This is a genomic window from Cryobacterium sp. TS_SC_7, from assembly GCF_056156285.1.
In genome coordinates this window covers 2,284,560-2,341,702 of the sequence record NZ_CM149589.1, presented here as the reverse complement: position 1 = coordinate 2,341,702, position 57,143 = coordinate 2,284,560, and the positions used below count along the sequence as shown (strand labels likewise).

The following is a 57,143-nucleotide window of genomic DNA, read 5'->3' as shown; positions in this document are numbered from 1 at the left end:
GGGCTTCTCCGACCTGGCGATGAACGGAGCGGGCGCCCTCGGCGGAGCCCTGGCCGGCCTGATCCTGAGCGCGATCGGCTATTCCGGGCTCGGCCTGGTCACCATGGCGCTGGCGGTCGTCATCGTCGTCTGGTCGATCGTGCGCGGCGCCACGGCCCGGCCGATCGTGCGCTAGCGACGTGCTCATCGCAGGCGGAGCGCCGCACCCGGTGTCGAGCCGATTCGACGGAGATTTTGCCGTGAAAGCGCTCTTTCCCCGCGATTAGGGGCGATCCGGCCAGAATCTCCGTCGAATTCGTTCGGGGCCGACGGGCGGGCGGCTAGCGAACGGATGCCGGCGCGGGCTGCCTCCCCGACGCCAGGGCGAGCAGGGCGGGAATGCCGACCGGCTCCTGCGCCAGCAGGGGCACCACCGCGAGCCGCGGGGCACGCTTCTCGTGCACATGCTCGAGCTCGGGGAGCTCGTTCCGGGCCCGCGCGAGCAGCAACAGGCTGGTCGGCGCCGCCGCGGCGATCGAGTTGTTCACGATCCACGCCCACGGCGTGATGCCGGCCCGTTCCAGGTCGGCCTGCAGTTCCGCGGCCTCGAGCACGGGCGTGGTCTCGGCGAGGGTGACCAGGATCACCTTGGTCTGCTCCGGGTCCTGCAGCCGCATCATCGGCGTGGTCAGACGGATGCCGTCACCCAGTTGCCGGGTGACCTCACGGTGGTACGACCCGGTCGCATCCAGCAGCAGCAGGGTGTGGCCCGTGGGCGCGGTGTCCATCACGACGAAGGTGTTCTTCGCCTCCCGGCTCACGCGGGAGAACGCCTGGAACACGGCGATCTCCTCGGTGCACGGGGAGCGCAGGTCCTCGCGGAGCATGGCCTGGCCCTGCTCGTCGAGGTGCGCACCTTTGGTGCGCATGACCCGCTCGGTGTAGTTCGCGATCTCCACGGCCGGGTCGATCCGGGACACGGTCAGGTTCGGCACTGCGCCGACCAGGGTGTCGTCGAGGTGCGCGGCCGGGTCGGTCGTGGTGAGGTGCACGGGCAGCCCGCGGTCGGCGAGACCCACGGCGATCGCCGCCGCGAGCGTGGTCTTGCCCACGCCGCCCTTGCCCATCAGCATCACCAGGCCGTGACCGCCGGCCTCGATCTCGTCGACCAGGACCGAGAGCGGGGCACCCGGAACAGCCGTGTCGACGGTGGCAGCGACCGGCGCCTGCGCGATCTCGGGCTCGAGCAGGCTGCGAAGAGCCGCCAGGCCCACCATGTTGGAACTCTTCAGCTCCACGTAGTCGGTGGGGGCGTTCTGCAGCCCCGCGGGCAGCTCGGCGAGCGCCTGCTGCTCGCGTGCCCGGATGGCCGCGAAGAGCGGGTCGGCTGCGGCCTCGGCAGGCGTGCCCGCATCCGCGTCCGGTCCGGCCGGCAGGATGCCGTTGACCACCAGATACTGCCGTTCCATGCCGATGGCCGCCAGTTCGGCCTGGGTGCGGGCGGCTTCCCTCAGGGTGGAACCCTGGGCGCGGGCCACGAGCACCAGCCGCGTTCGCGCAGGGTCGGAGAGCGCCGCCACGGCGTCGGCGTAGACGGCGCGCTGCTTCTCGAGGCCGGAGAGCGGCCCGAGGCAGGACGCGTCGCCCGTTCCCTCGGTCAGGAAGTCGGTCCACGACCCGGGCAGCTGCAGCAGGCGGATGGTGTGCCCCGTGGGGGCTGTGTCGAAGAGGATGTGGTCGTACGCGGCGGTCCACGCGGCGTCCGTCAGCAGGTCGGTGAATTCGTTGAAGGAGGCGATCTCCGTGGTGCAGGCTCCCGAGAGCTGCTCCTCGATGGAGGCCACCTCGGCGGGCGGCAGCAGGCCGCGGACCGGGCCGACTATGCGTTCGCGGTACTGCTCGGCCGCCTGTTCGGGGTCGATCTCGAGCGCCGACAGCCCGGGCACCGCCGCGATCGGGGTGACCGTGTTGCCGATGGTCACTCCGAAGACCTGACCCACATTGGAGGCCGGATCGGTGCTGACCAGCAGAACGGATGCCCCGCCCTCGGCCAGACGCACCGCGCTCGCGCACGCGATGGAGGTCTTGCCGACCCCGCCCTTGCCGGTGAAGAAGAGGAAGCGCGGGGCGTCGTCCAGGAAGTGCAGGGTCGTCATGATCGGCCCCTAGCAGCAGCCGCCGGTGCCGCAGCAGCCCGCGTCGGCGTCCTCGGCGTCCTTACCCGGTGCGGGAGCGGCCATGGCCAGGAGCCGCGCCGATCCCTCGGGCTGCACGGCCGCGAGGTGGCTGGTCTCGTCGGTGTCGGATGCTGCCCCGGATTCGGCCGCTCCGCCGGTCCAGTTCGCGAGCTCGGCCCGGGAGGGGTAGCGGCCGGTGAGCACGGTGGCGCCGCCGACGAGCGTGACGGGCAGCCCCTCCTGGCCGACGGTGTGCAGGAACTGGCGGGCCACCTCGTTCTCCACGAAGGCGAGCGGCTCCTGGGCCAGGTTGAACCGGGCGACATCACCGCCGTTCGCGCGGGTGAAGTCCAGGTCGGCGGAGAAGGTGACCAGCGCCTGGTCGACGTCGACTCCGCAGATGCCGGTGCCGCAGCAGAGTCCCGGTTCGAAAATCTCGATGTGTGCCATGGGTGACCATCTCCTCAGCCGGCATCCAGCGGGGACGACTTGTCCGTGATGACGGTGTTCCCATTATATCGACGGATATCGATATTGCGCGAACCCTGCGCGGGTCTGTTAGCCGTCGTGGACATTGCCGAACGTGGCCAGCAGCTCCCCGATGCGATGATCGCGGTCCAGAGGGTGCCGAAGCGGCATCGCCGTGTTGAGCCGGTACGTGTTGCGGCGGCCTTCGCGCTCGCGGTCCAGGTAGCCGGCTTCCTCCAGCTCGGTGACGATTCGCTGCGCCGCTCGCTCGGTGATGCCGACCTGCACGGCGACGTCGCGCAGCCGCACGTTCGGGTTGTCCGCCACGCACAACAGCACGTGGGCGTGGTTGGTGAGAAATGTCCATGTCGCCATGCTCGATTATCTCCCACCCGACTGCCGTCTCGGCACACTTGATTCAGGACATTAAACATGTGCTATGTTTTTCCTGTTTTATAAGTCGTGTTTTGAGAGGTGTCAATGCTGGACTGGCTTGTTGTTGGTGGTGTGACTCTGACACCGTGGATCGCGGGGTTCTGCGCCGCGATCTTCGCCCGGTCGGGGATGAGCGGGGACACGGCGGCCCGGCTGGCGGCGACAGTGGTCGGCTTCGGGTTCGCCGGCACCGTCACGGTCGCCATCGCATCCGCTGCCGGAGTGCACCGGACGACCTGGGTGGTGTTCGGGTCCACGTCGGTCCAGCTGGACGCCCTGGCGTTGATCTTGTCGATGCTGGTCCTCGGACTCAGCGCGCTGATCCAGGTCTTCGCGATTCGGTACCTGCGCGGCGACCGTCGCCAGGTCTGGTTCGTCGTCTCGGCCAATCTGCTCACCGGGTTCACCGTGTTGATGGTGTGCGCAGGATCGGTGGCCCTGTTCGCGGTGGCCTGGGTCGGTGCCGGGGTGGCCCTCGTGCTGCTTCTGGCCACCTATCGGCCGTTGGCCCAGGCGCGCGATGGGATCCGACGCACCGGGATCCGGTTTGTGATCGCGGACACGGTGTTCCTGATTCCGGTGCTCATCCTGCTGGTCGCCGCCGGAGGAGACGTACCCTGGGCTCGGCTCGGCTCGGTAACGGACTCCCTGCCGCTGCCGCTGACACTGACCTGCGCCGCGCTTCTCGTGGTGCCGGCGTTGGCGCGCTCAAGCCAGATCCCGTTCCACGGCTGGTTGCCGTTCACGCTGGCGGCGCCCACACCGGTCTCTGCGCTGATGCACGCCGGGGTGGTCAACGCCGGCGCCATCCTGCTGATCCGGTTCGCCCCGGCCATCGCGCCTCATCAGGCGGTCATGATCGGGGTGTTCCTGGCCGGAGCCGCAACGCTCGTCTACGCGTCGGCGGTTCGTCTGGTCCGGCCGGACGTGAAGGGCCGGTTGGTGTACTCGACGATGGCGCAGATGGGATTCATGATCCTGGCCTGCGGCTTGGGAGCATACGCGGCGGCGATTTTCCATCTCGTCGCCCACTCCCTGTTCAAATCCACCCTCTTCCTCGGGGCCGGCATGGGGGTGCGCCAGCACGCTGTCGATCGGGACCTCCCACCCCGTCCGACCCGCTCACCGTTCGCTGTCCCGGTGGCCGTGAGCCTGTCGGTGCTGGTTGCGCTGGCAGCGCTGACGGCAGCCAAATGGATGTTCTCCCCGACCGTGTCAGCGGCCAGTGCCGGTCTGCTGGCGTTCGTCGCGCTGACCGCAGCCGTGGCCCTGGGCGCTGCGCTGCGCACCACCTTCACCCTCCGAACGTTCCTCACCGGAACCGCTTCGATCGGTGTGCTGGCGTTCGGGTATGTGGCTCTCCTGCAGGTGTTCACGGCGGCACTGGAACCCGCGACCACCGTCGCCGCGCCCGCCTGGCTGCTGGTTGTGCCGGTCATCGGGCTCGTCCTGGTGCAACTGCTCTCCCGCAACCCGAACCGGTTCGAAACCCTTCGTGACGTCGTTTACGCGAGGACGATGGCGCCCGCCCTGCCCCGCCTGTCCGCGCTGCCCCGCTCGTCCGCGACCTCAGGAGTCCCCTCATGAATTTGATTCTTCGCGCCCAGGTGGCTGCAGCGGCCCACGACATCGTGCCGCACTGGCCCCTGGAGTCCTTCATCGCCGTGAACCCTCTCGCGAGCCACGAAACCCGCCCGTTCGAAACCGCCACCACCCCGGGCGTGGTGCTCACCCGGTCTCGGGACGCCTACCTCGCAGACGTCGAGCGCGGCCGCATCGTCGATGCCGACCTCGAAGCAGCCCTGGCGGAGCGTGTCCCCGAGCTTGCCGGACACCTCACCCTCGGCGGGAAGACGGCGTCCGCGGTGGGCGTGGCGGTTCTGGACATGAAATCCACGTCGTGGAGTTCCCCCGCCGCGACCGCACCATCGGCTCCCTGGCTGGACGAGTACCTGGCCGCCTGGGTGTCGTCCTACCTGAACCCGGACCCCCTCTGGGCGATGCCCCACACCCAGCGCGGCTTCTACCAGGCGTGGCGAATCCTGGCCCGCCGGGACCCGTCACTCCCCCGAACGGTCCGCCGGACGGCGGCCGAGCTGCCCGCCGAGCCCGACGCCGCACTCGCGTGGGCCCTGGTCAAGCTCGGGGTCGCCGCCGAGTCGGTCACGGAGACGCTCCGAACAGAGCTGCACTACCTGCCCGGCTGGGTTGGTCAGATCAAGTGGCGGGCCGAGAAGATCGGTGACATCGACCTGCTCTCGTACCTGTCCGTGAGGCTGACCGTTCGAGCCGTTCTGGGTCTGTCCCTCTCTCCCTCCTCACCCACACCGCCGGTAGCCGACGAGGCGCCGCCGACCCTGCGCCACCGGGCCGAGCACGTTGCCCGGTCCATCGGCGGCAGTCGCGTCGACCGGGAAGAAATCGCGGCCGTGATCCGGGTCCTGGCCACCCACCCGGTGGCCGATCACGCGTTGACCTGGCAGAAGGCCTACGAGCTGCATTACCGCGCCGCCCTGGTGCACTCCGTCAGGGACACCGATCCCTTCACCCCTCGCCCCCACCTGCAACTGGTGATGTGCATCGATCCCCGGTCCGAAGGCATCCGGCGTCACCTCGAGAACCTCCCCGAAGCCGAGACGTTCGGGTTCGCAGGATTCTTCGGGGTCCCCGTGCGCTTCTCCCGCTACCTGGCCCGCGGGGCCGTCAATTCGCTGCCGGCTCTCCTGACGCCCCGCCACCACCTCACCGAACACCCGACCGACTCGGCGAAGGCGAAAGACCACGTGATGCGCGGTCGCAGCCGGGATGCGCTCCGACAGTCGACCCACCAGGCCGACTCCGGCACCGGGACACCGTTCGCCTTCGCGGAGGTGACCGGATGGCTGTACGGCGCCATCAGCGTGCTGCGCACCCTCACCCCCACCCTGCAGGCGCGAATCCAGCGGTTCCTGACCCCGTCGACGGCCACGCTTCCGAGCAACGTGACAATCACCGACTCGTTCACCCTGGAGGAGCGGGCCGCGATGGCTGAAACCGCGGTGCGGATGATGGGCGTGACACAGTTCGCCCCGCTGGTCGTGCTCGCCGGCCACGGATCCGAGTCGGTGAACAACCTGTACCAGTCGGCTCTGGATTGCGGCGCCTGCGGCGGAAACCCCGGCGGGGCGAATGCCCGCGCCTCCGCCGCCATCTTCAACGACCCCGACGTGCGCGCCCTCCTGGTGCCCCGCGGAATCGTCATCCCCTCCGACAGTTTCTTCATCGCGGCGGAGCACAACACCGTCACCGACGCCGTCACGCTTCTGGACCGTCACCTGATCCCCGAGAGCCACGTCGATGCGGCGGGAACGTTCGATCGGGCACAACGGACAGCGGCCGGGCTGTTGCTCAGGGAACGGGCCAGGGACCTGCCCGGGGCATCCCCCCGCTCCCCCGGCCGGGTCCAGGGACGCGCCCACGACTGGGCGGAGGTGTATCCGGAGCTGGGGCTTGCCGGAAATGCGGCCATGATCATCGGACCGCGTCAGATGACCCGCGGTGTCAACCTGGACCGGCGGGTATTCCTGCACTCCTACCAGGCCGAGCTGGACCTCGAGGGTGCCGCTCTGGAAACGATCATGACCGCGCCCCTGGTGGTCGCCCAATGGATCAACCACCAGTACTACTTCTCCGCCCTCAACCCCGCCAGCCTCGGCGCCGGAACCAAAACCATTCACAACGCGATCGGCACCATCGGAGTCCTCGCCGGCCACACCGGAGACCTGCGCCGCGGCCTGCCCTGGCAATCCGTCGGCCTCGGCGACCGACTGTTCCACGAACCGATGCGCCTGACCGTCATCATCCAGGCGCCCCTGGACAGCATCGGGCGCATCGTCTCCCGCAACCAGGTGTTGCGCAACCTGCTCGACAATGACTGGATCACCCTCACCGCACGAAACGACCCCGCAGCCGCCTGGCACCGCTACACCCCGTACGGCTGGACGGCCGCCTCTCCCGCACTGAAAGGAACCTGACCATGAACAACCTGACACAGATGACCCGGCTGGAGGTCGTTGTGCCCGCCCGCGACGCCCCCGCCATCCGCGAACTGATCACCTCCGCGGGCGCCACCGGCTACACGTCCGTGTCCGGGGTGTCCGGAATCGGACACCACGGTCAGCACTCCGGAGCCCTGCTCTTCAACGAATACGACACCCTCACCATGCTGATCACCGTCCTCCCACCCGACAATGCCGGCGAGTTGATCGACGCCGTCGGGGTGCTTCTGAGCACATCCAGTGGCGTCATGTTCGTGTCCGAGACCTACGTCTCCAGGCCCGAATACTTCCAGTGACGCACGCCGGGGAACGGGGCCCACGGCCCGCCCGCGAGGAATCCGTGGTTCCCGTTCGACACCGGGGAGTGGAAGACTGACCGCGGGCGCTGCCGCCCTGCTTCAGACCCTGCACTCACATCAACAGTTCGGACGACAGTTCCGGCCCGAAAGGCACGCAATGACCGACGCTTCCGAGGCCGCCGCCCTCCTCCCGCTGCTGCTCGACCAGGAACGGCTCATCCAGTTCGACTCCTTCGACGTGGGCGACGCCTGGGCCGTCGGGTCACGGCTCGTCGAGCTCGGCACCCTGCGCCGGCATCCGATCGCCGTGTCCATCATGTTCGGCGACCAGCGCGTCTTCCACGCCGCACTGCCCGGCGCCTGCGCCGACAACGACGCGTGGCTCGAGAACAAGTTCCGGGTCGTGCGTCACTACGCCAGCTCGTCTTTCGCCGTGGGAACCCGTTTCCGGGCTAACTCCCGCGACTTCCGCACCGATTCGAACGTCGACCCGAGAACGCACGCCGCGCACGGCGGAGCCTTCCCGCTGCGCGTGCGCGGCTCGCTCATCGGAGTCGCCGGCGTGTCCGGGCTACCCCAGCGCGATGACCACGACCTGATCGTCGAGGTTCTCGACGAACACCGTCGCTCGCACTCCTGAGCTGCACCGCCTCCCCGCCCGGATGTGAAAGTGTGGAGTGAAGCCCCTGACCTGCTTCCGTTGGAGTACCTGTGACCATCGCACCCACCAGCTCGTCGTCACCGGCCGCCGGCTCCCTGCCCGACGACCGGATCACCCTGCGGTTCATGGCCGTGCCTGCCGACGTCGCCGCCTCCGGCGCGACCGTCGCCGCGGGCAGCGTGCTCGAATGGATCGACAAGGCCGCCTACGCCTGCGCGGTGGGCTGGAGCGCCTCCGACACGGTCACCGCCTACGTCGGCAATGTGCACTTCACCCGGCCGATCCGCTCCGGCGACCTGGTCGAGGTGCACGCCCGCATCATCCACACCGGACGCACGAGCATGCATGTGCTCGTCACGGTCGAGACCACGGATGTGCGCGCTCGGGAGTACACCCCGGCGACCCACTGCATCCTCGTCTTCGTCGCGGTCGATGATGCCGGGAAGCCGCAGGCCGTTCCCGTCTGGGAGCCCCGCTCGGACGTCGACCGCGAACTGCAGCAGAACGCGACGGCCCGGCTGGAGCCGCGCAAACGCATCCAGACCTGCATGCGCGGACAGGAATATACCGAGGACAGCACGACGCCGCGCACGGTCTTCCGCTTCCTGGCGGCACCGGCCGACGCGAATTGGGGCGGCAACGCGCACGGCGGCACCGTGATGCGCTGGATCGACGAGGCCGCCTTCGCGACGGCGGCGGCGTGGAGCTCCGAGGCCGCCGTGGCCGTCTACTCGGGAGGGATCCACTTCTACCGGCCGATCCACATCGGGCACATCGTCGAAGTGGATGCCCGGCTCATCCACACCGGCAAGCGCAGCATGCACGTGAGCATCCGCGTGCGTTCGGGCAGCCCGCGCACACCATCGGACCTGCACCTCACGACGCAGTGCATGAGCATCTTCGTCGCGATCGGCGCCGACGGGCACGCCGACCCGGTGCCCTCGCTCACGCTGATCACCGCGGAGGACAAGCGCCTCGACCAGCACGCCCGGGCCCTGATGGAACTGCGCGCACCACTGGCCATGATGCCCGTCGACCACCTGCGCCTGCCCTAGCGGTTCACGGTGGCCCAGCCGACACGTTTGAGGGGTGCGGAGGCATCCGGACCCCCCAATCTCGTCGTCTCACCGGTTCGGGTGAATCGACGGTTCAGTCCTGGGCGTCGTGCGAGCGCTCGGCGGCGGCTTCGATAGCGGCGCGGTCGCTCTTGGGCAGCCGCGCGACATAGGCGCGCTTGAGCTCGGCCCAGCGGTGCGGCGACACCTGGTTCGCCGGGACCGGCTCGGCCGGCGTGTTGGTGGAGTCTCGTTCAGCCACGATTCACTCAGCTTCGTTCTGCAGCGACGTCATCACTCGTCGCCGGCTGGCGGGCGAGGAATTCGCGCTTGAGGGCAGCCCACCGCTGGATCGACACGAGGTGGGTAACGGTGTTTTCGGAAGTATCAGCCATGGGTCTCTCAGTCTCAAACGTGGTTTGAACGGCACGCCACTGAGCCTGGTTCAGGGTAAGGAGCGATCGAGATTGTCACGGTTGAACATCGAGATTGGTCACGGTTGAGCATCGAGATGAGTACCGACCCACCACCATCAGTGGACGGGATCGCAATTCGCCTATTATACCGCGCCTCCTCCGAGTCCGGCATTCCGATCAGGTCCCTCCCCAGACTCACGGACTAGAGTCGACCGGATGCCCCAGCCACACCCAGCCGCCACTCCCGCCGCCTCGACCCGGAACGCGCCCGGCCCAGCGTCGTCAGCAGGCTTCGTGCAGGTGCGCGGCGCCCGGGAGAACAACCTCCGGAATGTCGACGTCGACGTGCCCCGGGACGCCATCGTCGCGTTCACCGGTGTCTCCGGCTCCGGCAAATCCTCCCTGGCGTTCGGCACCATCTTCGCGGAGGCCCAGCGCCGGTTCCTGGAATCGGTCGCGCCCTACGCCCGGCGCCTGATCCAGCAGGGCCACACGCCGCAGGTCGACGAGATCACCGGCCTGCCACCCGCCGTCGCCCTGCAGCAGCGCCGGGGCGCGCCCAGTTCCCGGTCGAGCGTGGGCACCCTGACCACCCTGTCCAACTCGCTGCGGATGCTGTATTCCCGAGCCGGCATGTACCCGACAGATGCCCCGCGCCTCGAATCCGACTCGTTCTCTCCCAACACCGTGGCCGGTGCCTGCCCGCGGTGCCACGGTCTCGGCACGGCGCACACCGTGACCGAAGCGACCCTCGTGCCCGACCTGACCCTGAGCATCCGTGACGGCGCCATCGCGGCCTGGCCGGGTGCCTGGCAGGGCAAGAACCTGCGCGACATCCTGATCACCCTGGGCTACGACGTAGACACCCCGTGGCGGGACCTGGGGCGCACCGAGCGAGACTGGATCCTCTTCACCGAGGAGCAGCCCGTGGTGGAGGTCACCCCGCAGCGCGACCGCATCGCCAAGCCGTACCAGGGCCGGTTCTGGAGCGCGAAGAGCTATGTGCTGCACACCCTGGCCGACTCGAAAAGCCAGAGCCAGCGGGAGCGCGCGCTGCGCTTCGTCGAATCCGGCCCGTGCCCGGTCTGCGACGGCAGCGGGCTGACGCCGGCGGCCCTCGCCGTCACGGTGGCCGGCCGGTCCATCGCGCAGCTCAACCTGCTCCCGCTGACCGGGCTCGCCGAACTGCTGCGGCCGACACTGCTGCCGGGCGCCGCCGAACCCACCGAGGCCGCGGTCACCCTGACCCGGGACCTGCTCGCCCGCATCGAGGTGCTGCTCGAGCTGGGCCTGGGCTACCTCAGCCTCGGGCGCGCAACTCCGACCCTCTCTCCGGGCGAGATGCAGCGACTGCGTATCGCCACCCAGTTGCGCTCGGGCCTGTTCGGCGTGATCTACGTGCTCGACGAGCCCTCCGCCGGGCTACACCCGGCCGATGCCGAACCGCTGCTGCTCGTGCTGGAGCAGCTGAAGGCCTCCGGCAATTCGGTCTTCGTCGTCGAGCACAACATGGACATCGTGCGCCGGGCCGACTGGGTCGTCGACGTGGGACCGCTGGCCGGCGCCGGCGGCGGCGCCGTGCTCTACAGCGGGCCGATCGGCGGCCTGGCCGACGTGCCGGAGTCCGTCACCCGGCAATTCCTGTTCCCGGCCGAGGCGGCGGCCGGGTCGGCACCGGAACCCGCCGCTCGACCTGCCACGCTGCGCACGCCCGATCGCTGGCTGGGCCTGCACGGGGTCACCCGGCACAATCTGCAGGGCGTCGACGCGAGCTTCCCGCTCGGCGTGCTCACGGCTGTGACCGGCGTGTCCGGTTCGGGCAAGTCCACACTGGTCAGCCAGGTGCTGGCGGATGCCGTGCGGCTCGCACTGCATCCGGACGCCGACGCATCCGTCGCCGCCGGTGAATCCGGCGCAGCCGCCACCTCGGCCGCCACCGAACCCGGCGACGACGACGACCTCGGCGACTCCCCCGGCGAGCAGGAACCGCGAGCGCGGGTCGACCGCATCACCGGGCTCGACGCCGTGGACCGCCTCGTTCGGGTGGACCAGAAGCCCATCGGCCGCACGCCGCGCTCCAACCTGGCCACCTATACCGGGCTCTTCGACGCCGTGCGCGCGACCTTCGCGGCCACCGACCTGGCCCGGAGTCGCGGCTACGGCGCCGGGCGGTTCTCGTTCAACGTGACCGGCGGCCGCTGCGAGACCTGCCTCGGCGAGGGCTCGGTCAGCGTCGGCCTGCTCTTCCTGCCCGGCAGCTACACACCCTGTCCGGCCTGTCAGGGCTCGCGCTACAACCCGGAGACGCTCGAGGTGACCTACCGGGGCAAGTCCGTCGCCGAGGTGCTCGGCCTCAGCGTCGAGGAGGCCGGCGGCTTCCTCGCCGACGTGCCGGCCGCCGCCCGCAGCCTGGCCACCCTGCGCGAGGTCGGGCTCGGCTACCTCCGGCTCGGCCAGCCCGCCACCGAGCTCTCCGGCGGCGAGGCGCAGCGCATCAAGCTCGCCACCGAGCTGCAGCGTGCCCGCCGCGGCCACACGATGTACCTGCTCGACGAGCCGACGACGGGCCTGCACCCCGCGGATGTCCGTCTCCTCCTGGCCCAGCTGGGCCGCCTGGTCGATGCCGGCAACACGGTCATCGTCGTCGAGCACAACCTCGACGTGGTCGCCGCCGCGGACTGGGTGATCGACCTGGGCCCGGCCGGCGGCGATGCGGGCGGCCGGATCGTGGCGACCGGAACCCCGGATGCCGTCGCGCAGCATCCGCACAGCCGCACCGCCCCCTATCTGGCCCGCCGCCTGGCCGGCGGTTAGCCGCGCCGAGCCCGTCGCGTTCAGTCGTGGCGCAGGTTGTGGAAGCGGGCGCAGGGTAGAACGTGCGCCCGCTTCCACAACCTGCGCCGGCGGGCGCCGGCGAGCGCCGGCGGGCACCGGCGGGCGCCGAACCCGCGGGCCGCGGGCCGCGTGCCCTAGATTGGGGAGCGTACGTGTCGGCGCAAAGGAGCACTCATGACCGGTTGGCGGATCCGCGACTTTCACTCGGATGACCTGGACGGCATCCTGCGCCTCTGGGAGGAGATCACCGCCGCCAAGACGGAACCCGTCTACGGCCTCTCCGAGGTGCTGGCCTCCTGCCAGAAGGACGACGCCGTAATCGCCCTCGTCGGCGACGAGGTGATCGGGGCCGCCGTGGGCCGCGCCGCCCACGCTCAGGGCTGGGTGGTCTTCCTCGCCACCGCAGAGCGCTACCAGGGCCGCGGTGTGGGCACGGCGCTGCTGGCGGCCCTCGAGAAGAAGATGTCCCGGCACGCGTTGACCAAGCTCTCCGCGCTGATGCCCGAATCGGCCACCCGCGTCGACGCCTTCGTGAAGCGCGGCTTCGAGGTCAAGCACCACCTGCGCTACTTCGAACGCCACATTCCGGTGCAGCGCGAGGAGCTGCGGTCCCTGACCGAGCTGGGCGGGCGCATCCTGGCCCGTGACCTCTGGGAGGGCGTCGGCGGAATGCGCACCGAGAAGGAGATGCTCGAGCGCCGGCTCGTGATGCCGCTGGCCAAACCGGACATGGCCGAGCAGTACGGCGTCGTGCCGCCGAAGGCGGTCGTGCTGTTCGGCCCTCCCGGAACCGGCAAGACCACCTTCGCCAAAGCCATTGCCTCCCGGCTGGAATGGCCCTTCGTCGAGGTCTTCCCCTCCCGGCTCGCGGCCGACCCCAAGGGCCTCGCGGGCGCGCTCCGGGAGACCTTCCTGAAGATCTCCGAGCTGGAACACGCGGTGGTCTTCATCGACGAGGTCGAGGAGATCGCGGCGCAGCGCGGCGGAGAGCCGCCCTCGCCCCTGCAGGGCGTCACCAATGAGCTGCTCAAGATCATCCCGGCATTCCGCGAGCAGCCCGGCCGGCTCCTGGTCTGCGCCACGAACTTCATCCGCGCCCTCGATTCCGCATTCCTCCGGCATGGGCGCTTCGACTACGTCATCCCGATCGGGCTGCCGGATGTCGCCGCTCGCCAGGCCATCTGGGAGCGCTACGTCCCCGAGGGCATGAAGAGCACGGTCGACCTCGACGCTCTCGTCGACGCCAGCGACGGCTTCTCACCGGCCGACATCGAATATGCCGCCCGGCGCGCGTCGCAGCAGGCGCTGGAACGGGCGCTGTTCGAGGGTGCGGACGAGTCGACGCCCGGCGGCCCTGCTACCGAGGACTATCTGGTCGCCATCCGCTCGACCCGCACCACCGTCTCGGCGCAGGTCGCCAGCGAATTCCTGGAGGATATCGAACGGCTCGCCCGGCTCTGAGCCCGAGGGCCCGAGGCCCGACGCGCCGGGCGGGCCTCAGGCCCCGAGGCCGAGCTCGGCGTTGTGCGATTCCGCGATGAACTCGATGAGGGTGGCCTCGATCGTGGCATACGACCAGCGGTACGCGGCGTTCTCGTCCCGGGCGATCAGAGCTTCCGCCAGCTGGTTGTGCCGGTGGGCCGAGGGCGGCGTGTATTCGGTGATCGTGAACCGCTTCTCCTCCTCGCGCGTGCGCAGCAACGCCTCGACGGTGCCGGCGAAGTGCCCCATCACGCTGTTGCCGGATCCGATCAGGATCAGGGTGTGGAACGCCACGTCCGCCTCGAGGAAGCGGCGGCCGTCGCCCGCGAGATCGGCTTCGACCATGGCTTCCGCTGCCGCCCGCACGGTGGCCAGCTGATCCGGAGTCATCAGGCGCGCACTCAACCGGGCGGCCACGGGCTCGATGCCGAGCCGCATCTCGAGCATCTCGCGCATCTGGATGAGGTAGTCCGCCCCGCGTCCGCGCCAGTAGATGGTCTGCGGGTGCATCAGGTCCCAGTTCTCCCGGGAGAGCACCTGCGTGCCCACGCGCTGCCGGGGTTCGACCATGCCCAGCGATTGCAGCACCCGCAGGGTCTCGCGCAGCACCGAGCGGGAGATGGTGAACTCCTCGCTGATGCTCTCGAGGTTCAGGATGTCCCCGGGCGCGTAGCCACCGTCGACGATTTGTTGCCCCAGTGCGTTCAACACCCGGGCATGCAGTCCTCGTTCACGCCAGACTCCGGCGCCCACCCCACGGTTCATCTCTGCTTCTCCCTGCGCGGCCCGGCCGCGCGTCATCCCCCTCGCGATCGTAGCGGCGATCGCGGAGCGGCGGTGGTCAGGGCGACCGGAATCGTGTGCCACACTCAATTATCTGATTAATCAGATTTATTAGACGATGGGGTCGCAGAGAAGCCGCCTCGGAATGGACACTCAGATGATTCCTCCCCTTGCGGTTCCGGTGGTTCCGATCGAACCGGCCGGCAGCGACCTGCAGCTCATCATCGCCGCCCTCGTCGGCGTCGCAGTGATCATCCTGCTGATCACCTGGCTCAAGGTGCACCCCTTCCTCGCCCTCTCGATCGGCGCCGTGGGCGTCGGCGTCGGGGCCGGCCTCGCTCCGGCCGCCGCCGTCACGAGTTTCAGCACCGGATTCGGCTCCACCATGGCCGGCGTCGGCATCCTGGTCGGCTTCGGCGCCATGTTCGGCAAGCTGCTGGCCGACTCCGGCGGAGCCGACCGCATCGTCGACTCACTGGTCACCCGCTCCAGCGCGCGCACCCTGCCGTGGACGATGGCCCTGATCGGTGGACTGATCGGCCTGCCGATGTTCTTCGAGGTCGGCCTCGTCCTGCTCATCCCGGTGATCATCCTGGTGGCCCGCCGCAGCGGGCTCTCACTCATCCGCATCGCCATCCCGGCCCTGGCCGGCCTGTCCGTCATGCACGGGCTGGTGCCGCCGCACCCCGGACCCCTCGTCGCCGTGACCACGCTCGGCGCCAACCTCGGCCTGACGCTTGCGATCGGCGTGCTCATCGCCATCCCGACCGTCATCATCGCCGGCCCGATCTTCAGCAAGTTCGCGAGCCGCTGGGTCTCCGTGCCCGTGCCGCAGCTGTTCCTGACCAACGAGGAGCAGGGACTGGGTGAGAACGCCAAGCGACCGAGCTTCCTGATCACGATCTCAGGCATCCTGCTCCCCGTCGTCCTGATGCTCGCCCGCTCGATCGCCGACGCGATCAACCCGGGCTCCACGGCCCCGCTGAACGCCACGCTCGACTTCCTGGGCACGCCCATGATCGCCCTCGGCATCGCCGTGATCTACGCGATGGTCGTCTTCGGCCGCGGCGGCGGCATGGACCGCTCCGCGATCGCCAAGTCGCTCTCCGACTCCCTCCCGCCGATCGCCGGCATCCTGCTCATCGTGGGCGCGGGTGGCGGTTTCAAGCAGGTTCTCATCGACACCGGTATCGGCACCGTCATCGCCGATGCCGTGGCCGGCAGCAGCATTTCGGTGCTCGTGCTCGCCTGGTTCGTCGCCGCCCTGATCCGCGTCGCCACCGGGTCGGCCACCGTCGCCACCGTGACGGCCGCCGGCATCCTCGCCCCCGTCGCGGCCAGCCTGGGCAGCACGGATGTCTCACTGATGGTCCTGGCCATCGGCGCCGGTTCCCTGTTCCTCTCCCACGTCAACGACGCGGGGTTCTGGCTCGTCAAGGAGTACCTCGGCACAACCGTCGGGCAGAACCTCAAGACCTGGACCGTGATGGAGTGCCTCATCTCCGTCGTCGGCCTTGCGGGCGTCCTCCTGCTGAATATCGTGATCTAGCATGCTCGACACACAGCAGCCCGTGCTCGTGATCATGGGCATCTCCGGATCCGGCAAATCCACCGTGGCCGGCCTCCTCGCCGGCCAGCTCGGCTGGGACCTCGAGGAAGGCGACGACCTGCATCCGCAGGAGAACATCGACAAGATGTCCTCCGGCCATCCGCTCAACGACGAGGATCGCGCACCCTGGCTCGACACGGTCTCGTCGTGGATCATCGAGCACACCATGGCAGGGGTGCCGGGCATCATCACCTGCTCGGCGCTCAAGCGCCGCTACCGCGATGTGCTGCGCGAGCACAACGTGATCTTCGTGCACCTGACCGGGTCGACCGACCTGATCGGGCGCCGCCTCGCCGCCCGGCACGACCACTACATGCCGACCTCGCTGCTCGATTCGCAGGTGGCAACCCTCGAGGTGCCGGACGCCGACGAGCGCGCGATCTCCATCGACGCCGGCCGCGCTCCGGCCGAGGAGGCCGCCGAGATCGTGCGGCGGCTCGGGCTCGCTCCGCGGCCCGGCTCGTCCAGCCTCGGCGCTTCGCAACCGGGGAAGTCCTCGGTGCCGGGCGCCCGCCCCTGAGCGTCGGCCCGAGCCGACACAGAAAGCCCCCGCGATCCCGGCCACCCGCCGGGGTGGCGGGGGTTTTCCGCTGCCACCAGCAGATCCCGTACGCGGCCGGAAGCGAATCCGGGGCGAACTCCTGATCGGGTCTGGCGAGTGTCAGGGGCATGAACTACACTCTCAACATCGAATAAATGTTCGATAGAATCAATCAAGGGAGCCACGCATGCCTCAGATCATTGACGCAGTCGTCGACGTTGAGCTGTCCGTCGACGGCGACCCGCGCGCGTTCATCTGGAACCGGTTCGAACACACCGTCATCGGGCAGCCCCAGGCCATCTTCACCCGTACCCGCTGGTGGGAGAACGCTGGCGGCGTTCCGTCCCGCATCGACACCGAGCTCTGGCGTCTCGACGCCTCACGCGGCGATGAGGAACAACACCGCTACGACCTGCGGCGCGACACCGACGGATCGTGGGTGCTCGCCCTCGACTGGGGATGAACCCGGGCGTTCCCAGCGGGCGCCGAGCCGCCGGGGTATACCCTGAGGGGGTATCCAGGCGATCAATCGGCCAAACGGATGCCCTGAGCTCGGTTCGGACGGAGACGGCATGCTGCACGCGAACGATGCGATCTCGTTCCGTGGCGGCCGCCGGGTCTTCCACTCCGCCGTTCTGGCGGCGCTCACGATGGCCGCAATGCTGCTCTGCCTGCTCGCCGTGCACTCGGCCGGCACCGGGCACGGGCCGGGCCACAGCCTGTCCGCAGCAACCCCGGCAACCACAGCAACCGCGGCTTCGGCCCTGACAACGGTTACGACAGCGGCTGCGGCAACGGCTGCGACGACGACAGCGATGGCGGCCGGTGCACATTCCGCGGCCACGCACACCGCCTCCTCCGCCACAGCGGCCGTTGTCGTCGTGACTGCCGGCGCCGTCAGCAACGTCGGCGCCCACGCCGCGTCCGATCTGGCCGCCCTCTCGATGACCTGTTCCCTCCTGCTGGTGCTGGGCGGTCTGATCCTGCTGTCCCGGCGCCCGTCGGTCTGCCGACGCCTGCTCGAGGTCGTCGGCTTCGTCGTCGGGTCCTGTCGGGACATTCCGCTGCATCTGCACCGGCCGAGCCTCACCCTGCTCTCCATCAGCCGCATTTAGGCCGAAACCCTCGCCAGCGCACCCATCCGGCTGCGCGGCCCGGCCGTACCCCGGCCCCCGGTTTCTCACCCCTTTTTGTCGACGAATGGAACAACAATGCTCAGAACCACCCGCACCTTCCGCACCGCGCTGATCACCGCCGCCGTGCTCACGACCGCGCTCACGCTCAGCGCCTGCGGCGGCACGCCCCCGGCCGCCGACGCCCCGGCCTCCGGCGGGTCCACCGCCTCCGCTTCCGCCGATTTCAACGCCGCGGATGTCGACTTCGCCCAGATGATGATCCCCCACCACGAGCAGGCCGTCGCGATGAGCGACGACCTCCTCGCCAAGCCGGGAATCGACCCGCGCGTCATCGCCCTGGCCACGGAGATCAAGGCCGCGCAGGAGCCCGAGATCACCCAGCTGACCGACTGGCTGGGCGCGTGGGGCGCGGACACCGGCGGCATGTCCGACATGAACCACGGCACCGACGGCATGATGAGCGAGGCCGACATGATGACGCTCGGCAACGCCTCGGGCACCGACGCCGACCAGGTGTTCCTCGAGCTGATGATCGCGCACCACGAGGGCGCGATCGCCATGGCGCAGACGCACATCGACGAGGGAAGCAACACCGACGCCCAGACCCTCTCGGCCGCCATCGTCGCCTCGCAAACCGCCGAGATCGCCGTCATGACCGACCTCCTCACCGAGTTCTGACCCAGATGACTTCCCGGAGAACCATCCGCCTGTGCGGAACCTGCGTGATCACGCTCGGCCTCGCGGCCGTGCTGGCCGGTTGCACGCCCGCTCCGGCTGCCCCGGCAACCGGTGCCACGGACACGGACGCCACCACCACGGCAGCCTTCGAGCACATCCACGGCCTCGGCGCCGACCCGTCCACCGGCGCGACGTACGCCGGCACGCACCAGGGTGTGTGGCAGATCCCGACCGACCTGCTCCCCGATACCTACCTGACCGGCGCGCCGGATGCCGCGCTCACCGGGCCCACCCCGAGCGACGGCCCGGCCTTCGACGCCATGGGATTCACGGTGGCCGCACCGGGCCTGCTGCTGGCCTCCGGGCATCCGGGGTCCGGCCAGTCCACACTGAAGGCCCCGAATGTGGGACTGATCAGCAGCGAGGATGCGGCGTCCACCTGGACGAACGTCTCCCTCGCCGGTGAGACCGACTTCCACGATCTCGATGCGGTGGCCCTGGAGTCTGGAGCCCTGCGCGTGTACGGCTACGACGCCGCCGCCGGAACGGTCAGCATCAGCGACGACGACGGCGCCAGCTGGTCGTCCGGGGCGGCGGCGTCGCTGCGTGACCTCGCCGCCGACCCGGCGGATCCCGATCAGGTCTTTGCGACCACCGAGAACGGCCTCGTCCGGAGTGATGACGCCGGGCGCACATTCGGGCCGGTGTCCGACGCCCCGATGCTGTACCTGATCGACGTGCAGGACACCACGGCCGGCGGCGGCGTCGTGGGAATCAGCCCGGAGGGCGTGGTCTGGTACCAGGCGACCCGGAGCGGGATCTGGACCCGCGGAGGGCAGACCGAGGGCACCCCCGAGGCCCTCGCCTTCGTCGGCGGCAGCGAACCCTGGCTCCTCGCCGCCGACGGTCGCGGGGTCGTCGCGAGCGACGACTTCGGCCTCACCTGGACCGTGCTCGTGGCGGCCGGGGCTTAGCCCGGTGCGACGGATGCTCGAACTCCGCCTCGGGGACATACTCGCAGTGACGAAAACGCCGTCCGCCACGGAAGGAAGCCGATCATGATGTGGGGTTATAACGGAGGTCTGGGCTGGACTGTGCTCTTCGGCCTGATCACCATCGTCAGTGTTGTCACACTCATCGTGCTGGCCGTGCGCCTGTCGGCCGGGAGCAGGGACCGGCGCGAACCGGGGCCACCATCCGGCGCTCCGTACGCCGGCACCCCGGGGCGCAGCCGCGCCCGCCAGATCCTCGACGAGCGCTTCGCGGCCGGGGAGCTGACCCAGGAACAGTACCTCGAGCAGGTCCGGGCCCTCGGCGAGGGCCCGGCGTGAAACCACTCAGCCGCCGGGCCGCACTCACCCTCGGCGGCCTGGGGGTGGCCGGAACCGTCGTCGGCGGGGCCGGGCTGCTCTGGAGCCGCCAGCCCGAGACATCCGTCGGTCCCGGCGATGCCTCGGAGCCGCTCTCCGGTTACACGGGCGGTGAGCCGCTCCGCCAGCCGACCGAACTGCGAAGCAGCGACGGGCTGCTCGAGGCGCAGCTGGCCGCCGCTCCCGGACCGGCCGAGATCGGCGGCCGCACGGTGACCGTCCTCGCCTACAACGAGGGGCTGCCCGGCCCGACCCTGCGCCTGCGGCCCGGCGACCGGGTGCGGCTGCGCCTGCAGAACGGACTCGCCGAACCCACCAACCTGCACGTGCACGGCCTGCACGTTTCGCCGGAGGGCAACAGCGACAACCCCTTCGTCATGATCGCGCCCGGCGCCGCGTTCGACTACGACTACCGGCTGCCGGCCGACCACCCGCCCGGCCTGTTCTGGTACCACCCGCACCACCACGGACTGGTCGCCGACCAGATCTTCGGCGGCCTGTACGGCGCCATCGTGATCGACGACGACGAGCCCGTGCCGGTGGCCCGCGAGCGCGTGCTGGTCATCTCCGACCTCACCCCGGGCGGCGGCGGGGTTGCCTCGGCCACCCCGAGCGAACGGATGCGCGGCCGCGAGGGCCGTCTCGTGCTGGTGAACGGGCAACTGGAACCCAGTCTCGGCATCCGCCCGGGCGAGCGCGAGCGCTGGCGCATCGTCAACGCCTGCGTCTCCCGGTACCTGCGGCTGAGCCTGGACGGCCAGCGACTGCAACTGCTCGGCCTGGACTCCGGCCGGTTCGAAACGCCCCGCGACGTGCAGGAGGTGCTGCTGGCGCCCGGCAACCGGGCCGACCTGCTGGTCACCGCGGCCACACAGCCGGGCGACCCGGCGGGCAGCACCACCACGTCCAGGCTTCGCGCTCTGCCCTACGACCGGGGCGGCATGGGCATGGGCGGCATGATGGGCGGCTCCTCCCCGTCGACGGCGACGGTCGACCTGGCCACCGTGACCGTGTCCGGCGAACCGGTGGCCGCGGCATCCGTTGTTCCCCGCCGGCCGGCGCCGCGCGACCTGCGCGGCGCCGCCGTGACGGCGCGCCGGGAGCTGACCTTCGCCATGGGTATGGGCATGGGCGGGGGCGGGGGCATGAGCTTCACCATCAACGGCGAGTCGTTCGACCCCGACCGGGTCGACACCACGGTGCAGACCGGCAGCGTCGAGGAATGGCTGCTGACGAACTCGAGCCCGATGGACCACCCGGTGCACCTGCACGTCTGGCCGATGCAGCTGATCGAATCCGACGGCCGGCCCGCCCGCGCCGCCGAGTGGCAGGACGTGGTCAATGTAGCGGCCGGCGGCACGGTCCGGGTGCGCATCGCGTTCGACGATTTCCCGGGCCGCACGGTCTACCACTGCCACATCCTCGACCACGAGGACCTCGGCATGATGGGCGTGATCGAGGCCCGCGGCGGCCCTGCTCCCGCCGCCGGCTAGCGCTCTCAAGCCAGGGCCCGCGCTGCCGGGAGCGCGACCGGAACCCGCACTCCGGCACGTTCCCCGTCGGCCCCCGGCCACGCTGCGGTCTAACAGACTGCTCACCTAGAATGAGCCGGAAAGAATTGAAGGACATGAAGCACACTGGGTTGTTCCGGCGCACACCGCCGGCCATGGTCGAAACCGGCCGTCTCGCTGATTTCGCTTACCTCGACCCCGGCTCGGTCTACCTCGACTCCGCCTGTCAGAGCCTCCGGCCGCAACCGGTCGTCGACGCGCTGACCGCGTACTACACGGAGTACAACGCCTGCGGCGGGCGGGTGAAATACGCCTGGGGCACCCGCGTGGACCGGGAGGTGCAGGACACCCGCAAGGCCGTGCTCGACCTGCTCGGCCTCTCCGGCCGGAGCCACGCGGTCTCCTTCACCCTCAACACGACCTTCGGCCTCAACCTGCTGCTGCAGCAGCTGCCCCAGGGCCGGTTCGCGCAGGTCGTCACCAGCCACATCGAGCACAACTCGGTCTTCCTGCCCACCATGACGGCGGCGACCCGGCTGGGCGTGCCCCGCCTGGTGCTTGACCGCGCCCCCGACGGCGCCCTGGTCTACCAACCGGCCCAGCTCGAACGCGCGGTCGTGGTCGTCAACGTGGCCTCCAACATCGACGGTCGCCTGCTCACCAACCTCACCGACGTGGTTCGCGACACCCACGCCCGCGGCGGCATCGTCATCCTCGACGCGGCCCAGGCCATGGCGCACGAACGCTCGTTGCTGGCCAAGACCGAGGCCGACGCAATCTGTTTCTCCGCCCACAAGATGTACGGCGCGAGCCTCGGTGTGGTCGTCGCAACCCACGAGCTGCTCGGTTCCCTCGATCTCACCTTCGTGGGCGGCGGCATGGTGGCGGATGTCCGCGAAGACTCCTACGACCTGCTCCCCAACGATCCGGGCTCCCTCCTCGAACCCGGCCTGCAGGCCTGGGGCGAGATCATCGCCCTCGGCCGCGCGATCGAGTGGATGGGGAAGGTGCGCCCCGGCGGCCGGAACCCGGCCGAGCACGTGCAGGGGCTCTCGCAGCGCCTCTTCGAGGGGCTCAGCGACATCCCCGGTCTCAACCTGGTCAACACCGAGGCCAGCCCGGTGATCAGCCTCTATGCGCCGAAGCAGGACTCGCACCGGCTCGCCGTGTTCCTGTCCCAGTCGCAGATCATGGTGCGCAGCGGGTACTTCTGCGTCCACCACTACCTGAAGCACCAACTCGGGCTGCCGCCGCTGCTGCGCTTCTCGCTCGGACTGCACTCGACCACGGCCGACATCGATGCGGCCACCCAGGCCCTCGCGCGCCTGATGAAAGGCCTCTCCTAAGTGTTCTGCATTGCCGCATTCATCGTTCTCGTCTTCATGGCGGCCGTGTCGGCCCGGTACCGCCGCTACCTGGGCACCGCCTGGAACTGCACCCTCCGCCGCGTCACATTCCGCCCCTGCGACACCACCTTCAAGCAGGACATCAAGGACCACCTTCTGGCGCCGCTCGCGGTTCGCCGCCCCAAGCTGGTCGGACCGGCATCCGTCGCCCTCGAGGTGATCGCGCTGCTCGTGGTGCTCACCACCATCTGGAGCGCCTACGTCGTCGTCAAGAGCGGCGTCAACCTCTACGTCTACGGCACCTGCAACAAGCAGGACTCGGCGTCGTGCAGCCTGGGTGCCGAGGCCTGCGCCATCCCCGACCAGACGCCGACCTTCGGTGACTCGCTGCTGGCCGGCGACGTGATCGGCGCGTTCGGCAACGACTTCGCCAGCCTCGCCGAGACCTTCTCCGCGATCCCGGCCCGCATGCAGAACTGGGACGCCGAGGAGTACCTGCCGGCCAACGCCAGCTACCTGGACGCCTACGACGCGAAGAAGGAGACCGCACTCGAGGTCATCGACCCGGGCTGCACCTACTGCCTGCAGCTGTTCAACAACATCGAGGAGGCCGGGTTCGACGACCGGATGAACCTCACCTACATCGCCTACCCGATCGCGTCCGAAGACGGTTACAAGTTCAAGAACTCTCTGCTCATCACCCAGTATCTCGAGGCGCTGCGGCTGAACCCGCTCGAGGGCGCGGAGACGCCGGTCGACTGGCAGATCCTGAGCCGGATCTACACGGAGGACAACGACAAGGGCGTGTCCTGGCAGAGCGTGTTGAACAGCGCCGAGCCGGATGCCGCCACCGCGCTGCTGCAGGACTGGTCAGCCGAGTTCGGGCTCAGCCCGGAACAGGTCGACGCCGTGGCATCCGTCGCCGCCTCGGATGAGGTCGCCGACATCATCGCCGCCAACACGCAGCTGGTGGAGGAGAGCATCCACACCGTGAAGATCCCGTCCATCATCTTCGACGGCCGGCGGCACGACGGCCTGGTCTCGGTCGACGACCTGAAGTAGTCGCGACCACGGCTGCCTGGCTGCAACAGCTGGACGGGCTAGGCGGGCTTGATGACCATCAGTACGACCACGGCCACCAGGAGCAGCGACGCCACGCCTGAGCCCATGGCCACGCGCGAGTAGCCGGCGACCTTGACTCCGGCGACCCGGGTGCCGCTGGCCGACTGCTCGGCGAGGAGCTCCGAGGCCGACTTCATCGCCGGGATCACCAGGAACAGGCTGACGACGAGAGCCGCGGCGTAGAGCACGATCGACAGCCAGACCCAGGTCGAGGCGAAGGAGGAATCACCCCGGAAACCCAGTGCGCCGAAGCCGAAGAGCACGACCAGCAGCGACAGCAACGTGAAGATATTGGTCGACTTCGCCAGCGCGGCCACCTGGCCGGCCTCGCCGGCGCGCATGGAACGCATGGCGGACATCGGCAGGATGGCCATGGGCCCGACGATGAAGACGCCGGTGACAATGTGCAGGGTGCTGAGCAGGGTTTCCATTTCTTCAGAGTAGGCCCGGGCGCCGCCCTGCGGTGAACCGACACGTTTGGGGGGTTGGCGGTCGCCCGCACCCCTCATTGGCGTCGGTTCGGGCCTTGCACCTCAGGGTGATCGTCGGGCAGGGCGTGGCGGGAGCCGGCGCGCAGCAGGGTGAGGTTCTTCCGCTCCCAGTCGAGCACGGCCTGGCGCTGGGGATCGATCGCCCGACCCTCGGCGCACGCCGCGGTGGTGCGCCCGCAGACGCAGGCGAGCGGCTTGCCCTCCACCGCATGGTGCAGCTGCCCGACCCGCCAGAGCACGGCCATCGCCCAGTCCAGCTGGCGGTGCGCGAGCTCCGTCTTGCGTTCCGCGCGACGCACCAGGTCGCTCTCGAGGAGCGCGCGCACCCCGGCGCTCTTCGTGCGGTCTGATTCCCCGGCCACCACGTCACGCAGCTCGGCCACCTGCGCGGTCAGCCCGTCGATCACCGCCTGTTGCGCTGCGTCCACCACCGCGGATTTCTCGGCGAACTGGCGGTGGTTCTCCTGCTGGTCGGCGTACTGCCCGACCCAGAGTTTGATGTGCTCGGCGTCACGACGCTCCGCCTTCTCGGCACCCAGGTGATGCAGGCAGGATGCGCAGACCACCTGGTCGGTCGGCGAGGTGAACGTGAACGGCTGCAGCGACTGGCAACAGAAGCACTGCGCCCGGATGGCCACGTGCAGCGGATATGGGTGGGTCACGGTTGGTCCTTCTTTAGCCCTACCGCCGAGGGTACCGCTCGGCGGCGAACCGGAGGGACGGCGGGCGGCGGGCGCTACACCCCGGAGGTGGCCTGTTCGGTGTCGGCCCGGGTGACCGCGGCGACGGCGCGCTCCACCGCCGCGACGGAGAGGGCGACGTCCTCAGCATCCGTCGACCAGTTGCTCACCGACACCCGCAGCACGTCGCGGCCCTGCCAGCGAGACCCCGACATCCACGCGGTTCCGTCGGCGAGGAGCGCCTCGGTCACCCGGCGGGTGCGCTCGTCGTCGCCGAAGCTGACGCAGACCTGCGTGAACACCACGTCGTTCCGCACCTCGGCGCCGGGGATGCGCGCCAGCCCCTGCGCGATGGCGCGGGCCTGATCGACCAGCCGCTCCACCAGTTCCACGGTGCCCGACCGGCCCAACGAGCGCAGGGCCGCCCAGACCGGCACGCCCCGCGCCCGGCGCGACAACTCGGGAACCTTCTCGAACGGGTCACCCGGGCCGGTCTCGGCCGCCACCAGGTAGCTCGTGTGCACCCCGAAGACGGACCGCACCTCGGCGGGCCGGGCCACGATGGCCATGCCGCAGTCGTAGGGCACATTGAGGGTCTTGTGCGCGTCGGTGGCCCAGGAATCGGCGGTCTCGAGGCCCGCCAGCTGATCGCGGTAGCGCGGGCTGGCGGCCGCCCAGAGGCCGAAGGCGCCGTCGACGTGCACCCAGGCGCCGTGCCGGTGCGCCAGTGCGGTGAGTTCGCCCACCGGGTCGAACGCGCCGGAGTGCAGGTTGCCGGCCTGGAGGCAGACGATGGCGGGCCCCGCGTGCCCGGCGAGCGCGGCCGCCAGAGAGTCGGGGAGCATCCGGCCCTGCTCGTCGGCCGCGACGACGATCGGGGAGCCGAGGCCCAGGTACCGCAGGGCGAGGTCGATCACAGCGTGGCGTTCCTCGCCCACGAAAACGGACACTCGCGGCGACCCGGACAGCCCCGCACCGGCGACGTCCCAGCCCGCCGTCCCGAGAACGTGGTCCCGGCCCGCCGCCAACCCCACGAAATTAGCCATGGTGGCCCCCGTGGTGAAGCCCACGTCGGCGCCCTCCGGCAGTCCCAGCAGGTCGAGGATCCAGCCGCCGGCGGCCTCCTCGGCGGCCGCGGTAGCCGGTGTCGCGAAGCGCATGCCCGCGTTCTGGTCCCACGCGCTGACCAGCCAGTCCGCGGCCAGGGCCGCCGGCAGGGTGCCGCCGATCACCCAGCCGAAGAAGCGGCCGGAGGGCATGGCCATCAGGCCCGGCTCGGCCAGCCGGGCCAGCTCGTCGATCACGATCGCGGGGTCCGTCGGCTGCGGCGGCAGCGGCGCCGCGAAGCCCGCGGCGAGGCTGTCGGCGTCGGCCCGCGGTCCCACCGGGCGGCCAGGCAGGGAGGTGAGCCACTCCAGGGCATGGACCTTCGCTCGGTCCAAGGCCGGGCGGTAGTCCTCAGGGTGAGCAGACATGCCGAGATTTTATGCCTGCCTGGAGACGGCCGAAAGAGCGCTGCTCTCGGGGCGCAGGTCGAGGCGCCGCAGCAGTTGCGCGTTCAGAGCGACGACCACCGTGGACGCCGACATCAGCAACGCGCCGATCTCCATCGGCAGCACGAAACCGATCGGAGCGAGCACACCCGCCGCGAGCGGCACGGCCAGGAGGTTGTAGCCGGCCGCCCACCACAGGTTCTGACGCATCTTGCGGTAGCTCGCCCGGGACAGCTCGATCACCGAGAGCACCGAGCGCGGATCGTCGCTGGCGAGGATGACCCCCGCGGAGGCGATCGCGACATCCGTGCCGGCTCCGATGGCGATGCCGACATCGGCCTGGGCCAGTGCGGGCGCGTCGTTGACGCCGTCGCCGACCATGGCGACCCTGCGGCCCTCGGCCTGCAACTCGGCAACCTTCGCGGCCTTATGCTCGGGCCGCACGCCGGCGAACACGCGGTCGATGCCGAGTTCCGCGGCGACCGACCGCGCCACCGGCTCGGCGTCGCCGGTGATCATCACGACCTGGATGCCGAGCGCGTGCAGCGCGTCGACGGCCTGCCGGGATTCCGGCCGCACGGCGTCGGCCAGGCCGATCGCGCCGATCACCGCGTCTCCGCGAAGAACGTGCAGCACGATGGCACCCTCGGCAGCCCACAACTCGGTCACCGGCAGCGGCCGCGCACCGTGTTCCCGGAGCAGGCCAGGGCCGCCGACGCTCACCCGCCGGCCGTCGACGGCGCCCGTGACGCCCACCGCCGCGGACGCCTGGAACCCCGTCGCCTGCGGCACCCGCACCCGGCGTTCCCGGGCCGCCGCCACGATCGCCCGGGCGAGCGGATGCTCGCTGTCGGCTTCCACAGCCGCCGCCAGCGCCAGCAGCTCCTCTTCTGCCGCCGGCGCATTCCCGGCCGGCTCGTCCGCCGCATCCGTCGCTACGAGGTGCGTGACCGTGGGCGCACCCGTGGTGAGCGTGCCGGTCTTGTCGAACAGCACCGCGTCGACCGTGCGCATGCTCTCCAGCGCCAGCCGGTCCTTCACGAGCACCCCGCCCTTCGCGGCCCGCTCGGTGGCGATCGAGACCACCAGGGGGATCGCGAGGCCGAGGGCGTGCGGGCAGGCGATCACCAGCACCGTCATGGTGCGCACGACCGCGATCTCCGGCACACCGAGCAGCACCGACCAGACGACAGCGGTGAGCACCGCGGTGCCGAGCGCGAACCAGAACAGCCAGCCGGCGGCCCGGTCGGCGAGGCGCTGGGCGTGGGATGACGACGCCTGCGCCTCCGCTACGAGGCGCTGGATCCCGGCGAGCGCGGTGTCGTCGCCCACCGCCGTGACCCGAACGCGCAGGGCCGTGTCGGTGGACACCGTGCCCGCGACGACAGGGTCGCCGGGTCCGCGACGAACGGCCCGGGACTCGCCGGTGATCATGGATTCGTCGACGTCGGCCGTGCCCTCGGCCACCTGCCCGTCGGCCGGCACTCGGGCGCCCGGGCGCACAATCACGAGGTCGCCCACCCGCAGCTCGGTCGGGGCCACCACCCGCACCTCGCCGCCTTCCACCCGCTCGGCCTCGTCGGGCAGCAGCGCGGCCAGTGACTCGAGCGCGGTGGAGGTCTGGGCGAGCGAGCGCATCTCGATCCAGTGGCCCAGCAGCATGATCGTGATCAGCAACGCCAGCTCCCACCAGAAATCGAGCTCGGGGGCCAGGATGCCGAGGCTCGCCCCCCACGACGACACGAATGCGACCGTGATCGCGAGCCCGATCAGGAGCATCATGCCGGGCTTTCGCGCCCGGAGTTCCGTGGCGGCCCCACTGAGGAAGGGCTGCCCGCCCCAGACATACATGACGGTGCCCAGCACGGGTGAGAGCCACTGGATTCCGGGCAGGTCAGGCAGACTGTAGCCCAGGAGCATGGCGAACATGTGGCTGAAGGCGACGACCGGCACGGTGAGGGCCAGCATCACCCAGAACAGACGCCGGAACCGGGCCACGTGATCACCGTGGCCGCCGTGACCCATCGCCCTGTGGTCGTGCCGCATGGAGCCGAGCATACCCCCCAGGGGTATGCTTGCAAGTGTCAGTGCACCGCTCTGCGGCGCCGAACCACAACGTTAGGAATCCCCATGACCACCCCGACCAGCCTCACCGAGGCGTACCTCGTGACCGGCATGACCTGCCAGCACTGCGTGGGCAGTGTCGTCACCGCGCTCGGCGCGCTCGACTCGGTGGAGGCCGTCACGGTGGACCTGAACAGCGGCGGAGCCTCCACCGTGCACGTGACCAGCCCGGCCGCCCTCGACCGCGGCGTCGTGGCAGCGGCCGTCACCGCGGCCGGCTACCAGCTGGCCTGAGCCCCCGGCGGTTCCGGCGGCGTCGAGGGTGTCGCTCCGCGAGCAGTCCGGCTAGCCTGACGCCGAATCGGTAGGCGCTCACAACGGAGGATCGACATGGGAACCGACAGCCGTGCCAGGGTGATCGTTCGGGACGGCCCGTGGGGTTTCTTCTTCCTGCTGGCTTATATCGGAGCAGCCATCTACTTCATCTCCGTCTCCGACGGCTCCTTCTGGGGCGTCATCCTCGGTCTGCTCCAGGCGATCGTCTGGCCGGTCTACGTCGTCTACAACGCCCTCGTCCTGATGGGCGCCTGAGCGGGACTCAGCGCCCGGTCGCCGTGGGCCGCAGCCGGATGAGCCGATGGGGGCCATCCTCCTGCAGTTCGGCCACGTCGCTGCGCGAGGAGAGAAAATCTGTGAAGGAACGGAAACCGAGCGGCTTCTCGTTGAACGAGGGGTCCATCCGACGCATCTGATTCTTGACCGAGCCCGTGTTCAGCCACTCATCGTCGTCGCCCTTGGCGTGACCGATCTGCAGGGCGCGCACGAGGAGTTCCGTCGCGACGGTCTGCGGGTCGATGTCCTCGGCCGGCTCCGGCTCGTCGAACGGCGACTCCTCGGTGTGCGAGAACATCGGGACCATCGTCAGGTTGCGCGCCGGGATGGGGGTCGGCTCGGAGTGCGCGACCACAGCGGGCTCGGCCGTCTTCCGGCCCGAGTGGGACTTCTCCGTCGTCGCCGCCGCGGCCGGGGCACTGGGGGCGACCTTGGCGATTCCGGGCAGGGAGTCATAGTCCTCGAACTCGTCGCACGCCGCCGCGAGGGAGGTGCTCGTCGAACCGGCGACACCGATGCCCACCACGAAGCGACCGAGCCGTTTCGACTTCTGGGCCAGGGCGATGTAGTCGGAGTCGCCGGCGATGATGATGACGTGGGTGAGGTCGGGCAGCCGGAAGAGGTCTTCGACCACGTCGACGGCCAGACGGATGTCCGCGCCGTTCTTCGTCCCCCGCGTGGTGGTGGTGAACAGCTGGGTGAGGTCCACGGCGCGCGACATGAGCTGGCGCTGGTAGCTCGCGTTCACGGGCACGGACCAGTCGGCGTACGCGCGGTTGACGACCAGGGTGCCGAATGACGCGGCGAAGTCGATGATGGCGTTGAAGTCGACGGTCGCGGCGTTCAGCCGTGCGGCGATGACGGGGTCGGCATCCGCACTCGTGCGGTCGAAGTTCCTGATGCCGTCGCGCTGGAAGGCATTGCGCCCGTGCAGTTGCTGATAGCGCGAGATGACGATGTTGTCGAAGTCGATGTAAAGGCCGACGCGGGCGTCGTTCGGTTCAGTCATGGTGGGTTCCTTAGCTACCGGGCCGACGAATCAGCCGCAACCCGGGTCTTCAGTCTGCTGCGCGTGATGGGGGGACAGCAAACCCAGGTCGGATCGACGCCGGGTCGCGACCAGCAGGATGCCGGCTCCTGCCAGCAGAACAACCAGGACAAGAGTCCCCGTAGCGGCGAAGCCCGTGTCTGCCAGGGTCGGCTGTGCGACGACAGCCGTGGCCGGCTCGTCGTCCGGTACGGGCACCGTCTGCACTGACGGGACCGCGGCCGCAGGTCCGGTGGGATCGGGGAGGGGCGGGGGCAGACCGAGAGCGTCAGACCGGTAGGGAATGGTCAGGGTTGCCTGGGCAGGCGCGACGCCCGCCTCGGTCCCGGAGGGTTCCGGGAAGCAGGAGCCGACGAGAACGACAGTCCCCACATGCCTCAAGGCGTTCGTGCTCAGCCAGAGCGACACGGGCTCCAGCGGGACGGTGGCGACGCCGTCAGCGAGAACGATGATGCCCGGCGTCAGCAGAATCGGGAGCACGACGGTGACGCCCGAGACCTGGTAGTTGTAATCCGCCTGCACGCTGAAGCCCGCACCGGCAGGGCAACCGGTCGACGTCACGACACCCGGGGCGTTCTGGTTCATCAACGATTCCACCGAGGTCCCCGGCGGGACTCGAAGGGTGAAGGCCCCGGCGTCGGTGGCCGGTGGCGCCTCTGCGGCAGATGCTGCGACCGACCCGAACAGAGAGCTCAGGGCCACAGCGCTTATGACGATCATGGTTCTTGCGCTGAATGAATTGATGGCCATGGTCTCCCTCGATCACGGTAAGACTATCGCCCGCGGCGCTGCGTTCAATTGAGCGCAAAACCGCCGCAGGTGCACAATAAGTCATGGCCAATGACGATCCATGCCCGGTTTTCTTCCTCTCCGACAGCACCGGCATCACGGCGGAAACGCTCGGGAACACGCTGCTCTCCCAGTTCCCCACGATGGAATTCGACCGCACGACCATTCCGTTCATCCTGAACGTGGAGCAGGCGCAGGCCGTGGTCGACCTGGTCGACGGGCTGGTGGCCGAGGGAAAGAAGCCGATCGTCTTCTCCACGGCCGTGACCAGCGACATCCGTCACACCCTGGGGACCTGCCAGGCCACGCTGATCGATCTGCTGGGCACCTACCTCGGCCAGCTCGAGACAACGCTGGCCACCCCGGCCAGCAACGAACCGGGGCGCGCGCACGGCCTCGGCAACGCAGCGCGGTACCAGTCGAGGATGACGGCCGTCGAATACGCGATGGAGCACGACGACGGGCAGAGCCTGCGCGCGCTGGAGAAGGCGCAGTTGATCCTGGTGGCCCCGTCGCGCTGCGGCAAGACGCCCACGACCATGTACCTGGCTCTGCAGCACGGCATCTTCGCGGCGAATTTCCCCCTGGTCGACGAGGACTTCGAGCGGGAGGGGCTACCCAAGCCGCTGCAGCCGTTCGTGGACAAATGCTTCGGCCTCACGACCAATCCCCTGCGGCTGAGCCAGGTGCGCACCCAGCGCCGGGAGGGGTCGCCGTACGCCTCACTGCGCCAGTGCGGGTTCGAGCTGCGGAGCGCGGAACGCCTGTATGCCTCCCACGGGATACCGTTCCTCAATTCGGCGAGCATGTCTGTGGAGGAGATGTCGGCCACGATCCTGCAGCAGATGCACTTGAAGCGGTAACGACAGGCAAGTAAACATGTCAATCAAGTAGGCACGTCACACGTCGGCCAGACAGACCTGACACTATGGAACAGAGGGTTCATCCACGAGGTGAGCCGGCTCACCCGGCGGCCGCACCTTCGGCCGCACACCTGCAAAGGAGCAGACACAATGACGACGGACATCCTCTGGTTCTCAGAAATCGGACTCGCGGACCTGGACCGGATCGGCGGCAAGAACGCCTCCCTTGGAGAAATGGTGCAGAACCTCACGTCGGCCGGCGTCAAGGTTCCCGACGGATTCGCCACCACGGCGGACTCCTACCGGCGCTTCCTCTCCGATTCCGGCCTGGACCAGCGGATCATCGAGCGCCTGCGCGGCCTCGACATCGACGACGTCACGGAACTGGCCGCGGCCGGCCAGGAGATTCGCGGCCTGATGCGCGACACGCCCTTCCTGCCCGAGTTCGAGGCGCAGGTCCGGGAGGCGTACGCGGCGCTGGTGGAGAAGCACGGCGGCTCCGACGACCTCTCCTGGGCGGTGCGCTCCAGTGCGACCGCCGAGGACCTGCCGGATGCGTCCTTCGCCGGCCAGCAGGAGACGTTCCTGAATGTGCGCGGGATCGAGAACATCCTGCCGGCCATCAAGGACGTCTTCGCCTCCCTCTACAACGACCGGGCGATCGCCTACCGGGTGCACCATGACTTCGAGCACGCCGAGGTGGCCCTCTCCGCCGGGATCCAGCGCATGGTGCGCTCGGACGTGGGCTCGTCCGGCGTCATGTTCACGATGGACACCGAGTCCGGCTTCCGCGACGCCGTGTTCATCACGTCCTCCTACGGTCTGGGCGAAGCCGTCGTGCAGGGCGCCGTCAACCCGGACGAGTTCTACGTCTACAAGCCGGCGCTCAAGGCCGGCCGTCCCGCCATCCTCAAGCGCACCCTCGGCGAGAAGGCGCTGCAGATGACCTTCACCCAGAACCGTGAAATCGGTCGCACGATCGACTTCGTGCCCGTGGAACCCGAACTGCGCAACCTGTTCAGCATCACCGACGACGACGTGGACGAGCTGGCCCGGCACGCCCTTCTGATCGAGGCGCACTACGGGCGCCCGATGGACATCGAGTGGGGCAAGGACGGCGTGGACGGCGGCATCTACATTCTGCAGGCCCGCCCCGAGACCGTGCAGTCACGGGCGAGCGCCGTATCGCAGAGCCGGTTCAAGATGAAGGAGACCGGCAAGGTCTTGGTCGAGGGCCGCGCGATCGGCCAGCGGATCGGGGCCGGGAGCGTGCGCATCCTCTCATCCATCGACCAGATGGCCAGCTTCGCCACCGGCGACGTGCTGGTCGCCGATATGACCGACCCCGACTGGGAACCGATCATGAAGCGCGCGAGCGCCATCGTGACCAACCGCGGCGGACGCACCTGCCACGCCGCCATCATCGCCCGGGAACTCGGCATTCCCGCGGTCGTCGGAACCGGGACCGCCACCGACATCCTGTCCGACGGAGCCCTGGTCACGGTGTCCTGCGCCGAGGGCGAGGCGGGACTGATCTACGACGGACTGCTCGACTTCGGCGTGGAGGAGACCGCGCTCACCACGCTGCCGCCGGCGCCGGTGAAGGTGATGATGAACGTCGGCACTCCGGAGCAGGCGTTCACCTTCGCCCAGCTGCCCAACCACGGCGTGGGTCTCGCCCGGCTCGAATTCATCATCAACCGGCAGATCGGCATCCACCCCAAGGCCCTGCTCAACCTGGCCGACCAGCCTGCCGACGTGGCCCGGGAGATCAACACCCGCATCGCCGCCTACGGTTCCCCGCGGGAGTACTACATCAAGCGCCTGGCCGAGGGCGTGTCGACGATCGCAGCCGCGTTCGCCCCGGAGACCGTGATCGTGCGGATGAGCGACTTCAAGTCGAACGAGTACGCCAACCTGATCGGCGGGCCGGCCTACGAGCCGCACGAGGAGAACCCGATGCTCGGGTTCCGTGGGGCGTCGCGCTACCTCGAGCCGTCCTTCCGGGACTGCTTCGACCTCGAGTGCGAGGCGCTCTCGTTCGTGCGGGGCGAAATGGGGCTGACCAACGTCAAGCTGATGATCCCCTTCGTGCGCACCCTGGACGAGGCCGCGGGCGTCATCGAGTTGCTGGCCGAGAACGGTCTGCGGCGCGGCGAGAACGGCCTCGAGATCGTGATGATGTGCGAGTTGCCGGCCAACGCGCTGCTGGCCGACGAGTTCCTGGACTACTTCGACGGCTTCTCCATCGGTTCCAACGACATGACGCAGCTGACGCTCGGCCTCGACCGCGACTCGGCCATCGTCGCCGGTGGCTTCGACGAGCGCGACCCGGCCGTGAAGAAGCTGCTCAGCATGGCCATCGCGGCCTGCAAGGCGCGCGGCAAGTACGTGGGCATCTGCGGCCAGGGGCCCAGCGACCACCCGGACTTCGCCGAGTGGCTCGTCGCCGAGGGCATCGACTCGGTGTCGCTGAACCCCGACACCGTGGTCGACACCTGGCTGCGCCTCGCCGGCGTCACGGCGGGCAGCAACCACGTCGGAGCTCAGTAGACGTACGGCTGCGCCGGCTGGTCGGTGGGCGTGATCTCGCTCCCGACAAGGACGATGGCCTCTTCACTGCTGATGCTCGGATTGGTGCCGAAGCCGCTCACGATCGACACCCAGCTGTCGACCGGGAACTCGTCCTGCCAGCCGGGGTGGTAGACGGGGACGCCGACCGGCTGCGCGTCGACCGCGCAGCAGGCCACAATGAACCGGGCCACGAAGAACACGTTCTCCGGGTCGCTCGGGTCGGGCGTGACGAACCCGGTCACGGTGGCGGTCTTGTCGGCGAAGAAGTCCTCGCCGGCCCCCTGGCGGAGCAGCGAGGACCAGTCCCGCACGGTGAAGGTGGAGTAGTCGCCGCCGACGAGGTCGTTCGCCTCGCTCTGCGTGATCGACGAGGTCGAGCCGTTGAGGTCACGTTTGGCGACCGTGGCCGTGGTCAGGGTCGCCGGCGGCAGCACCAGCAGCCCCACGACGGCCGAGGCGATGATCAGGATGCTGCCGGCCGACCAGAGCCACGCCCAGCGTCCCTCGTCGTCCCGGGCTTCGTGCTCGTGTTCGGCCGCCGGCACGAGGGCGAAGGCCGCCACCACGAGCACCCCGGCGATGCCCGCCATGACCCAGGTGAACACGAAATAGCGCGGGTGGATGTACAGGCCGAGCTGCCCGCTGAAACCCAGCCAGACCGTGGCCACGATGCCCACGACGCTGAGGACCGCGCCCTGCCAGCGCCGCAGAAGCCGTCTAAACCGCATAGTTGATCGCCAATCCGAGCACCGCGGAACAGAGCGCCACAATCAGGGTGAGTTGCACCAGGGTCTTCGCCGTGAAGGTCGTGCGCAGCAGCGCCAGCATCTTGATGTCGATCATCGGGCCGAAGACCAGGAAGGCCACGATCGCGCCGGGGAGGAAGGTCGCGCCGAAGGAGAGGATGAAGAAGGCGTCGACGTTGGAGCAGATCGACACCACGAACGCCAGCACCATCAGCGCCAGGACGGACCAGACCGGATGGCTGCCGAGCGTCACGAGCACATCGCGGGAGACGGCGGTCTGGATCAGACCGGCCAGGCCGGCGCCGATGAAGAGGGCCGGCAGCATCGCGCTGGTCTCCTGAGTGAACAACGTCGCGCTGCGCCGAGCCTTCCCCGCGGCCGCGTCGTGGCCGTCGCCGAGCGCGCAGGCCTCCTGGAACCGCGGGGTGAGCAGGGACTGGGGTTTCGGATGCCGGCTGTAGATATAGCCGATCAGGTTGGCGATCAGGAAGCCGCCGGCGATGCGCCAGGCCAGGATGCCGCTGTCCCAGCCGAACGCCTGCTGGGTGGTGATGATGGTCACCGGGTTCAGGATCGGGGCGGCGAACAGGAACGTCATCGATTCCCCGACCGTGAGACCCTTGGCGATCAGGCCCCGGGCGAGGGGCACGTTGCCGCACTCGCAGACGGGCAGCAACATGCCCAGCAGGGAGAGCACCACCCGGCGCGCGACCGGGTTCTTCGGCAGGCGCCGGAGCAGGAACCCCTCCGGCAACCAGATCTGCACCCCGATCGAGAGCACGATGCCGAGGAAGACGAACGGCAGCGACTCGATGACCACACTGATCGACAGGGTGACGAAGTCGCGGGCGGTGTCCGCGAGGCTGTCGGCGGGCGGCGCCGGGGCGAAGGCCCGCAGCAGGATGACGATCCCGATGATGACGAGGCCGACGGTGAGGCCCCGGCCGGGTCCCCGGCGTGCGGCGGAGGGCCGCACAGCGGTGGTCTGACTCATGTGCACATCCTGGAGTGTTTCGGCTCGGCCGCGCTCGGGGCAGGGGCTTGCGTGTCGGTGGTGAGCAGGCGCATCCGTCGGTCACCCGCACCAGTCAGGGAGAAAACCGGACACGCTGCGGCTGCTGGTGCCGCTGTCCAGGTCGACGAGGGTGGTCGTCATGCCCGAGAACGCGGGCAGGGTCGGGTACTCGTCGGCGAGGCCGGCGGCCGGGATCGTCTCCACCGCGAGGTACTGGCCGTTCGGGGAGACGCAGAAGTCCCGCACGCTCGACGACTCCGACGCGGGCGCGAATGCGACGCTGGAGTCGTCGGGGTCGGTGACGGCGATCAGGGACGACAGCTGGTTGATGTCCGTGGTCGCCTGCAGGAACAGGCGGGCGTACCGGCCCTGCTCGTTCAGCAGCACGACCTTGCCGGGGTAGGCACTCTCGTCGAGCAGGCTGGGTTTGAGGTCGAGCGCGGTCACTGCCCCGTCGGCGAGGTCGATTGTGGAACCCTGGTTCGGGTCGGCGACGACGAGCGCGCGGGTGCCGGGCACGAAATCGCGCAGCTCCGCGTGCTGGCCCAGCGGGGTCAACACGGCCTCGCCGAGCAGGTCGACGAGGAACATGCTCGAACCCGAGTTCTGCACGACGAGAGTCGTGGAGTCCGGCACGAAGACCAGGTCCATGACGGTCATCGGCAGGTCGTCCACCCCGGTGACCTCCACCGGGAGGCCCGAGTACTCGGTCAGGTCGTAGACGAAGGGGGTGCGGTCGTAACGGCGACCCTGGGAGTCCGGCGCGCTGGTGAAGGTGTACGCGATCAGGTACTTCGACGGGGATGCCCGCAGGTTCTCGACCACTCCGGCGCCCGGCAGGGGCACCTGCACGTTGTCCCCGCCCGCGAACGAGACCACCTCGAGGGTGGCCGCGTCGTCGTCGCCCAGCGTGACGGCCGCGAGGTGGTCTTCCAGGGCCACATACTGCTGGATGCGCGACGCGCTGAATACGACGTCGCCGTCACCGCGTCCCAGCAGGGTCGTGCGGCGCACGGTGTCGGGCTGCTTGACGCCGGAGTCGCTCATCCGACGGTCGCGCTGCAGCGCATAGATATCGACGTCCGGGGTCGTGAACTCGTATTCCAGAGTGGACGTGGCGCTCTGGGACGTGCCCGCGACATCCGTCACCGTCACGGTATAGACCGTGTTGTAGCGCAGGATGCCCGCGAACTCGACCGTGAGAGCGCGATCGGAGACGCTGGTGGAGACCTCGGTGGCCGGACTGACCGCGACCTGGCCGGCCGCGACCTCGGCCAGCGGCAGGTTGGCGGTGAGCAGCAGTCGGGGATTGCCGCGGGAGACGGAGGCGTCCAGGTTGATCTCGGCCGAGGCCAGGCGAGGTCCCTGGCTGAAGTTCGCCGCCGCGAGACCGGCCACCAGGAGCACGAGCACCGCGATCGTGACCGAGATCAGCCGGGTGAAGCGTCGACCGGTCAGCCGATCGGAGCGCGCAGTATCCGTCGAAGCAGGTGCCGCCGGGCTCGCGGCTGATTCGCGGGTCACCTGGCCAATCGTACTGGGCGATTCCAGGGCGAGTGCCGAGCCGGATGCTCGTGCGAGCGCCACCGAGGCCGGCTGACCGGCCGCACGGCGCCGCCTCGATAGACGGCGCAGCGGTGTCGGGGGCATAGGATCGTTGGTGTATTCAGGCGCATGCAGCCCTAGACCTGGTCCGCATCGTCGTCACTCGCGTTCTCGCCGCGTTGGCGCACATCACGTCGATCCCCCCCCCTGATCGAAATCGTGACCCTTTGACCGATCAGACTCCCCCGTCTGAGGACCTACCGAGCAAGGCACCAGTAATGACTTCTACGCGATCCCCCCTGTCGCGCGCAGAAACGCGCGACCGGCTCCTGTCCCTGCGGGGCGTACTCTTCGACCTCGACGGAGTACTCACACCCACCGCCGACGTGCACATGGCCGCCTGGTCGCGCTTATTCACCCCCTTCCTCGAGGAGCAGGGGGTGAGTCCCTCCTACAGCGACGCCGACTACTTCCGGTACATCGACGGCAAGCCCCGCTACGACGGCGTGCGCTCCCTGCTCGCCTCCCGCGGCATCCTGCTGCCCGATGGCGACCCGACGGACGGCCCCGAGCTGAACACCGTCTGCGGGCTCGGCAACCGCAAGAACCAGGCATTCACCGAGACCCTCGTCGAAGACGGCGTCACCCCGTACCCGGGATCGATCGAGTTCCTCGACTACGTCGTGGCCGCCGGCCTCGCCGTGGCCGTCGTCACCAGCTCCCGCAACGGGGAGAAGACCCTCGCGGCCGCCGGCATCCGTGGCCGCTTCGAGATCGTCGTCGACGGCCTGCTCTCCGCCGAGCGCGGCCTGGCCGGCAAGCCGGCCCCCGACACCTACGAGCTCGGCGCCGCCCTGCTCGGCCTCGACGCCTCCCAGTGCGTCGTCGTCGAAGACGCACACTCGGGCATCCAGGCCGGTCGCGCCGGCAACTTCGGCCTCGTTCTCGGCGTAGACCGCGGCGTGGGCACGCAGACGCTGCTCGACGCCGGCGCCGACGTCGTCGTGCCCGACCTGCACGACCTTCTCCCCAACGCCGAAACGGAGGCCGGGGTATGAACCGGAACACCGACACGTCCGACCCGCTCGACCGCAACCGGTTCCCGATCGACGAATGGGCCCTGGTCGAAAAGGACTTCTCCGGTGACGACATGGGGCGCACCGAGACCCTGTTCGCCGTCGGCAACGGCTACCTCGGCCTGCGCGGCAACGTCGACGAGGGCCGCGACGGCCACGCCCACGGCACCTTCATCAACGGCTTCCACGAGACCTGGCCCATCCGGCACGCCGAGGAGGCCTTCGGCTTCGCGCGCGTCGGGCAGACCATCGTCAACGCGCCGGACGCCAAGATCATCCGCATCTACGTCGACGATGAGCCGCTCGTCCTGACCCTCGCGGACCTGCTCAGCTACGAGCGCCGCCTCGACTTCGCCGGCGGCATCCTCTCCCGCTCCCTCGAATGGCGTACGCCCTCGGGCAAGCGCGTGCTGATCCAGTCGCGCCGCCTGGTGTCGTTCACCGAACGCCACCTGGCGATCATCGAGTACGAGGTGACCATGCTCGACGCCGACGCGTCGGTGGTCATCTCGAGCCAGATCCTCAACCGCCAGGACGGCATCGGCGAATACGACGCTCCCAAGCCCACCAACGGCAAGGACTTCGACCCGCGCAAGGCCGAGTCCTTCACCGACCGGGTGCTGCGTCCCCGCTTCAAGCGGGCCTCCGACGGCCGTTACATCCTCGGCTTCCGCTGCACGAACTCGGGCATGACCATCGCCTGCGCCGCCGATCACCAGATGGAGACGGTCAACGAGTACGACGAGGCCTCGCACATCGGCGACGACCTCGCCAAGCACGTCTACCGCATCAAGGCCAAGCAGGGCCAGTCGATCAAACTGACCAAGACCTTGAGCTACCACACCTCCACGGGCGTCCCCACGCACGAACTCGCCGACCGGTGCGACCGCACGCTCGACCGCGCCGTCGCGGCAGGAACCGAGCACTACGTGGCCGAGCAGCGCGACTGGCTCACCGCTTTCTGGGCGCGCACGGATGTCGAACTCGCCGGTCAGCCTGCCCTCCAGCAGGCCACCCGCTGGAACTTCTTCCAGCTCGCGCAGGCCTCCATGCGCGCCGACGGCCAGGGTGTGTCCGCGAAGGGCGTGTCCGGATCGGGCTACGGCGGCCACTACTTCTGGGACACGGAAGTGTACGTGCTCCCGTTCCTGACCTACACGTCGCCGAACGCCGCGCGCAACGCGCTCCGGTTCCGGCACGCGATGCTCGATCACGCCCGCGCCCGGGCCACCGAGCTGAACCAGCTCGGCGCCCTGTTCCCGTGGCGCACGATCAACGGCCTGGAGTCGTCGGCGTACTACGCCGCCGGCACCGCGCAGTACCACATCGACGCCGACATCTCCTATGCGCTCACCCAGTACGTGTCGGCCACCGGCGACGAGGACTTCCTCTCCCGCGAGGCCATCGACATCCTGGTGGAGACCGCGCGCATGTGGGCCGACCTCGGCTTCTGGCGCGGCAACGGCAACGACGTCTTCCACATCCACGGCGTCACCGGGCCCGACGAGTACACCACCGTCGTCAACGACAACCTGTACACGAACATCATGGCCCGCTCGAACCTGCGGGCCGCGGTCAAGGGCGTGCGCCGGCTGCGCGAGGTCGACATCGCCTCCTACGACTTCATGGTCGCGCGTCTCGGACTCGACGAGGCCGAGATCATCGAATGGTCCTTCGCCGCGGAAGCGATGCACATCCCGTTCGACAAGACCCTGGGCATCCACCCGCAGGACGCCCAGTTCCTGGAGAAGGAACGCTGGGACCTGTCGCAGACCCCGCCGGCCAACCGCCCGCTGCTGCTGCACTACCACCCCCTGGTGATCTACCGCTTCCAGGTGCTCAAGCAGGCGGATGTCGTGCTCGCCCTCCTGCTGCAGGGAGACCAGTTCACGCCGGAGCAGAAGCGCGCCGACTTCGACTACTACGACCCGATCACCACGGGCGACTCGACCCTGTCGGACGTCGTGCAGTCGATCATCGCGGCCGAGGTCGGCTACCACGAGCTCGCGCTCAAGTACTTCACCTCGGGCCTGTTCGTCGACCTTGCCGACCTGCACCACAACGCGGCGGACGGCGTGCACGTGGCATCCGCCGGCGGTGTCTGGAGCGCGCTCGTCTACGGCTTCGGCGGAATGCGCGACCACGGCGGCAAGATCACCCTCGACCCGCGTCTGCCCGAGACCTGGGAGGCGCTGACCTTCCGCATCACGCTCCGGGGCACCCGGCTGCGCGTGGACGTGCGGCAGACCGAGGTCAACCTCACGGTCGAAGAGGGCGTCGACGTCATGCTGGCCGTGCGCGGCGTCTCCGTCATCGTGCGGATGGGCCTGCCCGTCACGGTCCCGCTGGCCCACCAGGGCCCGCGCGACTCCGGAGCACCCTCGCGGGCGCTGATCGAGGGTGGGCGACGGGCCGACGGCACCGTCATCACATCGTCCATCCCGACGATCGCGCACACCGCCGAGTTCCTGGAGCCGAACGACTAACGCGGTTCACCAGGAAGGGCCCCCGACGCACTGCGTCGGGGGCCCTTCCTCGTTCCGGGCGGGGCCGAGGCTCAGGCGGTGGGCGGCACGTAGCGGTAGTACTCGATGCCCTGGTCGTAGAAGTCGGGGCCGTTCGCCGTGCCGAGGTGGTCGACCACGAACTGGTCGTCGGCCGGGGCCGGCACGAGATCGCCCGGGCGTCCCTCATGCAGCGCGATGTACTGCGCCTCGGTCAGGTCCACCGGGTTCTCCAGCGCGGTCTCGAAGTTGATCCGCCCGGCGGCGGCCTGCCAGCCCTCGGCGACCCGCATCGGCAGGGCCTCGGCGGCGTCGCCGCTGCCGTAGCCGAGTGCCAGCCATTCCTGGCCGGCGAGATCGAGACCGTCCGTCAGGGCGTGCTGGAGACCGGATGCGAGCCATGCCGGCAGGGCCGCCGTGTAGAGGTTGCCCAGGTCGCGCATGGCGTCGGACCCGAGGCCGAGCTTCTCGCTGACCAGGGTGTTCCAGAGCTCGGTGCTGCGCAGGTGCTGGCGCAGCCGGCGGGACAGCGGGAACACATCGCCGGTGATCTCGCCGATGTCGGCACCGTTGCCGTGGAACGGCGAGGGTGCGCACAGTTCGGCGAGCAGGAGGTCGGCGTCGATTCCGGCATCCGCGCAGTGCGCGCGCAGCTGGTCTCGGCCCGTTTCCTCATCGGCCGCGAGCGTGAAGAGGTACGCCATCACCCACCCCGTCGCCGGCATCTGGTGGTACGGGCGGTGCATGAACACGCGGTCGACCTCGGTGAAGTAGTCGAGGGAGTTTCCGGGGCGCTTGCCCAGCAGCGCCGTCATCGCGTGGTGGGTGGCATCGATGTAGCAGCTGGTGGAGTAGCGGCCGTTGAACACGGGCAGGTCCTGCATCTGTCCGTCGTCGCGCGGCGGCTGGCCGCGGAAGCGCGCGAACGGTTTGCGGAAGTCGGCCACGCGGTAGTCGGAGTCGCTGCCGGACCCGGCCAGGTTCACCTCCAGCAGACGCGCCTCGCTCTCCAGAAGCACAGCGACGGCGCCGGCACCCTGGGTGGGCTCACCGCTGCCGCCGCGGGCGTACTCGGCGATGTCGGCGGAAACGACGATGGCCTGACGGCCCACGCCATCCGTCGCCAGGTAGCGCAGCGCCGCCTTGATGCCGTAGACGCCGGCGAGGCAGGCCTGCTTGAACTCGGGCACCTCGCAGTCGCGGGCGAGCAGGGGCAGACCGTGCGCGCTGAGGGCGTCGTTGACCATGCCCTTGACGATGACCGCGCCGGCCGAGTTGTCGCTGCTGGACTCGGTGCCGAGGGCCAGGAGGCCGACCTGGCCGGGGTCGATGTCGTAGTCGCGGATCAGACGCCACACCGCGTTCGCCGCCAGCGTGTAGACGCTCTGGCCCGGACCGCGCATGCGGAAGCTGCGGCCGACGACGTTCTTGACCTTCCCCCACGGCTGGTCGTTCCAGTCGCACCAGTCTTCGAGCTGAACACGGTAGGGCGGCACGAACAGGGAGAATCCACTAATTCCAGGTGTCAACGGTTCCCTCTTCAGGTTTGGCGTGGTTGTTCACCCACACCGGGTCTCAAACGCACCTTTCCATTATCCTCGTCCGGTTGGTGAAAGTGGTGACCAGGAGCAGATCGTCAGCCGCAACCGGCCCGGGGCGCCGGTGCGGAGCCCCGCGAAGCGACTAAAATCGAGGGAACCCGATCGGAGCACCACTGTGGACCAACCCATCGATGGTGGAGCCACCGCCGTGGCCCGCGCACACAGCAACATCGCCCTCGTCAAGTACTGGGGCAAGCGCGACGCCACCCTGAACACGCCCGCCGTCGGCTCGATCTCGGTCACGCTCGACGCGCTCTACACCGACACCCGCGTCACCTTCGTGCCCGGATTGGCCGCCGACGAGTTCTGGCTGGCCGGATGCCGGGGCCCGGTCACGCGCATCAGCCACGTTCTCGACCTGGTGCGCGGTCATGCCGCCGGCCTGGGCCTCCCCGCCGCGGGGCACAGCGCCATCGTGTCGTCGACGAACAACTTCCCGACGGGTGCGGGCCTCGCCTCGTCGGCCTCCGGTTTCGCGGCCCTCGCCGTGGCAGCCGCCGGCGCCGCCGGGCTCTCCCTGCCGGCCCGGGAACTGTCGATCCTCGCCCGGCACGGGTCGGGTTCGGCCGCCCGATCGATCTTCGGCGGCTTCGCCGAGATGCACGCCGGCACCGCCGCGGACGGCTCGGACGCCTACGCGGAGGAGCTGCTCGACCGGGAGGAATGGCCTCTGACCGTGGTCGTGGCGATCACCGAGCACGGCGAGAAATCGATAAATTCCACAATCGGCATGAACGAGAGCAAGGCCACGTCTCCGTTCTACCCGGCCTGGCTGGACTCGGCCGACGACGACCTCGACGAGATGCGCGCGGCCATCCGTGACCGTGATTTCGCGCGGCTCGGCGAGCTGTCGGAGTACAACTGCCTGAAGCTGCACGCCCTGATGCTCACGACCCGGCCCGCGCTGATCTACTGGAACGCCGCGACCGTCGCCGCCATGCACGCCGTGCGGGCCCTGCGCGCCCAGGGCTTGCCGGCCTACTTCACCATCGACGCCGGCCCGCAGGTCAAGGTGCTCTGCCTGCCGGGCGACGCCGCCGCCGTGCAGCAGGCCCTGGCGCTCGTGCCCGGCGTGCACGAGGCGCGCATCAGCGCACTCGGCCCGGCCGCCTACCGGCTGGAATGACGGCGATGACGACCCCGACCCCGACGATGCCGACGATCCGGGCCTCCGCACCCGGCAAGCTCTTCCTGTTGGGCGAGTACGCCGTGCTCGAGGGCGCACCCGCGCTGCTCACCGCCGTCGACCGGCGGGTGGAGGTGACGATCGACGAGTCCCGCACGGGCGCCTGGCAGGTCAGTGCACCCAATCTGGGCATCCGTGATCTGACCCTGGCAACGGATGGCGCCCTCCCGGCCGGCCTCACCGACCAGCAGCGGGCCCACCTCCGCGTCTTCGACGAGGTGCGCGCCACCGTGCAGGCCGCGGCGCTGCCGACCGCGGCCCGTTGGTCACTCACCGTGCCCCCGCTCAGGATCTCCATCGACAGCAGCGCACTCTCCCGCGGCGGCCACAAGCTGGGCCTCGGCTCCAGCGCCGCTACCGCCGTGGCCCTGACCGCCGCCCTGGCCCGCGCCCGGGGCCTGAGCCTGGATCAGGGCGAACTGTTCCGGCTGGCCCACGCCGCCCACCGTTCCGCGCAGAACGGCGCCGGCAGCGGCGGTGACGTGGCCGCGAGCGTGCACGGCGGACTGATCCGCTACACCCCGGGCGCCGCGATCGTACCGCTCCGTTGGCCGGAGGAGCTCCGCATCTCGGCCGTCGTCACCGGTGAGGGGTCGTTGACCACCCGTCTGGTGGGCCGGGTGGCCGACTACGCCGCCGAGAACCCCGCCGGGCACCGGGCCGACCTGGATCGGCTGGCGCGCCTCGCGGGGCAGGCCGAGGCGGCCCTGGCCGAACCGGCCGACTTCCTGCGCCTGGCCTCCGACTACTTCTCGGCCCTGTGCGAGCTCGATGAGCACGCCCGGGCCGGCATCGTGAGCGCGCGGCACCACGAGTTGCACGCCCTCGCCCGGCGCGAGGGCGGCGTCTTCAAGACCAGCGGAGCCGGCGGCGGAGACGTCGGCCTGGCCTTTAGCTACGCTGGAGAACCCACCGAGCGTCTTGCCGGGGCACTCGCCCGGGCCGGGGCCGCCATCATCCCGCTCGGCTTCTTCGCCGCCGGCCTACAGGGAGGCACCGCGTCATGAGCCGGTCCCGCATCCCCCGCTTCTACCAGTTGTCGGTCAGCGAGCGCATCGCGCTCCTCGAGCAGCGCGGCGTTCTGAGCACGGATGCCGCCGCGCAGCTCACCGGCGGAACATCCGCCCTCGACGTGGCGGCTGCCGACCGGCTGATCGAGAACGTGATCGGCGTGTTCACGCTGCCGATGGGGCTGGGCCTGAATTTCCAGATCAACGGCCAGGACTATCTCGTGCCCATGGTGGTCGAAGAGCCCTCCATCGTCGCCGCGGTCAGTTCCACGGCCCGGCTGGTGCGGCAGGCCGGCGGGTTCACGAGCGTCGCCGACGAGCCACTGCTGATCGGTCAGATCCAGGTCGTCGACGTCACTGACCCCGAACGCGCCCGGGCCGACCTGCTCGCGCGCGGCGACGAGCTCGTGCACCTGGCCAACAGCGGACATCCGAACATGGTCGCCCGCGGCGGCGGCGCCCGGGGCATCGAGGTCTTCCTGCGCGGTGCGACCGCGCAGAACGGCGAGCTGCTCGTGGTGCACCTGCTGGTCGACACCCGCGACGCGATGGGTGCCAACCTGGTCAACTCCATGTGCGAACGGCTCGCCCCACTGGTGGAGGAGATCAGCGGCGGCCGGGTGTTCCTGCGCATCCTCTCCAACCTCACCGACCGGGCCCTGGTGCGCGCCCGCGCCGTGATCCCGTCCGCGCTGCTCGAGACCGCCGACTACGCAGGCGTTCGGGTGCGCGACGGCATCGTGCTGGCGAACGAGTTCGCGGCGATGGACCCCTACCGGGCCACGACGCACAACAAGGGCATCATGAACGGCATCGACGCCGTCGCCCTCGCCACCGGCAACGACTGGCGGGCGATCGAGGCGGCCGCCCACGCCTACGCCGGCCGCGGCGACGGCTACGGCCCGCTGACCACGTGGAGCGTGAACGGATCCGGCGACCTGGTGGGCGAACTGACCATGCCGCTGAAGGTCGGCACGGTCGGCGGCCAGGTGGAGTCGAACCCGGCCGTGCGCCTTGCGCACACGATCCTCGGGGTGTCCTCGGCGCCCGAACTGGCCGAGGTGATGGCGGCCGTGGGGCTGGCCCAGAACCTGGCCGCGCTGAAGGCCCTGTCCACCAACGGCATCCAGCATGGACACATGCGCCTGCACGCGCGGGCCGTCGCCGCGGCCGCCGGGGCCAGTGGAGCCCGGTTCGAGGAGGTCGTCGAAATGCTCATCGCCGACGGCGAGATCAAGGTGTGGAAGGCGCGCCAGATCATCCAGGCCCTCGACGTGGGCAGCGAGTGCGACCCGGCCGCCCGGTCGGCTGCGACGGATGCCGAGGCGCGCCCCGCGGCATCCGTCGCCCCGACTGCGCCGCACCCCGCGACCAGCGCAGCGCCCGCGCCCAGCGCAGCGCCAGCGCCCAGCGCCCCCGGCCCGGACGCCCACCTCGGCTACGGCAAGATCATTCTGCTCGGCGAGCATTCCGTCGTCTACGGCTACCACGCGATCGCGGCCCCGATCGGGCTGTCCGTGCGCGCGCAGGTCACCCGCCAGGCGTCGCTCCTCGCCCCGGTCATCGCCGACTGGGACAGCGACGGCTCGGTGCGCGAACCCCTTCGCGCGGACCTGTCGCACCGGGTGGCCGCACTGATCGCCTCCCGGCTCGGCGTCTCCGCCGCGGGCGTGCGGGTCGACGTCTTCTCGCACCTGCCGCGCGCCAGCGGCCTGGGAGCCTCCGCCGCGTTCGCGGTGGCGGTGATCCGCGCCGTCGCCGACAGCTTCCAGCTCACGATCAGCGACGCCGAGGTGTCGAGTCTCGCCTTCGAGTGCGAACAGATCGTGCACGGCACCCCGTCGGGCATCGACAACACCGTCGCCACCTTCGGCCGTTCGGTTCTGTTCCAGAAAACGGATGCCCCGGGCGGCCACACGATCCGCGACATCTTCACCCCCCATCCGATCCCCATCGTGATCGGGCTGTCCGGGGTGGAGTCGCTCACCGCGCAGACCGTCGGCCTCGTGCGCACCGCCTGGCAGCGCAACCCGGCGCGCTACGACGCCATCTTCAGCCAGATCGACGGACTGGTCCTGGCCGGGGTGGACGCTCTCCGCCGCGGCGACGTCGCCGAGCTCGGCGAGCTGATGAACATCAACCAGGGACTGCTCAATGCCCTGCAGGTGTCGAGCCCGGAGATCGAGGCGCTCGTGGCGATCGCCCGCCGGGCCGGCGCCCTCGGGGCGAAGCTGACCGGTGGCGGGGGCGGCGGCGCCATGATCGCCATCGCCGAGCCCGGCGGCACCGAGCCGATCATGGCCGCGATGCGCAGCGCCGGGTACACCACATACCTCACCGAGATTCGCTAGACACGCGCATTCCGAACCTGTATTCGAGGTATTCACAGGCGGGCATCGGCTGAATCGAGCCGGGGACAACCGGCGTGGCGGCCCGGAATCCACAGGTTTTCCACGGAGTTATCCACACCCCGTATGCCAGTGATTCACAAGGAAGCAGTCAGTTTTCCCATTGCTGTCCACAGGTTTTTCCACAGCCCTGTGCACAGATGTATCTTCGACGTCCGACGCGCCCCACGTGCCCACACCCCCCGCGCCTCGCGGCGCAGGTTGTGGAAGCGGGCGCATGTTCTACCGTGCGCCCGCTTCCACAGGGTGCGCCGCGGGCTGTCGGCGACGGTCGGCGACGGGCGACCCGGCGACGGATGCGGCGCACCGCCGACCGGTCAGCGGTCCGTGTACTCCGTCGACGACGCGAAGCGCCACACGCCGGCGTCGTCCTGCTGCACGTACAGCGAGCGGGCCAGCCACCCCGGAACGACACCCGTTCCATCGCGGAACTCCTGCGGGTCGTTGCTGCTGAGTGCCGCACCGGGAACGTAGGCCAGCCAGGTCTCCGAGGCGTCGACCTGGGCGCTGTCCACGGTGATCGCCGAGGGCAGGTTGAAGAATGGCGTCAGCGGCAGTTCACCGGCCTCATCCGCCGCGGCGAAGGAGGCCGCAACGCTCGTCACGTAGCCGACCTCGAGGGCGTCGGCGCAATCCGTGTTGCCCGGATCGGCCAGGGTCGTCAGCTGCTCGCGGTAGGCCGGCAGGTACAACGTGCACGCCCCCGCGAAGTCACCGTCGGCGAGCAGATCGAGGTTGATCTGGATCAGCTGCTCGGCCGCCGTGGCCGCATCGACTCCCGCCTCCGGCTGCCCGGCGGGGGTCTCCGAGCCCTCCGAGCCGGCGGTCGCCTCCGTGCTGGGCGACGCCGTCGGATCGTCCGACCCTGCTCCCGCCGCGGTGCCGGCGCAGCCGCTCACGAGCAGCACCGCCGCCGCCGCCACGACCACGCCGATGGCACTTCGGATGCTCGTCGATTGTGTGTGTGTCATGTTTCCCCCTGGTGTGTCGCGTGTGAATCGAGTTCAGACATCCGTACGTACCGGCGTCGGACAGAGCCCCCTCCCGTGGAGGTGGGGACCACTACCTCCGGCCTAGCGCGCGGCGTCGTCGGGCACGCAGGTGGTCAGACCGTCCAGCGTCATCCCCAGGTCGGCGGCAATGAACGTCAGGTCCAGACCGTCCGGCTTCGACGCCATCAGCCGCATGCTCACGACGGAGCCTTCGTCGATGCGCTCGGTGACCGTGTAACCCAGATCGGTCCAGTGCTCCTTGACCAGAGCGAAAACCTCGGTGCGGTCCGACGGGGCAGTTCCGACCCGGAACGAGCTGTGCTGAACCCCCGCCCCCGCCGACTGAGAGCAACTGCGCGGGGAATCGAGGTCCTCGTCCACCCAGTCACCGCCGACCAGGGCCTGCACGTCGTCGAAAATGGCGTTCAGATTCTCGAGCGATTCGTCTTCGGTCATTGTTGCCTCCGTGCTGGCTGGTTGTGTTCCCGGGATGCCCTGACAGCCCGTGAGAAGGAGCGATAGGGCGAGCACGACGAATGACGCCGCTCCGATCGGGCGCTTAGCCACGAGACGCCTCGTCTCCCAGCCCGAGGTTCACCAGAGCCGCATTGTTCAGCGACGTCGTATTGCGATCCAGATATCCGTTGAACCAGCTGTCCTCTCCCATTTGCAGATCATGAACGTTGGTCACGCTGGTCTCCCTCTCGTCGACGATCTGATGGTCTGAGCTCAGTCTTTCAGCCCCGAAGGACTCCCAGTACGCTCCCTCACGGCCGCTTCCGATCAGGCCGAGGCCGGCCGCCGGCAGCGACTCGTACGCCTGGATGGCGTAGACGCTGCCATCCGGCACGTTCAGGCCGTCGGCACCGCCGATGCTCGTGGCGATGCCGGCCGAGCCGATCGCGACGAAGGCGTCCACGATGCCCTCGGGAATGTCGGCGAGCGCATCCGCGGCCATCGTCGACCCGTACGAATGGGCGTCCACGCTGAGGAATGACCCGTGGTCTTCGTGCCCCGGCCCCCCGTTGTACGAGGCGTCGTAGCCGAGAAGGGCCCGCTCGAAAACGACCGCGCCCTCGCTGGCCCGCTCACCCTTGAAGACGTCGAGGTCGGTGAGACTGGCCATTTCGGGTGCGTCGTAGGCCATCCACGCGACGACGGCGACTCCCCCGGTCAGTCCACGCGCGACCTGCAGGGAACGCTCTTCCACGTAGAGGTCGCGAGCTGCAGCGGTCAGATCGCGTGGCGTCCCCGCCGAGTTGCTGCCCATGCCGGGGGCCAGGAACGTGGCGTAGGCGGCCGTGTCGAGGTTGCCGACGGAAATCGCTGCCAGGGGTGGCGGGCCGGCGGTAAAGCTGATCAGCTGATAGACGCTCTGTGTGTGCTGCCCGACGGCCGTCTTCACAGACTGGAGGTAGTCGAGGTCTTCGTCGTCACCGGATGCCTCGGCAATCCCGATCTGACGGTCGAGTTCTGCTCGATTGGCCTCAGAGCGCGACGTGTAGTCGACTCCCTCGAGATTCCCCACCAGTTCCGGATGCCCCACGACCAGGGCGCGCTGCTCCTCCTCCGACAGGGCGCGCCACCAGGCTGCCACCACGACGGGATCAGCGGTCGGGTCCCCCGCGTAGGCGGCGAGGGCCGCGGCGGGCGTCTGCGACGCCGGGTGGCCCGCTGCTGACGCGATTGCGCCGCCGTCGCTCGCGGCGCGCTGCTGCGCGATCTCGCCGGCGAGGCGATTGACGAGTTCTTCCGCGTGGACCCGAGCGGATTTCACCTGCGCGGCCGCCACGGCCAGGCCGGCCAGCGCCCACGGCGCCAGAATCGGGCTGCCCGGGAGCAGTCCGTAGCCGAGCGGATTGGCGGACGCCTCCCGGGCCCGCCGCATGGTCGTCAGCGCGCCGTCCAGTTCCGCGATCTGGCTGCGCAGAACGGCGACCCGCCCCTCGACCTCGTCGGGATCCATGCCGATGTGGTGCCCCATTCGTTCCCCCCTCGAATGCCGCTGACCCGCGCGTCAGAGCGTGATGAACGCCACCGAGTCGACGATCCCCGCGGCGGTCTGCAACGGCGCCCTGACGGAGTTCCGCCAGTCGTCCTGAAAACGGTCCGCGTCCTGCCCGGCCCACAGGCCCGCATCCGCCAGCTCAGCGGCCGTGCGGCTCAGTTGCGCTTCCGCATTCCGGATCGCAGCCGCAGCACTGCTCAATTCACTCTTCATGAAAAGCATCACAACCCCCTGAAACACACGTCGATCACACCGGTACGAATCAGCGGGGTGGCCGGCCGAAGCCGACCACCCCGCTCACTGCCGGGTCTAGGACGAAGCGGTGCGCTGCTGCTCGGCGTTGCCGCGAGCGGTCATGGCGGCGTCGCGCAGGGCGCTGGAGACGCTGCGCAGGCTCGAGGAGAGCTGGCCGTCCCAGTCGCCTTCGAAGCGGCTGCGGTCTGTTCCGACCCAGGTCGTTCCGCCGAGTCGCGCCTTGAGCGCGGAAATCAGGTTCTCGATGTCGCTCGCCTTGGTTTCGAAGTCCTGCGCGAGGGCGTCGACTTCTTCCGGAACCTGTCCAATAAATCCAGCCATGATCAGACCTTTCTCTCTCTTCTTGGAGACCCCCCACAAAACAGGATCTGTCGTTGCTACAACCTCACACTAGCGAGCCGCGGCCGTGCCGCGCGATGGGGAGAACTCCCCAGAACGGTCACCGCGCTAATCCGCCTGCGCGGTCTGCACCTTGCGCACCCGCCCGGCCTCCACGAACCAGCCTCGCCCGGGCGGGAATTCGTTGCGCTTGACCCGGGGGAACGATGTCTTGAAGAGCAGGTCACCCTCGTGCTGGTCGGGCTGCAGCGCGAACCCGCGGCGGCCGCTGCGCAACTCGTTGGTGAGCGGCCAGGACTGGGTCCAGGTGCTCGTCTCCGATTCGGCGATCACGAAGTGGCTGTTGCGCCGCGCGGCCTTGATCAGCGGGATGAGTTCGGTGTCGACCCCGGTGCCGAGGTAGTCCGACATCGACTCGATCACGATCGTGTAGGAGTTCCCCGCCGTCTGCGGCTCGCTGACAGCGGCGAGCAGGTCGCGTGCGAGGGCGATCGAGGCCTCCGTCGTCGTCGCCGTGCGGAACCAGTTGCCCAGCTGGGCCAGCGGTGATCGGGCGTTGCCGAAATAGACGCACCGGCTGTGGGGAGCGGCCGAGGCCACGCTCGCCAACAGTGCGAGGAGCAGCGAGGTGCGCCCGCTCGACGGCGGCCCGGAGATCATGAACACCCCCGACGGCTCGATGCCCACGGGCTTCAGCGTCTCGTCGCTGATACCGAGTGGAATCCGGTTCGGCACCGAATAGCCGAGGTCGGACAGCAGCACCGAGTCCGTGAGCCGTTCGATGGGAACGGCCGTGACCCGGCCGCCGTAGCGGAGTGTCTTGGCGAGTTGCTCGATCGCCTTGGCCTGCAGAGCCACATTGGGCGTGCCGCCGAGCACTGCGATCTGGGTGACGAGCCCGTCGATCACGGCCCGGCCGGGCGGGGAAGCCGCCGTGAGCACATCCGTTCCCACATCGAGCATGGCGTAGTCGTTGTCGTCGGCAAGCCGCAGGACCACCCGTCGCTGAATGGATGCCGCGACCGCCGGCGACACCGACCCGGGGCGGTCGGCCGTCACCGCCGCGTGGATGCCCACCTGGCGGCCGTCCGAGAGGAGCTGCTGGAAGGCGGTGAAGATGTTCGCCGCGCCGGTGTACTCGTAGTCCTGCCGGAAGGCGGCCATGCCGTCCACCAGCAGCAGGATGCGCTGCTCCTCGGTCTCGCCGGTGAGCGCCCGGTATTCGGTGATGGTGCTCGCCCGTGCCCGGGCGTACCGCTCGATGCGCTCGTCCGCGATGGCGCGCAGCATGCCGAACAGGCGCACGATGCGCTCGGAGTCGTCGCCGTCGATCACCGATCCCACGTGCGGCAGCTCCTCCAGGACCCGCAGGCCGCCGGCCGTGAAGTCGAGGGCGTAGACGACGACGGGCCCACCCTGGGGAGTGACCCCGGCCGCCGCGGCGAGCGTGCGCAGGGCCACGGTCTTTCCGGATGCCCCGGCGCCGTAGATCGCCACGTTGCCGTCCGTGTCGGGACGGAAGTAGATCGGGTGCTGCTTCTGGTTCGCGGGGTCGTCGGCGACGCCCAGCAGCAGTGCGGAATCGGTGCGCTGATGCAGCTTGGCGAGGTCGTACACGGGTGCCAGCTCGTCGAGCCATGGTTTGCGCGGCGCGGGGAGGCTTGCCGCCTCGAAGGCGGCGGCGATGTTCGCCACGAGCCGGGCACTGTCGTTCGGACCGGTTTCATCGGCCTCGGTTTCGGTGCTTCCGGCCGGGCTCTCCCAGACCCGGGCCTGGCCGAAGCCGAGGTCGGTCACGTCGATCCGCGCCCGCGGCTGAACTCCCGCGGTCCAACCGCCGGCATAGCCGGACTGGAAGGGCGTGAGTCGCCCGGGACCCATCTTGACGACGGCCCGGCCCGGGAGGCTCGGGTCGAAACCCGCGGCGATGCTGGACCCGATCACATCCGTGCTGTCGGCGTCATCGGCCATGCGGAGGGCGACGCGCAGGTTCGTGTTGGCGCGGAGGTTGTCTTTGATGACGCCGGCCGGGCGCTGGGTGGCCATGATCAGGTGGATACCGAGGGAACGGCCGCGCTGGCCGATGTCGACGACGCCGTCGACGAACTCCGGCACCTCGCCGGCGAGGGCCGCGAACTCGTCGATGACCAGCACGAGCGCCGGCGGGCACTCCGGGTCACCCTGCTTCTCGAGTTCGATCAGGTCCTTGACGCCCTTCTTATTGAAGAGGCGCTCCCGGAAGTGGATCTCGGCGCGCAGGCTGGTCAGCGCCCGACGCACCAGGTGCGGGCTGAGGTCGGTGACGAGCCCGACGCAGTGCGGGAGGTGCACGCACTCGGCGAACGCGCTGCCGCCCTTGTAGTCGATGAAGAGGAAGGTGACCCGGTCGGGGCTGTATTCGGCGGCCATGCCCAGCACCCACGCCTGCAGGAACTCGCTCTTGCCGGATCCGGTGGTGCCGCCGACCAGGGCGTGCGGGCCCTGCGTGCGCAGGTCCAGGTGCATCGCGTCGGGGCTGCCCTGCCCGATCAGGGCACGAAGCGTGCCGACGTTGCGCCGGGCGGTGAAGGGTGGCAGATGCGTCGTGCGGTCGTGCATCGATTCGTTCTGCAGCCACCGGTCCACCACGGCGCCGGGGGTGTGCGCGAGTTCGTCGCCGAGAATCTGCACGAACGACACAGCCCGCGGCAGGTCACTCTCGTCGGCAGAATAGGAGCCGCTGTCGGTGACCGGGGCGAGCGAACGGGCGAATTGCGCCGCGTGCGCGGGGTCGATGACCTGCACGGCCACGTCGGTGAGGCAGACTCCCTCGCGCACGTAGCTCACGGTGGCCCGGGTGCCGGTCGCATCGACCTCGACGAAGGTACGGCAGATGCCGGGGAGGTCCGCGGCCGTGGGTGCCACCCAGATCGGGTAGACCCCCACGTCGGCTCCGCGCTCCAGCAACTGGATCAGGCGTCCGCGGTCGGCGGGGACGTCACCGGCGACCACGACGAGGATGACCGGCAGCGGCACCGGAGTGTCCTTGTCCCGGCCCAGACCTGACGTCTTGGCGATGCCGCTGGTGGAGTCCTCGAAGTCGATGGCGTGCAGGGTCGCCCCGGTGACGCCGGCCTGGGTGCTGGACCGGGCCTGCACGATCTCCTCCAGGGCCGAGAGCAGCCGCAGGCCGGCCGGCACGCTGTCGGCGAGCGGCCAGGCCGCCACCGGGCTCTGCGCGCTGGTCGCGTGCGGAAGCCATTTGATCCAGTCCAGGTCGACGGTCACGCGCGGGTCGATCAGCGCGGTCACGACGAGCTCGGCCGGCGAGTGCAGGGCTGTCGCCTGCACGATCAGCGACGAGGCGTAGCCGATCGACTCGTCGCGCGAGCCGGCGACGCCCAGTCCGCCCGCGATCGGCAGGCTCTCGATCGCCGGCACGCCGTCGATGTATTCGAACCGGTCGACGAGCTCGTCGACCATCGCGTCGTACTCGGGCAGCGACGCGTCGTTCGCGGAGCGCCGCTCGACCTGCGACCGCGACGGCAGCCGGCCGATGCCCAGCCGCAACGTCAGGAAGGACCAGTGCTCCGGGCGCCGCACCCACAGCATCCGTTCGCGGCCCTGGGCCCCGCGCACGACGTCGGCGAGGTCGGGCGTCTCCTGCAACCGCACCCGACGCTCGTTCTCTTCGCCGTCGAGAAGCGTGGCCTCGAGGTCGGCGAACTGGGTTCGAAAACGCGCGATGGCGCGCTTCAGCTTGCGCCTGCGCTCGGATTTCGAGTTGAAGTAGTTGCCGAGCAACAGGATCGGGGACAGCGCGACGAAGACCACCGAGAGGATGCTCTGGGTCACCACGTAGAGCACGACACCGATCAGGAGCGGGGCGATCAGGACCAGCCAGGGCAGCCCCTGACCGAATTCCTCGACCGGGGAGGCCGGTGCGGTCAGCTCGAGCCCGGGGAAACGTTCCTCCCGGCGCGGTGACCGGTTGAACGCCCGGGGCGCGCCGACGCGCTCGCGCGGGCCGGCATCCGTTTTGGGTTTGCCCACCGTGACGACCTCGATCACGCTCTCGCCGAGGGTGAGGCGACCACCGGCCACGAAACTCACCCGGGCGACGATGCCGCCGTCGACGGTCAGCCCGTTCGCGGAGTTGAGGTCGACGAAGGTGACCATGCCCGGTTCGACTTCGATCCGGGCATGGCGCTTCGACACCATGCTGTCGTGCAGCACGATGTCGCAGCTGGAGTCGCGGCCGATGATGAGGCTTCCCGAAGCGACGAGGAAGGCCTCGCCCTGCGCCGGCCCGGAGATGACGCGCAGGTCGGCGACGAGATCGACGTCGCCGAAGGCGATCTGGCCGCGCGAGGCGTCGAGGTCGGCCACGGAGACCGCCAGGCCGGACCCGATGTGGGCCTCACCGATCACGCGTGACGGGGAGAGGAGCTCGGCCTCCGCGGCACCGGGCCGGTGGATGCGCAACGTCTGCGCGGTGCCGCCCGACTCGGTTTCGGGGTCGAGCGGCACCGCTCCGGCGGGGCGCTGCGGATCCTTCTCGGCGATGGCGCGGGCGATGTCGCCGAGGGTCGCATTCGGTTCAGCCGTGACGAGGATGTCGTCGCTTGTGCCGCCGGGACGAAGCAGGGTGAGTTTGAGCCTCATGGTGCGATGATCCTTTCGGGCACGCCGGGGTGATCGGTGGAGCCGGTTTGATCGGTGGAGCCGGTTTGATCGGTGGAGCCGGTGAGAAGAACGTCGAGAAGGTCCAGGTCGTCGACCGTGACGAGCTGCACGAGGAGGGCGTGCTCGACGAGCCGGGCTTTGCGGTTGGAGGCGAGGTTTCCGACACCGCCGCGCAGCCCCTGGATTCCGAACCGGTCCAGCCGGTCGCAGACGTTGTCGAGTTTGCGGTTGAACGTCGTGACCGGCCAGCCGAGGCGTTGCGCCGCGACCGCAGAGGTCGGAATGCCGCTCACCCCGGAGTCACGTTCCCGCAGAAGAGGTTCGCAGAGAGCGACCAACAGGAGTTTCTGCGACGCCGTGAGGCGAACGTTGCCGACGGTGTCCTCGCCGACGGCGGTCGCCCTATCGGTCGACCGGTACTGGAAGGTCGCGGAGGGGTTGCTGACCAGCACGTCGTAGCTGGTCGGCCCGGCCGTGAACTGCAGCAGGGTGTGCGAGAAGACAATCGGAACCCGCGTTCCCGGGCCCAGCCGGGCTTGGAAAGAGCCATCGCCGGCGGAGAGGCTCACGCTCATATGCTGCCCGACGTTGGAGATCCACCACACGCCGGCCTCCACCTCGAGGCACAGGAACCGCCGGTGCAGGTACTTGTTCGATTCGATGGCCAGGTCGCCCTCGCGCCCGATAGTGAACGAGCAGGTCGGGTCGAGGTCGTACACGATACCGTCGTGCTCGATCTGCAGGCCCCCATCGACGCCCGGCCTGCTATCCACGGGCCTGCTCTCCACGGGTCTGGTGGCCACGGAGCATCCGCCTGCGACCGGCAACCGGAGACCGGTCGAGTGATGCGGTCATCGCGCGCCCGTCCGGAGGCTGATGCCATAGTCGCCGAGCAGGAAGGACTGCTCGATCACGGTGGGTGTTCCCGTGCTGATTTCGGTTTCCTCACCGGCGGGAGAGGTGACGCAGACGCCGTTGGTGGATGCCAGGTCGGTGATGAACCAGCGTCCGTCCACGTTTTCCAGCCGGGCATGCGTTTTCGAGACGGTGCGGGCCGGGTCGTTCAGCGACACCAGCTGGGCGGCGGGGCTCGTGTGGTCTCGCACCGGTGCTCGGCCGAGGAGGATGACGGTCTCGGTCAGAGCGGTGGTTCCACCCGTGCTGAAGTCCAGGTGCCACATCGGGTGTCGGCGTGGGGAGATCACCGTTTCCTCGATTCCGGGGTCGGAGTCGAGGCCG

Annotated in this window: 51 protein-coding genes (2 of these 51 cut by a window edge); 27 read left to right on the top strand and 24 right to left on the bottom strand. The window is 69.4% G+C overall.

Annotated features, from left to right (window positions below):
• Nucleotides 1-175, top strand: partial view of an MFS transporter gene (locus AC0J5J_RS10750; protein WP_474897944.1) — the final stretch only. The gene continues 1,085 nt to the left of window position 1, outside the view; 175 of the gene's 1,260 nt are visible here — the last part of the coding sequence; its start codon lies off the left edge, out of view; the stop codon is at nt 173-175.
• A 145-nt stretch (nt 176-320) separates the two neighbouring features.
• On the opposite strand, the gene arsA is transcribed toward AC0J5J_RS10750, so the two are convergent.
• The 3 genes from arsA to AC0J5J_RS10735 all read right to left on the bottom strand — a co-directional run bounded on the left by arsA (nt 321) and on the right by AC0J5J_RS10735 (nt 2,999).
• On the bottom strand, nt 321-2,135 hold the full coding sequence (gene arsA / locus AC0J5J_RS10745) for an arsenical pump-driving ATPase (RefSeq protein WP_474897943.1): 1,815 nt from the start codon (nt 2,133-2,135) through the stop codon (nt 321-323).
• A gap of 9 nt (nt 2,136-2,144) precedes the next feature.
• Nucleotides 2,145-2,606 carry an arsenite efflux transporter metallochaperone ArsD gene (gene arsD, locus AC0J5J_RS10740; RefSeq protein WP_134423817.1) on the bottom strand — a complete coding sequence of 154 codons (462 nt, stop codon included), beginning with the start codon at nt 2,604-2,606 and terminating at the stop codon, nt 2,145-2,147.
• A gap of 108 nt (nt 2,607-2,714) precedes the next feature.
• The gene (locus AC0J5J_RS10735) at nt 2,715-2,999 is read right to left on the bottom strand and encodes a helix-turn-helix transcriptional regulator (protein WP_134423816.1); all 285 of its coding nucleotides are present in this window, start codon (nt 2,997-2,999) and stop codon (nt 2,715-2,717) included.
• A 132-nt stretch (nt 3,000-3,131) separates the two neighbouring features.
• Here AC0J5J_RS10735 and AC0J5J_RS10730 point away from each other — a divergent pair, with 132 nt between their 5' ends.
• From AC0J5J_RS10730 to AC0J5J_RS10710, 5 genes are all read left to right on the top strand, one after another.
• Nucleotides 3,132-4,646, top strand: a complete 1,515-nt coding sequence (locus AC0J5J_RS10730) for a proton-conducting transporter transmembrane domain-containing protein (RefSeq protein WP_474897941.1) — start codon at nt 3,132-3,134, stop codon at nt 4,644-4,646.
• On the top strand, nt 4,643-7,072 hold the full coding sequence (locus AC0J5J_RS10725; protein WP_474897939.1) for a DUF2309 domain-containing protein: 2,430 nt from the start codon (nt 4,643-4,645) through the stop codon (nt 7,070-7,072). The genes AC0J5J_RS10730 and AC0J5J_RS10725 overlap by 4 nt, the downstream gene beginning before the upstream one ends.
• Before the next feature lie 2 nt (nt 7,073-7,074).
• The gene (locus tag AC0J5J_RS10720) at nt 7,075-7,392 is read left to right on the top strand and encodes a P-II family nitrogen regulator (protein WP_134423813.1); all 318 of its coding nucleotides are present in this window, start codon (nt 7,075-7,077) and stop codon (nt 7,390-7,392) included.
• Nucleotides 7,393-7,552: 160 nt separating this feature from the next.
• On the top strand, nt 7,553-8,035 hold the full coding sequence (locus tag AC0J5J_RS10715; RefSeq protein ID WP_474897937.1) for a heme-degrading domain-containing protein: 483 nt from the start codon (nt 7,553-7,555) through the stop codon (nt 8,033-8,035).
• A 71-nt stretch (nt 8,036-8,106) separates the two neighbouring features.
• On the top strand, nt 8,107-9,111 hold the full coding sequence (locus AC0J5J_RS10710; RefSeq protein ID WP_474897936.1) for an acyl-CoA thioesterase: 1,005 nt from the start codon (nt 8,107-8,109) through the stop codon (nt 9,109-9,111).
• Nucleotides 9,112-9,205: 94 nt separating this feature from the next.
• Here AC0J5J_RS10710 and AC0J5J_RS10705 read toward each other — a convergent pair whose 3' ends face one another.
• Both AC0J5J_RS10705 and AC0J5J_RS10700 read right to left on the bottom strand, forming a co-directional pair.
• On the bottom strand, nt 9,206-9,373 hold the full coding sequence (locus tag AC0J5J_RS10705) for a hypothetical protein (protein ID WP_166785471.1): 168 nt from the start codon (nt 9,371-9,373) through the stop codon (nt 9,206-9,208).
• Between the two features lie 7 nt (nt 9,374-9,380).
• Nucleotides 9,381-9,506, bottom strand: coding sequence for a hypothetical protein (locus AC0J5J_RS10700; RefSeq protein WP_277613083.1), 126 nt, complete (start codon nt 9,504-9,506; stop codon nt 9,381-9,383).
• 237 nt (nt 9,507-9,743) lie between these two features.
• On the opposite strand from AC0J5J_RS10700, the gene AC0J5J_RS10695 reads away from it, so the two are divergent.
• A complete protein-coding gene (locus AC0J5J_RS10695) occupies nt 9,744-12,341 on the top strand; it encodes an excinuclease ABC subunit UvrA (RefSeq protein WP_166785470.1) in 2,598 nt (865 codons plus the stop codon).
• A 195-nt stretch (nt 12,342-12,536) separates the two neighbouring features.
• Nucleotides 12,537-13,823, top strand: coding sequence for an ATP-binding protein (locus AC0J5J_RS10690; RefSeq protein WP_134423811.1), 1,287 nt, complete (start codon nt 12,537-12,539; stop codon nt 13,821-13,823).
• Nucleotides 13,824-13,859: 36 nt separating this feature from the next.
• Here AC0J5J_RS10690 and AC0J5J_RS10685 read toward each other — a convergent pair whose 3' ends face one another.
• Nucleotides 13,860-14,609, bottom strand: coding sequence for a FadR/GntR family transcriptional regulator (locus AC0J5J_RS10685; RefSeq protein ID WP_166785469.1), 750 nt, complete (start codon nt 14,607-14,609; stop codon nt 13,860-13,862).
• A gap of 175 nt (nt 14,610-14,784) precedes the next feature.
• Here AC0J5J_RS10685 and AC0J5J_RS10680 point away from each other — a divergent pair, with 175 nt between their 5' ends.
• The 10 genes from AC0J5J_RS10680 to AC0J5J_RS10635 all read left to right on the top strand — a co-directional run bounded on the left by AC0J5J_RS10680 (nt 14,785) and on the right by AC0J5J_RS10635 (nt 23,880).
• Nucleotides 14,785-16,176 (top strand): GntP family permease, encoded by a 1,392-nt coding sequence (locus AC0J5J_RS10680; protein WP_134423809.1) that lies wholly within the window; start codon nt 14,785-14,787, stop codon nt 16,174-16,176.
• A 1-nt stretch (nt 16,177) separates the two neighbouring features.
• Nucleotides 16,178-16,756, top strand: coding sequence for a gluconokinase (locus AC0J5J_RS10675; RefSeq protein ID WP_134423808.1), 579 nt, complete (start codon nt 16,178-16,180; stop codon nt 16,754-16,756).
• Between the two features lie 208 nt (nt 16,757-16,964).
• A complete protein-coding gene (locus tag AC0J5J_RS10670; protein ID WP_104100589.1) occupies nt 16,965-17,240 on the top strand; it encodes a hypothetical protein in 276 nt (91 codons plus the stop codon).
• Between the two features lie 109 nt (nt 17,241-17,349).
• Complete coding sequence (locus tag AC0J5J_RS10665) at nt 17,350-17,892, top strand: hypothetical protein (RefSeq protein WP_474897934.1); 543 nt, start codon at nt 17,350-17,352, stop codon at nt 17,890-17,892.
• A 96-nt stretch (nt 17,893-17,988) separates the two neighbouring features.
• The gene (locus tag AC0J5J_RS10660; RefSeq protein ID WP_134423806.1) at nt 17,989-18,591 is read left to right on the top strand and encodes a DUF305 domain-containing protein; all 603 of its coding nucleotides are present in this window, start codon (nt 17,989-17,991) and stop codon (nt 18,589-18,591) included.
• Nucleotides 18,592-18,596: 5 nt separating this feature from the next.
• Nucleotides 18,597-19,565 carry a F510_1955 family glycosylhydrolase gene (locus AC0J5J_RS10655; RefSeq protein ID WP_474897932.1) on the top strand — a complete coding sequence of 323 codons (969 nt, stop codon included), beginning with the start codon at nt 18,597-18,599 and terminating at the stop codon, nt 19,563-19,565.
• A gap of 84 nt (nt 19,566-19,649) precedes the next feature.
• Entirely contained in the window at nt 19,650-19,922 is a 273-nt protein-coding gene (locus tag AC0J5J_RS10650) for an SHOCT domain-containing protein (protein WP_134423804.1), read from the top strand.
• Nucleotides 19,919-21,454 carry a multicopper oxidase family protein gene (locus AC0J5J_RS10645; RefSeq protein ID WP_474897930.1) on the top strand — a complete coding sequence of 512 codons (1,536 nt, stop codon included), beginning with the start codon at nt 19,919-19,921 and terminating at the stop codon, nt 21,452-21,454. Before AC0J5J_RS10650 ends, AC0J5J_RS10645 begins: the two co-directional genes overlap by 4 nt.
• A 134-nt stretch (nt 21,455-21,588) precedes the next feature.
• A complete protein-coding gene (locus AC0J5J_RS10640) occupies nt 21,589-22,818 on the top strand; it encodes an aminotransferase class V-fold PLP-dependent enzyme (RefSeq protein WP_474897928.1) in 1,230 nt (409 codons plus the stop codon).
• Nucleotides 22,819-23,880, top strand: coding sequence for a DsbA family protein (locus AC0J5J_RS10635; RefSeq protein WP_474897926.1), 1,062 nt, complete (start codon nt 22,819-22,821; stop codon nt 23,878-23,880). It begins immediately after the preceding gene.
• A 38-nt stretch (nt 23,881-23,918) separates the two neighbouring features.
• Here AC0J5J_RS10635 and AC0J5J_RS10630 read toward each other — a convergent pair whose 3' ends face one another.
• From AC0J5J_RS10630 to AC0J5J_RS10615, 4 genes are all read right to left on the bottom strand, one after another.
• Nucleotides 23,919-24,371 carry a DUF2269 family protein gene (locus tag AC0J5J_RS10630; protein WP_134423800.1) on the bottom strand — a complete coding sequence of 151 codons (453 nt, stop codon included), beginning with the start codon at nt 24,369-24,371 and terminating at the stop codon, nt 23,919-23,921.
• Between the two features lie 74 nt (nt 24,372-24,445).
• Nucleotides 24,446-25,093: a hypothetical protein gene (locus AC0J5J_RS10625; protein ID WP_134423799.1), complete on the bottom strand. Its 648-nt coding sequence runs from the start codon at nt 25,091-25,093 to the stop codon at nt 24,446-24,448.
• A gap of 74 nt (nt 25,094-25,167) precedes the next feature.
• Nucleotides 25,168-26,586, bottom strand: a complete 1,419-nt coding sequence (locus AC0J5J_RS10620) for a pyridoxal phosphate-dependent decarboxylase family protein (RefSeq protein WP_474897924.1) — start codon at nt 26,584-26,586, stop codon at nt 25,168-25,170.
• A gap of 9 nt (nt 26,587-26,595) precedes the next feature.
• Nucleotides 26,596-28,650, bottom strand: a complete 2,055-nt coding sequence (locus AC0J5J_RS10615) for a heavy metal translocating P-type ATPase (RefSeq protein ID WP_474897922.1) — start codon at nt 28,648-28,650, stop codon at nt 26,596-26,598.
• An 84-nt stretch (nt 28,651-28,734) separates the two neighbouring features.
• Between AC0J5J_RS10615 and AC0J5J_RS10610 the strand changes: the two genes are divergently transcribed.
• Nucleotides 28,735-28,962 (top strand): cation transporter, encoded by a 228-nt coding sequence (locus AC0J5J_RS10610; RefSeq protein WP_474897920.1) that lies wholly within the window; start codon nt 28,735-28,737, stop codon nt 28,960-28,962.
• A 96-nt stretch (nt 28,963-29,058) separates the two neighbouring features.
• Nucleotides 29,059-29,259, top strand: a complete 201-nt coding sequence (locus tag AC0J5J_RS10605; RefSeq protein WP_134423795.1) for a hypothetical protein — start codon at nt 29,059-29,061, stop codon at nt 29,257-29,259.
• A gap of 7 nt (nt 29,260-29,266) precedes the next feature.
• Here AC0J5J_RS10605 and AC0J5J_RS10600 read toward each other — a convergent pair whose 3' ends face one another.
• The gene (locus tag AC0J5J_RS10600; RefSeq protein ID WP_134423794.1) at nt 29,267-30,289 is read right to left on the bottom strand and encodes an NYN domain-containing protein; all 1,023 of its coding nucleotides are present in this window, start codon (nt 30,287-30,289) and stop codon (nt 29,267-29,269) included.
• Nucleotides 30,290-30,319: 30 nt separating this feature from the next.
• Nucleotides 30,320-30,913, bottom strand: coding sequence for a hypothetical protein (locus AC0J5J_RS10595; RefSeq protein WP_474897918.1), 594 nt, complete (start codon nt 30,911-30,913; stop codon nt 30,320-30,322).
• A 248-nt stretch (nt 30,914-31,161) separates the two neighbouring features.
• Between AC0J5J_RS10595 and AC0J5J_RS10590 the strand changes: the two genes are divergently transcribed.
• Complete coding sequence (locus tag AC0J5J_RS10590; protein WP_134423792.1) at nt 31,162-31,980, top strand: pyruvate, water dikinase regulatory protein; 819 nt, start codon at nt 31,162-31,164, stop codon at nt 31,978-31,980.
• Between the two features lie 150 nt (nt 31,981-32,130).
• Nucleotides 32,131-34,533: a phosphoenolpyruvate synthase gene (ppsA, locus tag AC0J5J_RS10585; protein WP_474897916.1), complete on the top strand. Its 2,403-nt coding sequence runs from the start codon at nt 32,131-32,133 to the stop codon at nt 34,531-34,533.
• On the opposite strand, the gene AC0J5J_RS10580 is transcribed toward ppsA, so the two are convergent.
• The 3 genes from AC0J5J_RS10580 to AC0J5J_RS10570 form a co-directional block, all read right to left on the bottom strand.
• Entirely contained in the window at nt 34,527-35,282 is a 756-nt protein-coding gene (locus AC0J5J_RS10580) for a TIGR03943 family putative permease subunit (RefSeq protein WP_134423790.1), read from the bottom strand. The genes ppsA and AC0J5J_RS10580 overlap by 7 nt on opposite strands.
• Nucleotides 35,272-36,294: a permease gene (locus AC0J5J_RS10575; protein WP_474897915.1), complete on the bottom strand. Its 1,023-nt coding sequence runs from the start codon at nt 36,292-36,294 to the stop codon at nt 35,272-35,274. The genes AC0J5J_RS10580 and AC0J5J_RS10575 overlap by 11 nt, the downstream gene beginning before the upstream one ends.
• 81 nt (nt 36,295-36,375) lie before the next feature.
• Complete coding sequence (locus AC0J5J_RS10570) at nt 36,376-37,839, bottom strand: Ig-like domain-containing protein (protein WP_474897913.1); 1,464 nt, start codon at nt 37,837-37,839, stop codon at nt 36,376-36,378.
• A gap of 299 nt (nt 37,840-38,138) precedes the next feature.
• Here AC0J5J_RS10570 and AC0J5J_RS10565 point away from each other — a divergent pair, with 299 nt between their 5' ends.
• Together AC0J5J_RS10565 and AC0J5J_RS10560 are read left to right on the top strand one after the other, a co-directional pair.
• Complete coding sequence (locus AC0J5J_RS10565; protein ID WP_134423787.1) at nt 38,139-38,918, top strand: HAD family hydrolase; 780 nt, start codon at nt 38,139-38,141, stop codon at nt 38,916-38,918.
• Nucleotides 38,915-41,422 (top strand): glycoside hydrolase family 65 protein, encoded by a 2,508-nt coding sequence (locus AC0J5J_RS10560; protein ID WP_474897911.1) that lies wholly within the window; start codon nt 38,915-38,917, stop codon nt 41,420-41,422. The genes AC0J5J_RS10565 and AC0J5J_RS10560 overlap by 4 nt, the downstream gene beginning before the upstream one ends.
• A 71-nt stretch (nt 41,423-41,493) precedes the next feature.
• On the opposite strand, the gene AC0J5J_RS10555 is transcribed toward AC0J5J_RS10560, so the two are convergent.
• The gene (locus tag AC0J5J_RS10555) at nt 41,494-42,969 is read right to left on the bottom strand and encodes a hydroxymethylglutaryl-CoA synthase (RefSeq protein ID WP_474897909.1); all 1,476 of its coding nucleotides are present in this window, start codon (nt 42,967-42,969) and stop codon (nt 41,494-41,496) included.
• A gap of 187 nt (nt 42,970-43,156) precedes the next feature.
• Between AC0J5J_RS10555 and mvaD the strand changes: the two genes are divergently transcribed.
• From mvaD to AC0J5J_RS10540, 3 genes are read left to right on the top strand one after another with little or no spacing between them, the layout of a single operon-like run.
• Entirely contained in the window at nt 43,157-44,167 is a 1,011-nt protein-coding gene (gene mvaD / locus AC0J5J_RS10550; RefSeq protein ID WP_198414214.1) for a diphosphomevalonate decarboxylase, read from the top strand.
• Between the two features lie 5 nt (nt 44,168-44,172).
• Nucleotides 44,173-45,234 carry a mevalonate kinase family protein gene (locus AC0J5J_RS10545; protein ID WP_474897908.1) on the top strand — a complete coding sequence of 354 codons (1,062 nt, stop codon included), beginning with the start codon at nt 44,173-44,175 and terminating at the stop codon, nt 45,232-45,234.
• Entirely contained in the window at nt 45,231-47,588 is a 2,358-nt protein-coding gene (locus AC0J5J_RS10540; protein WP_474897906.1) for a hydroxymethylglutaryl-CoA reductase, degradative, read from the top strand. The genes AC0J5J_RS10545 and AC0J5J_RS10540 overlap by 4 nt, the downstream gene beginning before the upstream one ends.
• 374 nt (nt 47,589-47,962) lie before the next feature.
• Here AC0J5J_RS10540 and AC0J5J_RS10535 read toward each other — a convergent pair whose 3' ends face one another.
• From AC0J5J_RS10535 to AC0J5J_RS10500, 8 genes are all read right to left on the bottom strand, one after another.
• A complete protein-coding gene (locus AC0J5J_RS10535) occupies nt 47,963-48,616 on the bottom strand; it encodes a hypothetical protein (RefSeq protein ID WP_474897905.1) in 654 nt (217 codons plus the stop codon).
• A 102-nt stretch (nt 48,617-48,718) separates the two neighbouring features.
• The gene (locus AC0J5J_RS10530; protein WP_474897903.1) at nt 48,719-49,093 is read right to left on the bottom strand and encodes a hypothetical protein; all 375 of its coding nucleotides are present in this window, start codon (nt 49,091-49,093) and stop codon (nt 48,719-48,721) included.
• A 103-nt stretch (nt 49,094-49,196) separates the two neighbouring features.
• Nucleotides 49,197-50,621: an alpha/beta hydrolase gene (locus AC0J5J_RS10525; RefSeq protein WP_474897901.1), complete on the bottom strand. Its 1,425-nt coding sequence runs from the start codon at nt 50,619-50,621 to the stop codon at nt 49,197-49,199.
• A gap of 33 nt (nt 50,622-50,654) precedes the next feature.
• Nucleotides 50,655-50,858 carry a hypothetical protein gene (locus AC0J5J_RS10520; RefSeq protein ID WP_474897900.1) on the bottom strand — a complete coding sequence of 68 codons (204 nt, stop codon included), beginning with the start codon at nt 50,856-50,858 and terminating at the stop codon, nt 50,655-50,657.
• Between the two features lie 96 nt (nt 50,859-50,954).
• Nucleotides 50,955-51,221 carry a WXG100 family type VII secretion target gene (locus AC0J5J_RS10515; RefSeq protein ID WP_134423778.1) on the bottom strand — a complete coding sequence of 89 codons (267 nt, stop codon included), beginning with the start codon at nt 51,219-51,221 and terminating at the stop codon, nt 50,955-50,957.
• A 126-nt stretch (nt 51,222-51,347) separates the two neighbouring features.
• Nucleotides 51,348-55,883 carry an FtsK/SpoIIIE domain-containing protein gene (locus tag AC0J5J_RS10510; protein ID WP_474897898.1) on the bottom strand — a complete coding sequence of 1,512 codons (4,536 nt, stop codon included), beginning with the start codon at nt 55,881-55,883 and terminating at the stop codon, nt 51,348-51,350.
• On the bottom strand, nt 55,880-56,677 hold the full coding sequence (locus AC0J5J_RS10505; protein WP_474897896.1) for a hypothetical protein: 798 nt from the start codon (nt 56,675-56,677) through the stop codon (nt 55,880-55,882). The genes AC0J5J_RS10510 and AC0J5J_RS10505 overlap by 4 nt, the downstream gene beginning before the upstream one ends.
• Nucleotides 56,678-56,755: 78 nt before the next feature.
• Nucleotides 56,756-57,143, bottom strand: the final stretch of a protein-coding gene (locus AC0J5J_RS10500; protein WP_474897894.1) for a DUF5684 domain-containing protein. 1,037 nt of this gene lie beyond the right edge of the window; only the last 388 of its 1,425 coding nucleotides appear in the window; its start codon lies beyond the right edge, outside the window; the stop codon is at nt 56,756-56,758.

Bases quoted from the DNA above. Each gene is read 5' to 3' on its own strand.
- arsA (WP_474897943.1), bottom strand. From the start codon at position 2,135: ATGACGACCCTGCACTTCCTGGACGACGCCCCGCGCTTCCTCTTCTTC.
- arsD (WP_134423817.1), bottom strand. From the start codon at position 2,606: ATGGCACACATCGAGATTTTCGAACCGGGACTCTGCTGCGGCACCGGC.
- AC0J5J_RS10735 (WP_134423816.1), bottom strand. From the start codon at position 2,999: ATGGCGACATGGACATTTCTCACCAACCACGCCCACGTGCTGTTGTGC.
- AC0J5J_RS10725 (WP_474897939.1), top strand. From the start codon at position 4,643: ATGAATTTGATTCTTCGCGCCCAGGTGGCTGCAGCGGCCCACGACATC.
- AC0J5J_RS10720 (WP_134423813.1), top strand. From the start codon at position 7,075: ATGAACAACCTGACACAGATGACCCGGCTGGAGGTCGTTGTGCCCGCC.
- AC0J5J_RS10715 (WP_474897937.1), top strand. From the start codon at position 7,553: ATGACCGACGCTTCCGAGGCCGCCGCCCTCCTCCCGCTGCTGCTCGAC.
- AC0J5J_RS10700 (WP_277613083.1), bottom strand. From the start codon at position 9,506: ATGGCTGATACTTCCGAAAACACCGTTACCCACCTCGTGTCGATCCAG.
- AC0J5J_RS10695 (WP_166785470.1), top strand. From the start codon at position 9,744: ATGCCCCAGCCACACCCAGCCGCCACTCCCGCCGCCTCGACCCGGAAC.
- AC0J5J_RS10690 (WP_134423811.1), top strand. From the start codon at position 12,537: ATGACCGGTTGGCGGATCCGCGACTTTCACTCGGATGACCTGGACGGC.
- AC0J5J_RS10685 (WP_166785469.1), bottom strand. From the start codon at position 14,609: ATGAACCGTGGGGTGGGCGCCGGAGTCTGGCGTGAACGAGGACTGCAT.
- AC0J5J_RS10680 (WP_134423809.1), top strand. From the start codon at position 14,785: ATGATTCCTCCCCTTGCGGTTCCGGTGGTTCCGATCGAACCGGCCGGC.
- AC0J5J_RS10675 (WP_134423808.1), top strand. From the start codon at position 16,178: ATGCTCGACACACAGCAGCCCGTGCTCGTGATCATGGGCATCTCCGGA.
- AC0J5J_RS10670 (WP_104100589.1), top strand. From the start codon at position 16,965: ATGCCTCAGATCATTGACGCAGTCGTCGACGTTGAGCTGTCCGTCGAC.
- AC0J5J_RS10665 (WP_474897934.1), top strand. From the start codon at position 17,350: ATGCTGCACGCGAACGATGCGATCTCGTTCCGTGGCGGCCGCCGGGTC.
- AC0J5J_RS10660 (WP_134423806.1), top strand. From the start codon at position 17,989: ATGCTCAGAACCACCCGCACCTTCCGCACCGCGCTGATCACCGCCGCC.
- AC0J5J_RS10655 (WP_474897932.1), top strand. From the start codon at position 18,597: ATGACTTCCCGGAGAACCATCCGCCTGTGCGGAACCTGCGTGATCACG.
- AC0J5J_RS10650 (WP_134423804.1), top strand. From the start codon at position 19,650: ATGATGTGGGGTTATAACGGAGGTCTGGGCTGGACTGTGCTCTTCGGC.
- AC0J5J_RS10640 (WP_474897928.1), top strand. From the start codon at position 21,589: ATGAAGCACACTGGGTTGTTCCGGCGCACACCGCCGGCCATGGTCGAA.
- AC0J5J_RS10630 (WP_134423800.1), bottom strand. From the start codon at position 24,371: ATGGAAACCCTGCTCAGCACCCTGCACATTGTCACCGGCGTCTTCATC.
- AC0J5J_RS10620 (WP_474897924.1), bottom strand. From the start codon at position 26,586: ATGTCTGCTCACCCTGAGGACTACCGCCCGGCCTTGGACCGAGCGAAG.
- AC0J5J_RS10615 (WP_474897922.1), bottom strand. From the start codon at position 28,650: ATGCGGCACGACCACAGGGCGATGGGTCACGGCGGCCACGGTGATCAC.
- AC0J5J_RS10610 (WP_474897920.1), top strand. From the start codon at position 28,735: ATGACCACCCCGACCAGCCTCACCGAGGCGTACCTCGTGACCGGCATG.
- AC0J5J_RS10605 (WP_134423795.1), top strand. From the start codon at position 29,059: ATGGGAACCGACAGCCGTGCCAGGGTGATCGTTCGGGACGGCCCGTGG.
- AC0J5J_RS10600 (WP_134423794.1), bottom strand. From the start codon at position 30,289: ATGACTGAACCGAACGACGCCCGCGTCGGCCTTTACATCGACTTCGAC.
- AC0J5J_RS10595 (WP_474897918.1), bottom strand. From the start codon at position 30,913: ATGAACCAGAACGCCCCGGGTGTCGTGACGTCGACCGGTTGCCCTGCC.
- AC0J5J_RS10590 (WP_134423792.1), top strand. From the start codon at position 31,162: ATGGCCAATGACGATCCATGCCCGGTTTTCTTCCTCTCCGACAGCACC.
- ppsA (WP_474897916.1), top strand. From the start codon at position 32,131: ATGACGACGGACATCCTCTGGTTCTCAGAAATCGGACTCGCGGACCTG.
- AC0J5J_RS10580 (WP_134423790.1), bottom strand. From the start codon at position 35,282: ATGCGGTTTAGACGGCTTCTGCGGCGCTGGCAGGGCGCGGTCCTCAGC.
- AC0J5J_RS10575 (WP_474897915.1), bottom strand. From the start codon at position 36,294: ATGAGTCAGACCACCGCTGTGCGGCCCTCCGCCGCACGCCGGGGACCC.
- AC0J5J_RS10565 (WP_134423787.1), top strand. From the start codon at position 38,139: ATGACTTCTACGCGATCCCCCCTGTCGCGCGCAGAAACGCGCGACCGG.
- AC0J5J_RS10560 (WP_474897911.1), top strand. From the start codon at position 38,915: ATGAACCGGAACACCGACACGTCCGACCCGCTCGACCGCAACCGGTTC.
- AC0J5J_RS10545 (WP_474897908.1), top strand. From the start codon at position 44,173: ATGACGACCCCGACCCCGACGATGCCGACGATCCGGGCCTCCGCACCC.
- AC0J5J_RS10540 (WP_474897906.1), top strand. From the start codon at position 45,231: ATGAGCCGGTCCCGCATCCCCCGCTTCTACCAGTTGTCGGTCAGCGAG.
- AC0J5J_RS10535 (WP_474897905.1), bottom strand. From the start codon at position 48,616: ATGACACACACACAATCGACGAGCATCCGAAGTGCCATCGGCGTGGTC.
- AC0J5J_RS10530 (WP_474897903.1), bottom strand. From the start codon at position 49,093: ATGACCGAAGACGAATCGCTCGAGAATCTGAACGCCATTTTCGACGAC.
- AC0J5J_RS10525 (WP_474897901.1), bottom strand. From the start codon at position 50,621: ATGGGGCACCACATCGGCATGGATCCCGACGAGGTCGAGGGGCGGGTC.
- AC0J5J_RS10520 (WP_474897900.1), bottom strand. From the start codon at position 50,858: ATGAAGAGTGAATTGAGCAGTGCTGCGGCTGCGATCCGGAATGCGGAA.
- AC0J5J_RS10515 (WP_134423778.1), bottom strand. From the start codon at position 51,221: ATGGCTGGATTTATTGGACAGGTTCCGGAAGAAGTCGACGCCCTCGCG.
- AC0J5J_RS10510 (WP_474897898.1), bottom strand. From the start codon at position 55,883: ATGAGGCTCAAACTCACCCTGCTTCGTCCCGGCGGCACAAGCGACGAC.